The following is a 57671-nucleotide window of genomic DNA, read 5'->3' on the forward strand; positions in this document are numbered from 1 at the left end:
GCCGTCGCTTGCCGAATTTCCCCGGGTGAGCGAATTGGGCCGGCAATTGAAGGAGATAAGGACGATCGAGGGGTTCCTGGAAAAAGACCTGGACCTTTTCCATCACATGACGCAAGCCTTTCAGAAAGTTGCGCCCTGATGCCATGTGTGCATCACTCCGCCCCGCGGCGTCGGGGCGTCAGTTTTCCCGCCAAATCTTACGGATCATCGAATGAGCCGGGAGATTCGGTCTGAGACGTCATTCGTCGTAAGCCCTGTCCGTCGCAAGCCCCCTCGGGCAAGCTTCAGGTCAAGCGAGCCCTGGGCCCGGAAAAAGGAAGTCTATGGATATCGAGACGCGGCCGCGCGAGGAGAAACAATCTGTTTCCGGCCAGGTGCTGCAGGCGACGAAGCTCGTCCTGCGCGGCGTTTCGGCCTTGCGCCGGCCGGACTTTTCTCCCTTGCGGCCGGTGCACGATCCCTCGTCGCCGTCCACGACGCCAGCCGCGCGCGATTATATCGAGGGTGAGATCGTCGGTGAGACCGTGGTGCGGACAAAGACCCGCCCCTCGATGGTGTTGATGAGCTTGATCGGCCTTGTTCTGGTGCCGGCGGCCGTCATCAGCCTCTATCTGTTCTTCATCGCCGCCAATCAATATGTCTCCGAAGCGCGTTTCACGGTGCAGCATGCTGAGCGCGAGGTCGCCAATGTCGACAAGGTGCAGGGTGCGGCTGCCGCGACGGGTGGCAGCAGTTCTGCCGGCATGGAGATGCAGGATGCGGAAATCGTGGCGAGCTATATCCGCAGTGAGGCAATCATCAAGGATTTGGCTCAGGACATCGACCTGCGCGAAATTTTCCGCCGACCGGAAGCCGATTTCTGGGCACGGTTGAAGAAGGACGCCACGTCCGAGGAATTGCGCGATTATTGGCTCGGCATGGTGCGCACCTATGTCGAGAATACATCGGGGATCGTTCGTCTTGAAGTCCGCGCCTTCCGCCGCGAGGATGCGCTCACCCTCTCCAAGGCGATCCTTGCGGCGAGTGAACGCATGGTCAATGCCATGTCGGAACGCGCGCGGCAGGATACGATGCATCGCGCCGAGGAGGAGGTCCGCCGCTCGGAAGCGGCGGTGCGCTTCGCGCTCGCCGATCTCGCCCGCTTCCGCGATCAGGCGAAATATATCGATCCGGTCAAGGTCGCGGAACAGACGACCAAGCTCATGACGCAATTGACCGCCGAGGCGATCCATCTCGAAACCGAGCTTTTCATCGCCAAGACGTCGAACAGCATGAACGGGCCGGGCATCACCTCGCTGGAGGCGCAGATCACCTCGACGCGGCGGCAGATCAAGGAATTGCAGGCGCAGCTCGCCGGTGAAAACAAGAACAGCGCTGAAATCGGCAATGTCGCCGCTTCTCTGGTGCGGTTCGAGGAACTCGAGATCAAGCGGCAATTCGCCGAGACCATGTATAAATTCTCGCAGGACAGTCTGGTGCGGGCGCGCAATGCGGCCGAACGCCAGAGCGTCTATCTCACCGTCTTCGTGCCGCCGGCGCTTCCGCAGGATTATTCCTATCCGCTGAGGTTCACTTATTCGGTGCTGATCACCATCGGTCTTCTGATCCTGTGGTCGATCGGCGCCATGACCTGGGCGTCGATCGAGGATCATCGCCTGTAGGACGAGGCCGCCTGCTCCCGAGATCGCGCCGCCGGTTCGATCGCCCGGGAGTCTTCCAGCGATCACCGGGGATCGCCTTCTGTTCAGGCCTCACGCCGCGCGAAAACCGAAAAGGCTGGGCCGTTGCGGTGGTCCGGCTCGTCATGGGCGATCCGCACATCAGTAAAGCCGAGCGCCCTGATCGCCGCCATAAGATCGTCCTTCTCGATCCAGCGATGCAGATCATGCATGCCGCCGCAGAAGCTTTTGTCGCGCCAGGCGCCATAATAGCTGCGTTTGCTCAGGCGCACCGGCAGGCCGTGGAAATCACGGACTTCGATTTCGCCGATGAGGGCGCCACGGCGCGGATCATCCTGCGGCATGGCCGCGTCGCTCATATAATGCGTCCATAAATAGAAGGCATTGGCGCGTTTCGCCATCAGCTCCAGCATCAGGAGCGGGTCCTGCATATGGTAGAGCACACCGGAAGCGACGATCAGATCGTAATGGACTTCGGTCTTTTGCAGCCATTGCATGAGATCGCCGATGAAGAATTTCGCCCGGCTCATGCCGAGGATTTCCTTGGTGATCAGACAACGCAGAAACGAAAGTTTGTTGGCCTCGATCGCATGGATGAAGGCCGGATTATGCTGTTCGAGAAAATAGGTGTGGCCGCCTTCGAGGGGCCCGAATTCGAGGATGGCCTGGTTCTCGATAGATCCGTGTTGTTCGAGCGCCCAGGCGATACGGGGATCCTGATAGAAGGCCGAGTCACCTGCGACGACGCCGATTGCGGGCGGGAAAGATTGATGCCAGCCGGGCAGGACATTGATGGCATTCTGGGCGCCGGGCATGCCGACGATATATTCATCGAGCACCGGACCAGAACCCGACCGGCTTGAATCGCAGGCGTTCCTTCGGGTCGCGGCGGCATCGAGGCGATTGGCGAGACCACGCAGTTTTTCAACGATGAAAGCGGTTATCGGCAAATGGATTTCCTTTAACGCCAAGATTTATCGAGAGAGCTCACCAGGAAGGATTTCTCGAAAAAGGAATGTGCGGAGTGGTCTGGGAGTGTCGAGTGATGGATGGATCCGTTTTGCGGCCTGCGAACGGGTCCATTGAGAAAATAGAAGTATTTCAGCTATTTGAATCGTGCAGCCATGCTGCGTCTATCGCAATATTCCGGGCGTTTTGGTTGCTGCGGCGGCCTCGAGAAATCGCAATAATGTCAACAGATGGAAATCGCATGGCGTTAGGAGCCTGACGGCAAGGTCATGAAGGTCATTGCAATAGAAACCTTGTGAGGGAAACACGATCCTGCTCTTTACGAAAATGCTATAGGCGCGTGCGACTGCTAGACCAAGATCGGTAAAAAGTCTGTATTTATTTGGTCTACTGCACTTCATGGGCGGGGTGCCCGTGCGCACGGAAATCCGTTCATGTCCTTGAAGCCTGACCGGAGAGGCCTTTCGGCAGAAATTCGAAAATTGCTCCCGGCCTGTTGTCGCCGACCCTGAAGCCGTAGCCGTGCAATTCGGCGATGACGGCGACCATGCTGAGGCCAAGGCCTGATCCGGCGTCATGGCGGCTGCGGTCATGACGATAGAAGCGTTTGAAAATATCTTCTCGCTCTTTGGCCGGAATACCTGGTCCGGTATCGGTTATGCGCAATCCCGGGCCGTGGGGGCTAGCAAAGGCGCCAAGCGTGACGATCCCGCCCTGCGGCGTGAATTTGATGGCATTATCGACCAGATTGGCGACCATCTCGATGAGGAGCTGGAAATCACCGATCATCGGCATGGGGGGAGAGGAGATCAGATAGAGCGTGATCGCCTTGGTCTCGGCGAGTGGTTCGTAAAGTTCGAAGATTTGGCTACAGACCTCGCAGAGATCGACGGTGCCGAAACTCCTCCGCAGCGGGCCGTTCTCGATTTCCGACATGCGCAGCAAGGTGGTGATCGTCATGAGCGCCCTGTCGAGATCGCGCAGGGCCTGGTGCACGCTTTCACGAACACCATAATCGCTTTCGCTGCAAAGACCGCGCTCCAGCCGGGCCCGCATGATCGCCAGCGGCGTGCGCAGGTCATGGGCGATATTGTCGCCGACATCCTTGATCTGCGATACGAGACGGACGATCTCGTCCAGCATCAGGTTTACGGCATGGGCCACATGGTCGATATCGTCTCCGCCAGAGCGGGTCGGCAGGCGTTCGTTGAGATGCCCCTGCATGATGCGGTTGACGCGTTGATTGATCGATTGCAGGCGCCGCGCCGAGCGCAGGCTGAAAAAGGTGCCGATGACCAGGGTCAGAAGAATGGTTGGCACGACACCGATGAGGAGCGCGCGTGACACGATGCGCCGCAGCGCATGGATTTCGTAGAGGCTGCGACCAAGGATGACGGTCGTGCCATCGGCACGGCGGCGGCCGACGAAAAGCGCCGGGTCGCGCGTATAGCCGTCGGCATCGGCGAGAGGGGAATCCAGCTGATAGGCCTGGCCATCGATGACCAGTCCGGGGGGCGGGGCGGGAAGATTGCCGGCAATCAGAGTGCCGTCCTTGGCATAGAAGCCTGCGTAATCGACAATGCGCAGATCACTTGCGAGCCGCCTTTCGAATTCGCCTCGGATCCGTTCCATCGGTTCGATGGCGGCATCGGCTGTCTCGGCGATCAGATGTGACCGGACTTGCTTGTCGTCATAGACCGAGACATGCAGATAGACGAAGAAGAAGACGATCGATGTAGAGGCGGTGACGGCCAGCGCGAAGAGGATGGCCAGCCGGAATGTCGCTGCGCGAAACAGGCGCATTTGCCATGGTATGGGCGTCATAAACAAGATTGCCGTCCTCGCACGATCGCCTTTTTCAACCGCGGCGCTTGGATCCGTGCAGAAACGACACTGTGACGGGCATCGTTATCGACAGTCTCCGGCCGAAATCGGAAAGCCCTTTTCGCGAATATGGGGAAGCCTTCTCCGAAGATGGTCTGGTTTTTTGAGTTGAGCGTTTCGGATAAATCCAAAACGCTCAACGCGGCGATCCGCCATGACCCGTCCGGAGTTGCAAGGAAGTCCAGGGAAAGCCTGCCCCCAATGCTCAAGCCCGGAGGCTGTCAGGCACGCAGGCGGAATCCTGCACCGCGCACGCTCTCGATCAGGGGAGGACTGCCGGGCTGATCGATCTTCTTGCGCAATTTCCCGATATGGACGTCGACCAGATTGGTCTGCGGCAGGAAGTTGTAATTCCAGACATCCTCTAAAAGCATGGCGCGGGTTACGGTTTGTCCCGGGCGCCGCATCAGATATTCGAGCAGCTTGAATTCACGCGGTAAAAGATCGAGGAGGCGGTTGTCGCGCCGGACGCTCCGCTCGATCAGATCCATTTCAAGCGGTCCAACTCTCAGGATCGAACTGCGCAGATCGGCGGGACGCCGCAGCAACGCCTCGACGCGCGCTGCCAGTTCCCCCATCGCGAAAGGTTTGGTGAGATAATCGTCGCCACCCGCCTTGAGGCCGCGAATCTTCTCGTCCACCGAACTCAAGGCGCTGACCACCAGGACGGGGATGAGAATATTTTCCTGCCGCAAGATTTCGATCAGGGTCAGCCCATCGGTTTCCGGCAGCATGCGGTCGATGATCAGCAGCGAGAATGCCTGTGATCTTGCGGCCGCGAGCCCGGCTGGTCCGGTCCTTTCGATCTGGACCTGATAGCCGAGATCGGACAATTCGGCGGCGATTTCCGCAGCCATGCCTGCTTCATCCTCGACCAAAAGCAAGGGAATGCCCTTGCTGGCCTGCCGGCTCGTAGGCAAAGCAGAAGAGTCTTCTTCCTGCGATTGGAAGGAAGAGGCGTGCATGGAATGCGCGGGGGGCTCGATGTCTTGCAGAATTTCCTGATCCAGTTTCATCACCACTCCGGAAAACCACCGGTCCGTCGAGGCGCATGGGCGCAGGCAATCGCCTTGCCTGGTCCCTTGAAGATTCTGAACCGGGATCGGGGAGCTCGCATCGCGAGAGGATATATTCCCGAATTGTTCCGTTTCAGGCTTTCCTGGTGACCTCGACCTTCCTTCCACGCGTGAGAACGCCGGTAGCGCCCGCATGGTTCAAGGGCATAGATAAACCGCGACGGCCTTGTCTGCCGCGCCAAAATTATAAATGTTATTTTAGGGCCACAAATGCCAGGGTTTTGCGAATCGGGAAGTGGAATTTCCCGTCAGGCCCTCATTTGTCAGGGGCGCTGTCATCGGAGGTTTCTGAGGACGATTGGACGGACCCCGGTTTTCTCCGAAAAAGAGGGGCGGCGGCATTCGACCGGCGGATCAGGCTTTGGACGTCGGGGATCAATTCCGGATCATCCCACGACCCGAGAATATCGAAACGGAATTGAAGCAGATCTTGCGCGAGCTCCGCAGGATCCAGCTTTGCGCCGGGTGTGCTTGCGGGGGTGACGACCGCATGCAGCTTGAGCATCCGGTCGCCTATATCGGCTTGACCGCCGAGGGCGATGCGCAAGCTTTGACTTTGCAGCAGGCCATCCTCGATATTGGCGACGCCATGGGTGACGTTGAGGCCGAGATTGCCTTCGTCGTAGTAGGTCCGGCCGCCATGGATGGAGGCGAGCAGGGCGAGCGGCCGTTTTTCGAGATGGCGCAACGCCTGATCGAGCGCAAGCCCGTCGATTTCGCCCTGCAGCACATTAGCCTGAATATGGCCTTCGAGCGAGCGCATCACGGCGAGTTGCGTGCCACCGCCACCTTCGAAATTGACCGTGCCTGTGACGAGCCCGCCGAACCGCCTCTGGCCGAAAAAATCGGCCGAGAAGGCGGAGAGATCGAGGCCCGAGAGGGTGGCGTTGGCGCGGAAGGCGAGGTGTTCCGGCTCGATTTTGAGTGAGGCCCGGCCCTTGAATGCGCCCTGATAGGCCTTGGCTGCGGGAACGACGAGTTCGAGGCGATCGTCGCGCGTCATGATGGAGATTGCTGCATCCTGCAATTCGATTGGCGGCAGGCGCAGGCGGGAGGCTGATATCCGCAGATCGAGATCGGCCAGATTTGTGGGCGCGAAGGAAAAAGGCTCGCTGCTCCAATCACCGCTTCCGTCGCGGGCGGCAGGCAGGCGTTCGAGCCAGGGTGTGGCGGTCAGGACGCCCGTCGCGAGGGTTCCCGACAGGATCGGTCTTTCGCGAAGGTGCTGCAGCGCCAGTGTTCCTTCAAGGCGATTGCCGTCGATTTCGAGATGCAGATCGCTGAAAGCGGCGCTGTCGTCGTCGATGACGACATTTGAGGACAGGACGAGATCGGCGAAGGGGCCGGGCAGCGGCAGAGGATGATCGATGAGTTCGAGAAGGGCCCGCAGACTGGGCGTCGTGGATTCGATCGTGCCGGCATAATGGAATTGTTGTTCGTTGCTCAGGCGGCCCCGGCTCGAGAAGGACAGCAACGGGGCCTCGATACGCAGATTGATATCGGACGGACCGCCGCGCAGCAGATCCACCGGCTTGGCGATCCAGGCGGAAAGATCGACGGATTGCTCATGATAATCGAGCGATCCTGCCAATTGCGCGGCTGCCCCCATCTGCCGCCAATCAAGAGTGGCGTTGATGTTCGAAATCAGCTCTTCTCTGGGAGATGACCGGGTCTTTAGGTGGGCCCGGCCGTTGATGAAGGTGAGGACGCCGAGTTTCGTGGTATCGGTCCGCTCCGCCTGCAGGCTCGCCGGGGGGGCATCGGCAGCGCGGCCGATGGCGCTGTCGGAGGGCAGGGGGTGGCCGTCGAGATCGATCGTCAGATCGGCATCGAAAAGGCTTGCCGAGGCGATTTCGAGCCGGCCGAGCAGCAGCGGCAGAATGCGGAAATAGCCTTTCAACATGGGCGTTTCGACGGTCAAGGCGCCGGAGGGGTCGGAAAAACGCACGTTTTCGATATTGACATGCGGTTCTGGCAGGACCACCAGCACGGCGGGACCATGTGACTGAACGGCGAGGCCAGTCGTTGCCCGAATCTGCTCCTCTATATCGCTGCGCAAGGCGGTTGCCGAAAACAGCCAGGGGGCGATGAGCGCGACGAGGCCGATCAGGACAAGACAGACGGCGCAGACGGCAGCGGAGCGCAAGCCCCATCCGTGTCGCAGCCATCCCCGCTTGGGCAGGGAAATGAAGCTCTGCATCGCGGTTCGATCCATGCTGTGTGACAGTCTTCGATCTGTGAGACTATAGCGGCGAAAAGAGCAATTTCACGAAAAATGACAAATGATTATGCGTCTGCGACGGCGCGATCACGGTATTTTGACGCGATTTCGCGGCGAGAATCGTCCAATTCAATGGACAGTTGCAGTCTATCCACAATGCAGGGGCTGTGCTGAAATCGCGGTTTTATTCTTTTGAACCAGCCGAAGTCATCGCGGTCCGCATTGTTCCGATTCAGATGTCCGCTTCAAATGGCGGATTCGACGGCTTGAAAGATGATGATCCAGGCTTTGTGAGTCTGGCCATCACGTATTTGAACCGTGTGCGGATTTCGAGAGGTTTGAAAAGGGGAGTGAAAATCAGGGGGGCCGGACGCATCCGAACCGATCTCAATTTCTTATAGGGATCGGGATAGCACTGATCGGACGAATCTCATCCACATGGCTCAGTCGTTCCACATGGCGGATGACTTTGGCGTGATCATGGCCGATTTTCTCACAATGCCCCGGTAGCATTAAGGGAACCGGGGCCAGAGCCGACGCCGCTATTGAGAGGGGAGGCGTCGTTGAGCTTGTTCCGCCAGCCATTGGGTCAGTTCACCCGAGCCCATTTCGCGGGTGAGCGGAGCTGCCTGCCCCGCCCATAGATTTGTGAAATCATCTCGTCCGTTGGCTTCCGCCTGCGCTCTTAGGGGCGCGAGGGCGCTGCCTGCCGTCGGGAAGGCTGGTGCGAGAGGGCAGAGCGGCCCGAGGTCACGCATCAGGCGGTTGACGAAACCTCGTGCCGGCCGGCCTGTGAAAAGATTGGTGACAGCTGTTTCCCGTGTCGCGGCCTCATCCAGCGCCCGCCGGTGCAAGGCCGGGATTTTCGCTTCCGGCGTCCTGAGATAGGCGGTGCCGATCTGGACTCCGGCGGCGCCGAGTGCGAAAGAGGCGGCAATGCCGCGCCCGTCAGCGATGCCGCCCGCTGCGATGACCGGCAGGGCGATCGCGTCTACGATCAATGGCACGAGAGCGATCGTGCCGATTTGCGTCGCCATATCGTCGCCGAGAAAGGTGCCGCGATGGCCGCCGGCCTCATAACCCATGGCGATGACGGCATCGACACCCCTTTCGGCGAGCCAGAGTGCCTCGCTGACATTGGTTGCCGAGGCGATGATTTTGGCGCCGGTGTTTTTCACGCGATCGAGCAGCGCCGGCTCTGGCAAGCCGAAATGAAAGCTCACCACTTCGGGGTGGAAACTCTCAACGATCGTGCAAAATTCCGCATCGAAAGGTGCTCGCCCGGTGGTCGGCAGCGGCGCTGCCGGATCGAGCCCTGTCTCGACATAATAAGGTGCCAGCCGCGCCCGCCATTGCATCTGGCCGACGGGATCAGCCTGCGGCATGGTGTGGCAGCAGAAATTGACATTGATGGGTCGCGTGGTTGCGCCGCGCACCAGCGCCAAGGCATCCTGCAGCGCCGCAGCAGAATATTGTGCCGAGGGCAGGGAGCCGAGCCCGCCCGCATTGCTCACGGCGGCGACCATTTCAGGCGTCGTCGCGCCCGCCATCGGCGCCTGAATGATCGGCAGCTCGATGCCGAAAAGATCGAGAAGACGTGTATCGGGCCAGGACATATCGGAACCTTGATCGATGGGGTCGCCGTGATCCCGTGGGAACTTGTGTACTGCGCTAGCAGAGAATCGCGCCGGGGCGGCATAGGGATTTGGTAAGAGAGGAGGCTGAAAGCTATTTACTTCGCTCATTTACAAGGTCACACATAAGCGTATCTGGTCTGAAACGTGTGCGATTGCACTGCCGCCCGCGCCTTCGCCTAGCCCGAATCCTTGCCCGTTTGCGTAGCGGAGTAGCCGCCATGACAGCCATTCTCGCGAAAGAACCCGTGGTGTCGGGTGTTGAGGTCATCGACAAGCCCCGCCTGATCGCGGATCTGAAGGCGATCGTCGGCGACACGCATGTGCTGACGGACCCCGAGGCGACGCGCCGTTTTCGCACCGGCTTCCGTTTCGGTGGCGGCATGGCGATCGCGGTGGTGCGGCCCGGTAGTCTCCTCGAACAATGGAAAGTGCTGCAAGCTTGCGTTGCAGCCAATCGGATCGTCATCATGCAGGCGGCCAATACCGGCCTGACCGGGGGGTCGACACCCGATGGCGACGATTATGATCGCGAGGTCGTCATCATCAACACCTTGCGGATGGACAGGCTCTATCTGATCGAGGAGGGCCGCCAGGTGGTCTGTCTGCCGGGTGCGACGCTTTACCGGCTCGAGCAGGCGCTGCGGCCCATCGGCCGCGAGCCACATTCGGTCATCGGCTCTTCCTGCATCGGTGCTTCGGTCTTCGGCGGAATTTGTAACAATTCCGGCGGCGCGCTCATCCAGCGCGGGCCGGCCTATACCCAAATGGCGCTCTATGCCCGTGTCGACGAAACGGGCGTGATCGAACTCATCAATCATCTCGGCGTCAGTCTCGGCAATGATCCCGAAACGATCCTCAATAAGCTTGATGAGGGGGCCTTCGACGACAAGGATGTGGACCATGATCCCGCGCGCCTTGCGTCAGATCATGATTACATCGATCACGTCCGCGATATTGAGGCCGATACGCCGGCGCGCTTCAATGCCGATCCGAAGCGCCTGTTTGAGGCCTCTGGCAGCGCCGGCAAGGTCATGCTCTTCGCCGTCCGGCTCGATACATTCCCCAAGGAAAAGGAAACAGCGGTTTTCTATATCGGCACCAACGATCCCGCCGAGCTTACGGAGATTCGCCGGCATATTCTTGGCCAGTTCGAGACCCTGCCGGTCGCCGGCGAATATATGCATCGCACGGCCTTCGACATTGCCGAACTCTATGGCAAGGATACGTTTCTCGCGATCCGCGCGCTCGGCACCGACCGTCTGCCGAAACTGTTTGCCGCGAAGGCACGATTCGATGCCTTTACCAGCCGGTTCAAATTCCTGCCACGTGATCTTGCCGACAGATTGATGCAGGCGGCAAGCCGGCTGTTTCCCAGCCATCTGCCAGCGCCCATGAAGGACTATCGCAACCGTTTCGAACATCATCTGATGCTGAAAATGGCCGGTCCCGGCATTGCCGAGGCGCGCTCCTATCTGGAATCCCTGCCGCTCGCGCAGGGCGGCTTTTTCGAATGCACGCGGGAAGAAGGGGAAAAGGCTTTTCTGCATCGTTTCGCGACGGCTGGCGCGGCGATCCGTTACCGCGCGATCCATGCTGATGAAGTGGAGGACATTGTCGCGCTCGATATTGCCCTGCGCCGCAACGATCGCGACTGGCTGGAAAATCTACCGTCTGAATTCGATCCGCCGATCCTGCACAGGCTCTATTACGGCCATTTTTTCTGTCACGTCTTCCATCAGGATTATATCGTGCGCAAAGGCCATGACACGATGGATCTTGAACATCGCATGTGGACCTTGCTCGACAAGCGTGGCGCGCAATATCCGGCGGAACATAACGTCGGCCATCTGTATCATGCCAAACCGGCGCTCGTCAGCCATTACCGGACGCTCGATCCGTGCAATTGCTTCAATCCCGGAATCGGCCATACGTCGAGAAAGGCCCATTGGGTATAGGCGGGGGGTATAGGCGGGGGGTATAGGCGGGCACCTGGAGGCGCCGGAAACAGCCGTATGGACGTCAATTATTATTATAGCGGATCCAGAAGCGCGGGGCGTTGTTGTCGTTCATACCACCGGTGGTGGCGCCGAGACTGATGAGGTCCTTCACACCGCCGGTTCCGGCACCGAGCACGGTTCCATTGATACCGCCGAGGAAAGCACCATCATAGACGTTGTCCCTTAATCCGCCGGAGCCGACCGGCAGGGAGCGGCCATTGCCCAGAAGGCCGCCGGTCCGTGAACCATAGGTCAAGAAATCCTTGATGCCGCCGGTGCCGACATTGACGGCCAAATTATTGATGCCGCCGACGGCGTTGCCGATCCCGTTTCCCGTGCCGCCGGTGCCCGCGCCTTGGTGACTAAAGCCGAGCCGTTGATAGGTGTTGCGCGTCGTGATGCGGCTCGTTGGTGGTGCGAGACCCTCGCCGCCGACGCCGGTTCCGACAATACCACCCTGCCCATTGACCGGCGGTGGTGTGAAGGCATTGAATTGCTGGGCCATGGCGGAAGAGGCGGGAACCGCAAGGCTGGCGCCAAGGAGGAGCGAAGCGAGTTTCATGGGGCCGGCCTTTCGATCATCCTGCCGTCCCTTCTCCGCGCCGGATGATCCGAGCCGAACGGTGCGGAACGCGACGAAACCTCTAGCAAATATCGGCTGATTGGACAATGCGGCGGGCGCCCGTCATGGCCAGCCTGTCAATGCCAGGGACGGTAATGTCTCCAGTAGGGGCTGCGCTTGAGGTGCTGGTGTTTTGCCCTTCGATTGCCCTCAGGATTGCCGAGCGCGTTGGGACCGAGACTTTGTGGAACCGGTTCATCGATGAGTTCTTGATGCTGTCCGAGCCGGGGAGACCGTCCGATATGGGCCTCGTTTCCCAGCATATTGGGATAGGGGACGGGCAAAAGAGTCTGTTCACCATGCGCCTCGCCAAATATGCAGCCGAGGATCAAGGTCGCAGCCACGCAGCGAATCCGTAAAATTTCGGGGCAGCGAAAGTGCAAGTCCAAAGTCTCGAATGTATGGCCGGCCGAAGGTGCGATCGCCCCTCCGATGATCCCGCTCATCAGTCCCGATAAATTGGGATCGATGACGGTTCAGGGAAAGCCCTTGCCAGTGGTTGGGGCGAGGGAATCCCCGTCTTCAGGCGGGTCAATGGAGAATCGTTCGGAAAAGCGCGAGGCGCTCACATAGGAGGAGCGAAACACCAAGGAAACCGTTAACACGCGATGCGGGAAAGGGGGATGAAGCGATCCTTCAACTCTCCGTGCCTTTCCGGGATTTAATTTGGTTTTCCCGGATGTTACTCCTACGCTTCCGCCACTTCACGAAGGATGAAGTCCTGTCTCTGAAGCGGACGGCGTTTCAATGATAAAAATCAGCGATCATGGCCTTAAGGCCATCCTTTTGCTCGGGGTTCTTACCGTCGGCGGCGCTGCCCTTGCCGAAGGGACCACGACTCGGCCACGCAAGGCCAAGACAAATTCCACGGTGGCCATACCAACCGTCTCGGTGACCACCGATCAGCCGCCGCGGTCCGGGAGCGTGCCGATGGATTTCTCGGGCATGAGCAAGCGGGGTGCCGACCTGCCGCTGGATGCGGAATTGCGGGCAAAGCGTGGCGGGGCCACCGGTCCGGGGTCGCTGTCCAACAATAATAGAAGTCTCGGGACGAGCATCCATTTTTGACGCTGGCGGCCGGAGGGAATGAACCGAAGGCTTGGGCACTTCAAAACCCTTCAATCCAATTCGCAAACGTTCCAGAGGGAAAGGGTCCAGAGGCGAACCAACGTGTTTTCGCATGAATCCAGCAATGCTCCCATCGACGATCGGCGCATTGTCAGGGCAGGAAAATCGACAGGCGAGGTGCCATCACCGAGCCATGATCCAGCCGGGCCGGATCATGGCGGATCTCGGAAGGCCATGGCACGAAAATGGTTCGGTGCTCGAAGGTTCATGCGCGATGGATGAAGAATGTCATGCGCATCGGGGAATGGGGGAAGATGTGCATTCGGCAATGCGCATCATGATGATTCCGATTGATCATCGTTAGAGCATTTTCAGTTTGGATTGCATCATTACGCGAGTCAAATGAGTTGAAAATGCTCTAATTTTTCCCGTGGAGCATCTTCGGAAACATCCGAAGATGCTCTAGCGCCCCAGAATGGTGCTGGACGGCTGTCTCCGGAATCCCAGAAGCGGAGTGTTGCCTTGTTACCGCAGCGGGTTCCCGCTCACGCGCGGCGCCGTCCTGTCGATGACACGCACGGCATTGTTTGGGGCGCGCTGCGCAACATTATCCGCCGTCATGAAGCGATTGGTTGCCGGCTCCTCCGATGACGATTTGAAGGCGGTGGTCACACCGGCGGTCAATGTCTTGGAGAGAATGGGCGCGGAAGCCTTGGCCGCCGTCCTCAGGCCGTTCGCGCTGGCACCGAACATTGCGGGGCCGGCGTTCTTCATTTCCGTGGTCCCGGTCATGACCCAGAAATTGGACGGATCGAGCCGGGCGGGCGCCATCTCCGCTTTTTGAACCGGCGCCAGTATCGACGACAACGATCTGGAGGCCGTCTCGGCCCGCGATCCCTTGGCGGGGCGATCGGCGGCCGGTGCGAGTGCGGATTTAACCGCCGCGGTTTTCATCGTGGCAGCGGTCCGCAATCCCTGCATCGGCGCATAGGCGAGAATCGTTTGCGAGGCGTTGGGAACCGGCGCCGTTGTATAGCCGGATGCCGCTGTGGCGTTCGCCGATGGTTTATCCTCTTTCTTTCCCTGGGTGATCAGGCTTGGCAGAGCGGCCGCCGTCTGCACGGGAGCTGCTGGTGGCTCCTGCGCGGGACGCACCGGTGGGACGGGCGGCTGCGGTTGCGCCACGGCCTCTGTTTCCGCCGGAACGATGGGTTTCGTGGGCAGAGGCCGCAAAAGCGATTCACCCGCAGCCTCGGCTGGCGTGAGCGCCGCCAAAGCCATTGGCCTGCTGGGTGGTACGGGAACGGCGGGTGCTGGTGCCGCAGCCGCGGTGTTTTCGATATCGGCGGCGAGATCGCTGGGGCGACGCGGCGGCAGCATGAGAGCGGTTTCGATGGATTTTTCCGCTTTGCCTGCCGTATTTTCGAGCTCGGGCGCGATGCTGGCCGTCATAAGCTCGCGATCAAGCACGGGCCTGGCGGGCGGCAGGACGGCGACAGCTGCCCGGGTCGGTTCTGGCGTGTGCGGAGTCTCAGGCGCTTGCCTTGTGGCAGCCAGCGGGGCGGGTGCTGGGGCTGTGGCATGGGATGCCGCGAGCGGGGCGCTCGTGAAGGGGGCGCGATTGCCGTTCGAGGGAACCGGCAGATCCTCCAGCTCGCCGCGGGAAGCCACCTGCGTCCGCTGCGGTTTCGGCCGCGTATAGCGCGGCGGCGGCTGGACCTCGCCTTCATCCTCCTCGTCCTTCGCGCCAAACAGCCACGCGAAGAAGTTTTTCGGTTTCGATTCCGCCATATAGACCGGCGTGCCGCCGTTCGCCTCGATTTCGGCGCGGGCCTCCTCGAAGCGCGGCATCGTGCGGCCGTCCGCGGCCAAATGCACGGTCTTGCCGTCCGGGAACAGGCGTGCCAGCTGGTCATAGCTCATACGCGGCCAGGAACGGACGTGGCCGACATCGAGATGGACGAAATTGGAACTCGAATAATAGCCGACGCCACCCCTTTGCATCCGCATGCCGATTTCGCGGATCCGTTCCATCGACATGCCGGGCATGGTCGTATCCATGGCCTTGCCCAGCATGTGCTGGGAAAATTTGGCGACCGCCCGCGAACGGGCGCGCAGCATGGCGTTGGTTTCGGGTGAGCGGTAGGCGGAATAAACGACGATCGGCTGATGGGCACCTGCCGCGCGATAGGTTTCCCAGACGACGTCGAACAGCCGCGGATCCATATTGGTCTGCTCATCGCGGCGGAAATCGCGGAGAAACCAGTTCAGCTTATGCAGGACGGATGGGTCATAGTGCCCGTTGATCCGGAAGGTCGCCTCGATCGATTCACCGGTATGGGCATGATAGAGACTGATCGTCCGTGTATCGCCATTGGCTTCCGCCGTCTCCGTCGAGATGGGAAGCGTGAGGCTGATCAGAAAAGTGGCGAGACCAGCCGCAAGTGGCAGCTGCGCGGTCCGGGCGGGCAATCGGCTGGATATTGGTCGGCCGTTCAGAGGGCGCAATCGATTTCTCTCGCGGTTCTGGGTCGTTACCTGCGAAGCGGAAACTCCAGCCTGAACGGCGGGACGCGAAACGTCCCATCGTCATGGATCGGCCTGCAAAACTCTGTCTCCGCCGAAATCGCCCGGGATGTCCGGCAGGATTTCCCATGCGATGGATGCGGACTTGTGACAACGAACTACCGGCCGGAGGCTGAAATCTTCACCCTTCGTTTATGATGACCGAATCTTTAACCGAGAACCGTTAACGCCGAGTACATAGCCGAACACCGGACGACGAAAACGCTTCCCCCCGTTTGCAGAAGTGAGGTTCTTCCAAATGGCTTGGCCACGAGGAGAGCCCTCGACGCCACCTAAAGTGGCGAATATGGCAAGTCTGTGTCGTGGCTGTAACGATTTGGCACTGATTGTTCAAACAGCCCGCGGCAAAGCGCCCGATGCTGGTCTTGCAGCTTCGCCTCTGCAGGCGCGGGAGGATGAAGTTACGGTTGATCTTGCTTCGTGAGAGCAAAATCAATGCTGCCTCGATTTGGATTGCAAACTTCGGACAGTTTACTTGGTTGGGCTTGCACGGGCCTGACTCAACGCGATCCAGCCTTGGCTCTCATCGCTTGCCGCGGGCGACGCGCAAGTCGATGGCCGGTGCGATGCGGGTAAGGAGCGGCGGGGGAAAGGGGGCTTTTATCCCGCCAAAAATAGCTAATCCTGGAGGCCGAGCGCCGTGCTCACCTCATGCGCATAGCCATAGATGTCATCGCGCAGGGAGACATGCCCGAACGGGTCGACGGAGGCTGTGAAATATTCGATATGGATCGGCAGCGGCTTCGGCAGATTGATATAGCGTTCCTTTTTGCCGAACAGGCCGGTGATGCGTTTCTCGCTCCATTTCGGCCCCAGCACCTGTTCGGCGAATTGATAAGGATCATCGATCCGCACGCAACCATGGCTGAAGCTGCGTTTATCTTCCTCGAAATAACGCCGTGACGGCGTATCGTGGAGATAGACGGCATAATCATTGGGGAACATGAATTTGATGCGTCCGAGCGCATTGCGTTCGCCGGGGGGCTGACGCACGACGAGGCGCCCATTCTTCTTGAACACCTCATAGCCGAGCCTGTGCAGGTAATTCGGATCATTGGCCAGTTTCGGCAGCATTTCCTTCTTCAGGATCGACGGCGGTACATTCCAATAGGGATTGACGATCAGGAACTGCATGACATGCGAGAAGATCGGCGTCGGCGTCTCGGTCTTGCCGACGACGACCCGGTGACGGGCCACTTCGATATCGTCGCGGATGAGCACCACCTCGAAATCAGGCACATTCACTTCGATACGGTCATGGCCGAGATCGCGCGGCATCCAGCGCCAGAATTCCATATTGGTGACGAGTTCACGCTCGAGTTGCGGTGAATAGCTCCCGGCCGGCAGGCGCGGCCGCAGCAGGATGGCGCTGGTCTGCGGCGTGAACTGGCCGGAGGCCGGCAGGCCGTTGGCGCGCTGAAAATCGGCGACGGCCATGGCCACTTCCGTATCGTAGATTTCTGCCTTGCCGCGTTTGCCGCCGAGGGGGCCGGAATCAGGGGAATCGGAATCAAGCCTTCCATCGAGGCTGAGCTTTGCGCGGATCAGGGCCACCCTCGGATCACGCATCCCAACCTTGAGCACCGGGCCGCGTGGCATCAGCCGATTGGCCGAAGGCTGATGGTCGCGCCGGATCGCGACGAGCTTGTCGCGCAAGGCAATATAGCCCGGGTGTTGAGGATTGAATCCGCGCAGCCGGGAGCCCGAATCGGCACTCGCCGAGGCGACGCTGGCGAGAATGAAGGAAGGATCGGCGACATCCGGCCGGGACCCGATCAGACGGCTGATCCTGTGTGGATCGATGCGGGCGCCGCTCGCCTGGCGGCCATAGGCGAGAACAGCTTCGGAAAGGGCGAGATCGAAGACCGCCTGCCTGGCGGGATCGAGCAATGTTTCGGCGGATGGCAGAGACGGCGGCCTTATGCTCGTGTCGAGTCCGTCCTCACCGGCGGCAGCCAGTCGCGGGATCACGTTGCGCGCCGCTTCCGTCGCGGCGCCGTCGCTGATCCACAGCAGCTTGAAATCACGCGCCGCATAAAAGGCGGCAATCGCCTCGCTCTCGCGTTTTTGTTCCAATGAGCGGCTGGACGCGCCCCGCTCGGCGAGGAGAGTACTCAGCGCGGCCTCAGGGGAGGCGGGCGCTGTATTATTTGCAGTCGTGGCGGGAGCAGGCTCGATGGTTTGCGCGTCTTTCGCGGCTTTTGCGTCGCTCGCAGCGCCTTCCGGTTTCTCCGGGGATGGGTCTGGAGCGGTTGCGCCTTGCGTCTGCTCTCCTCTACGGGACAAGAGTGGCGACGGATCATCTGTGCCGCTATGCCGGCCAGCTTGGATCATTGGCACATCGGCGCGAGGCTTTTCCGGAGAGGAAACCGTCCTCGGCTCGCTCGTCGGCCCGGAAGATTCCGCAGATATTTTGGCAGAGGCCGATTCCGCTGAAGTCGGATCGGCGAGAGCCGATCCGGTGCATATTACAAGGCTCGAGGAGGAGGTGCCAAGCCCGGCGATCAGCAGCATGGCGAGAGGGCGCGGCCGTGATGTGCGGCTTTTGCTCTTCACAGGCGGCGTCATCTTCGTCCCTCTCACATTCTGTCAAATATCGAGGTTCCGCTGCGGCGGCTGCGCCACACTATCATCCGGTGCAGCTTGCCGATATCGGGACCATCTTGAAATAAACGAACCGTGATTACCGAATTGAACCTCGCGGCGGCGGTTCCGCAAGACAAAAGACCGTTCCCGGGACTACCGCGATCTCGACACGCCGGTTACGCCTTCCCAGCCGCCTTCTCCGGGAGCATTCCGCAACAAGAACTCAAGAAAACTGTGTCCTGACCCGGCGAGGCAAGGGCCGTGGAAAGCGGGGGCTCACGCGGCGGCTTCGGCCCGGTTCATTGCCTCGGGCGCGGAACTTTCTTCGCTGCCGGACTGCAGGCCATATTCCTTCAGCTTGCGATAAAGGGTGGAGCGGCCAATCCCCAGCTTGCGGGCCATGGCCGACATCTGGCCGCGATAATGGAGCAGTGAAAAGCGGATAATCTCGGCCTCGAGCCGTTCGAGTGGCTGGACCTCGCCTTCCTCGTCGAGAAGGCGCAGGACATTGGGATCGCGCAATTCGACTGGCACGAATTCCGTCTCGCGCGCCGGCTGCAGCGCGACCGGAAGCGGGGCCGGTGGCACGCTGATGGCACAACCCTCTACATGAGCCGCGATCTGGGGAAATTCGGCGACGGTCAATTCATCGCTTTCGGCGAGGACGACGGCGCGGAAGACGGCATTTTCGAGCTGGCGCACATTGCCTGGCCAGTCATAGGCGCAAAGCAGCGCTTCCGCCTCGGGCGACAGGCCTCGCACTATTTTGCCTTCCTCGGCGGCGAAACGCAGCGCGAAGCTGCGAGCAAGATCGGGGATATCCTCCCGCCGCGTCCGCAGCGGCGGCACGTGGATCGGAAAGACGTTCAGGCGATAATAGAGATCTTCCCGGAACCGGCCGCGCTTGACTTCCTCGATCAGATTGCGGCTGGTTGCCGTGATCAGCCTGACATCGACCTTGACCGGCCGCTTTGCACCAATGGGCTCGATTTCTCCCTCCTGCAGGACGCGCAGGAGCTTGATCTGAAGCGCTGGCGGCAAGGCGCTGATCTCGTCGAGAAACAATGTACCGCCACTGGCTTCGGCAAATTTGCCGGGCTGTTTCTCGTTTCCCGGTTTCTCCTGCTGGCAGGCATTCCGGTCCTGACCGAACAGGAGACCATCAAGGACAGCTGCGCTCAGGGTGGCGCAATTGACGGTCACGAAGGGTTTGCCGCGCCGTTCGGAAGTACCCTGGATGGCGCGCGCCACGACATCCTTGCCGACGCCCAACTCCCCCTCGAGCAGGACGGGAATGGTCGATTTCGCTGCGCGTTCGCCAAGGCGGATCACTCTTTCCATCGCCTCGCCGCCGGCGATGAGATCCCTGAAAGACAAAATGCCCGCCGCATGATGGTTCATGCGGCGGATTTCGCTCATCAGCATTCCGGTATGCAACGCATTGCTGATCGAGACCTGCAGCCGCTCGGCGGCGACCGGCTTGACGATGAAGTCGCGGGCGCCGGCACGCATGGCGGTGACGACCATGTCGATCGCTCCATTGGCGGTTTCGACGATGACGGGAAGATCCATTCCCTCCTCGTGGATGCGGTTCAGCACGGCGAGGCCGTCGACTCCAGGCATCACGAGGTCGAGGATCAGAAGATCGGGCGCGCGGAGGGTGCTTGCAAAGAGACGTTCCAGCACCGCGCCGCCGTCGTCGACGCATTCCACCGCATAGCCGAACCGCCGCAAATGGCTTTCAAGCTGACGGCGCTGGACCGGGTCATCATCGGCGATCAGGATCGTGGGGGACATGCAACCTCATCTTCGGGACACGTCGAACGCGTGACCCGTGCGCATTGGCATTGGAACCCATTGTGAGGAGTCATTCCCGGCACGGGGCTTCGTCCGAACCAATTGCCCTCTCTTTATGGTCGCTGAAGAGAGTAAATGGGCGCTTAATGATATGTGCGCCTTTGTCCGGTTCTTTCTCTCTCCCATCCGTTTGCGACCAACGATGATCCGGGACCGCAATCATTCTGGCGCGGGAATATTCAGCCCATATTTTTCGACGAGCGTGGCGCTTGCCTCATTGAGACCGATGATTTTGACGCTGGCGCCGTGCCGCTGCAATTTCTCGACGACCTGATCGAGCGCGCCGATCGCGGTGACATCCCAGAAATGCGCGTGGCGAAGATCGATCACGACGCTCGTTGGCGCATTGAAGAAATCGAAAGCCTCGATGAAGGCGCCGGAAGAGGCGAAGAACACCTGGCCGTAGATGAGATAAGTGACGGCTTGGCCATCCGGCGACAGTTGCTTTTCGACCCGGAACAGGCGGGCGACCTTGGCGGCGAAGAAAATGCCGCTGAGCAAAACGCCGATCAATACGCCCTGGGCGAGATCGCGTGTCGCTACGACGACTACGACGGTGGCCAACATCACAATATTGGATGTCAACGGATGATGCGTGAGATTGCGCAGTGAGGACCAGTTGAAGGTGCTGATCGAGACCATGATCATCACCGCGACAAGGGCCGGCATCGGGATCTGTCGCACGAAATTGCCGAGGACGACGATCAGGAACAGCAGCAGGCAGCCAGCGGCAAAAGTGGAAAGACGCCCGCGTGCCCCGCCTGTGACGTTGATGACTGATTGGCCGATCATCGCACAACCGCCCATGGCGCCAAGAAATCCGGTGACGCAATTGGCGATCCCCTGGCCGAAACATTCCCGGCTCTTGTTGCTGGCGCTGTCGGTCAGATCATCGACAATAGTCGCCGTCAGCAGGGATTCGAGCAGGCCGACCGCCGCCATGGCGAGTGCGTAGGGCAGGATGATGCGGAAGGTGTCGAGCGACAGGGGCACGTCCGGGATGGAGAAGAAGGGCAGGGCACTCGGCAGATCGCCCATATCGCCGACCTTACGGACCTCGGCGCCGGTGATCATCGAAAACGCGGTGAGCAGGATGATGGCGACGAGTGCCGAGGGAACCGCTTTGGTTACATAAGGAAACAGATAGATGATGCCGAGGCCGACGGCGACCATGGCATAGGTCTGCCAGCCGGCGCCGACGAATTGCGGCCATTGCGCCATGAAGATCAGGATAGCGAGCGCATTGACGAAGCCTGTCATCACCGAGCGCGAAACGAAGCGCATCAGGAGACCCGCGCGGAGAAGTCCGGCGACGATCTGAATGACCCCCATAAGAATGGTCGCGGCAAAGAGAAAGGCGAGGCCGTGCTCGCGCACCAGCGGCGTCATCAAGACGGCGGTGGAAGCCGTGGCGGCGGAAATCATCGCCGGGCGTCCGCCGAAAAAGGCGGTGACGACGGCAATGGAAAAAGACGCATAGAGACCGATTTTCGGGTCGACACCGGCGACGATCGAAAAGCCGATGGCCTCGGGAATCAGCGCCAGAGCGACGAGCAGGCCGCACAAAAGTTCGCGGGTGACGTTGGGTGCCCATTCGGCTTTGATGGTGGAAAGCATCTCAGGCTCCTTCCGTTGTGACGTTGAAGACTGTCCGTGTTTTCGCGAGCCTTATGCCAGAAAGAGAGGCCGCGCCCGGAGATTTCCATTCCGTTTGATCAAGGCACGGCTTCATCGCTGCCCGATCCGGAATGTGTGAAACTGCAAGAAGTCTCCAGGACAATAACAGGGAGGCAACGACAAAGGGTGTTGAAAGAACACCGTTGCAAGTAATTCCGGAACCGGAGCGCGTCATTTCGATCGAAAATTCTGCGCCGATTCGTACCTATTCCTTGTTTCCGGCACAAGGCGTGGTCCAGACGGGGAAATCGACTTATCGGACCATTGGCAGAGAGTTGCAAGACTATCCTGGCATAGGCCTGGACCCTTTAATTGTGGACGGTAAGCCAAAGGTGGCGAAGCGTGTAGGCAGCGCATTGCCTTCGACGTTGAAATGCCTCAACCATGCTGTGGGAGACGGACAGCAAAGCCAGATGACTTTCGTCGTTTCAACCATCAATCTCAAGGGCGGCGTCGGCAAAACGACGACGACGGTGGCGCTCGCCGAAACGCTCGCCTGCGCCTTCAACAAGAAGGTCCTTGTCATCGACCTCGATCCGCAGACCAATGCGACGATCATGTTCATTGGCGAGGAGCGTTGGGCCCGCCTGAACCGTGCCGGTCACACGCTTGCGCGTCTGTTTCAGGATGCTGTCGAAACAGGTTTGGCACGGTTCGATTTTGCTGCGACCCTGCAGAGCAATGTCTCCAATGTCTCGGGCGCGGAGACCGTGGATCTCCTGCCCGCGAGTCTCGACATGATCGATGTGCAGGATATTCTCGCGGCGCGTCACATTGGTGGCCTTTCGTGGCTCGATCCATTCGAGATGATGCGCAGCTTCTTCTTTGACTGGCCAGATTTGGTCTGGCCCATCCGGTCCTCGAATGGCGATGCCGGGACAGATGCCCGTGACCAGGATCACAGCGTGGCCAATGCGCCGGATCTTCCCATCGGCCTCCTCAAAACGGCGATCGGCGACCATATCGCCGCCTATGATGTCGTCATCATCGATTGTCCGCCAAGCCTTGGCGTCATTCCGCTGAATGGGCTTTTCCTGTCCGATGCCTATCTGATCCCGACCGTTCCGGATCATCTCTCCACCTATGGCATTCCGCAGATCATGGAACGGATCCGCCGCTTCTCCGAGCGGATTGGCCGTCACCTCCCGCCGATGGGCATCGTTCTGACGAAGGTCCAGCAAAGTTCGAGCGTTCACAGGGCTCAGCAGGCGAGGCTCGAAAAGATCGCCGATCCGCCGGTCTTCGAGGCGATGATGAAGCAATCGAACCGTATTGCCGCCATGGCCGAATTCGTTCCGGAAAAGCGCACGTTTCGGCAGAAATATGGAGCCGAGCCCGAAGGCAATGCGGCAAGCCTTCTCCTGATTGGCGCTGAATTTCTCAAGCGCACAAGGTCGTTCGACCGGGCGCTTTGAGTGCGGATAGCGGAGTAGGTGGAGGTGAGAAACGCCTGCTCCTATCGGCAATATTGTCTTCCTTAACGAAATATAGAAAAATTATATGGAAGAAATTTACTCGGCTGATTCGAATGACTTTCGTCGCTTCCATCATCAATCTCAAGGGTGGCGTCGGCAAGACGACGACAACGGTCGCGCTCGCCGAAACGCTTGCCTGCGTCTATAATCAAAAAGTCCTCATCATTGATCTCGATCCGCAGACCAATGCCTCGATCATGCTCCTTGGTGAGGAACGCTGGATCGACCTCGACAGGAGCGACAGGACGCTCGCCTGCCTGTTTTCTGATGCGATCACCGGACGTGCGCCGCGTTTCGATTATATGGCGACGCTTCAAAGGAACGTCTCCAACGTCAAGGGCGCGGAGATGGTCGATCTTCTGCCGGCGAGCCTCGACATGATGGACATGCAAGAAGTGCTTGCGGTGCGCCGTTTCGAGCCTTCCCAATCCTCCTATCTGCCTGCCTGGCAGAATCCCTCGCCGCCGCCGATCCCCGCATTCGGCATGGACAATGCCGCCGTGCTGACGCGGATCGCCAAGGATGAGCAGGAACTGGTTTTCGATTTGCCCGTCGGGCTTTTGAGCCGGGTGGTCGGACCCTATCTCGCTGCTTATGACGTCGTCCTGATCGATTGCCCGCCGAATCTCGGCACGCTGCCGCAAAACGGACTTTACCTGTCTCATGCCTATCTGATTCCGACGGTGCCGGATCATCTCTCGACCTATGGCATTCCCCAGATAGTGCAGCGAATCCATCGATTCGCGGAAAGGATCGGCCGTCACCTCCCGCCGCTCGGCCTCGTCCTCTCCAAATATCAAAGTGCCTCCTCGGTGCATCGAGCCAAGAAAGTGGAGCTGGAAAAATGGGGCGATCTGCCGGTCTTCGAGGGCTTTCTGCGGCAGTCGAACCAGACCGCCGCTGCCGGAGAGTTTAATCCCGCGAAACGCACTTTCCTCAAGAAATATGGTGATAGCGATGGTAATGGGCCATCCTTGATGCTGATCGGCAATGAGTTTCTCAATCGGGCAAGGCAATTCGATGCATCTCTCTGAAACCCTGCCGGCGGCCTGGTATCTCTTCGTCCAATGGATCGCCGAGGATCCGGAGCGCGCCCAGAAAGTCGGCCTGCAATTCATCGAGCGTGTGCTGGCGGACCCGAAGCTTGTGAAGGACCTTCAGGCGATCATCGCCTCCGCGCATCCCGGCGGGGAAAAGATCGAAGTAAAACCCGAGGTAAAACCAAAGAAGGCTGTGCGGGCGAAAAAGGAAAAGGCCGTGCTCGATCCGATCGAACTGGCGAGGGAAGGGGAGGCGGTTTTGCGCGAAAAACTGGCCGGACTGACGCTTGCGCAGATCAAGACCGTTCTTTCCGAATATGCGCTCGATCCGGGCGCGATCGTCTCGCGTAAACGAACCACGGCGCCAATGATCGATTTCATCGTCACGGTTTCGCTCAATCGCGCCCACAAGGGCGAAGCTTTCAAGGTGTGACGATTTGCGATTGCCGCAGGAGCCGATCCCCTCTATCGTGCCGCTAGCATTGTTTGGAACGCCCAAGAGGGTCGGAGGTCAACGAGGGAAGTTTCGATCATTGTGAAATAGGCCTGTTCTGAAACGGGTTTGTCGCGCCTTGCCGGATCTTGCGTATTCTTCCTCGCTTTCTTCCTTGATCCTGGCCCCGGCGCGCTCATCTCTCGAGCGTTTGAGTTTTTCGGCCAATGTCCATTTCACTCAAACGGAATCGAGATTTTCCCAATGACGGACGTCAAAGACACCCCATTCGCCAAGCTGGAAGCTGAAGGCCGGTTGCTGAAGCCGACCCTGAAAGGCGACACCCATGTCGACGGCCGCTTCGGTTTTCGCGGTGATATTTCCTATGATGATGCCGATACGATCCTGAAGGAAGTTTTCGCGGTATCGGAAGCCGGCAAGCCGGCGATCGGTTTTCTGTCGGGTTCCATCAAGGAATTCGAGACTTTACCGAAACTCGTCGAGACCTTCGGTCCGGCGCTCGACGCTAACAGCGTGAACATCATTTATGTGGCCGATTTGCCGCGTGGCGCGCGGTTTTATTTTCCGATCGGCGACATCAAATTCTTCACCATCTTCATCGACGATACGTCCGTCTATAATGAATTGATCGACATTACTTATGTCGACAAAGTGAAGCTCAAGAAATTCGACACCGCCGCCAAGCTCGACGCGCTCGCCGATGTCGGCCTGAAATATGATGCGGTTTCTGACTTCCAGGAAGTGACCTGGGACGATGCCGTCAAGCGCAAGAACGCCGGCTGATCGTTTACTTTCTCTCCCGTCTTCCACTTTCGCGGCCGCCAGTCAAAGGCGGCCGCTTTCGCATGGAAGGCAGGCCTGTTTCATGCCATTGGCAAGTGGTGCGCCGTCAATCCGTTCGGCTGCTGGCCAGAATCGCTTGCGGAATCTTTGTTTCAATGCTCTCGGCCGCTTGCTGGACCGGTGATTGCTGCCGCGGCGCATTCGCTGCCATGCCGGAGGCTTTTACCGGGCTCATCGTCCCCATCGGCAAAGTCATATGGGCGCGCAGGAGAACGGGTTTATGGGGCACATTGACCGAGGCTATGAGGCCATAAACGCCGATTGCCATTACCACGACGAGCGCCACCGATATCTGAAACTGGCGCCTGGCGACGCGGGGCGGGATGGCTGGCAGAAATCCTGTTTCGTGCCGTGAATGCGAATGGTCCCCGCTGGACATAGTCTGTTTCTCCCCCGACGGATCCCTTTGGCGATCGCGTCCTTCCTTCCTGCCGGCGCGGGGATCTGCCGGTTCCTCTGGAATCGACTGCTTGAAAGCGCCCCGCGCGCTTGCCATCAAACAGGAAGCACGGTTGCGGTCCATCGCTTCCTGGCGCTAGGGTTTACACCTTCCTAAAATCCGGCCTCACCCTGTGCATAAGCGGATCCTTGGATCGATCGGCGGAGGGAGGGGACGATTGTACGGCCATTCATCAGGCATTGCGGGCGGGGTCGAGATCGGGCAAAGGTCCGCCTGTGTCGGGCACCTCGGCCGGACAGCCCATGCAGGGGCCTATCCCGGCTATTTCTTGCCGGGCCCGGATTCTATATAGGCGGAAGCCGTTTCCCAGCTTTCAGAAAATCGCCAGCCAGAGAATTGCCATGTCCTTCCTTTCCGATGCCCTTTTGCGCGTAAAACCTTCCGCGACGATCGTCGTGACGCAAAAGGCGCGCGATCTCAGAAATGCAGGACGCGACGTCATTTCGCTTTCGGTCGGCGAACCCGATTTCGATACGCCTGACAATATCAAGCAGGCGGCGATCCGCGCGATCGAGCGCGGCGATACCAAATATACGCCCGTCGCCGGCATCATACCCCTGCGCGAGGCGATCGTGCAGAAATTCAAGCGTGAGAACCATCTCGACTACAAGCCGTCGCAAACCATTGTCGCGACTGGTGGCAAACATATTCTGTTCAATGCCTTTCTCGCGACCGTCAATCCGGGAGACGAGGTCATCATTCCGGCGCCCTATTGGGTCTCCTATCCGGATATGGTGGCGATTGCCGGTGGCACGCCGGTCTTCGTGGAGACGCGGATCGAACAGGGGTTCAAATTGCAGCCGGAGGATCTGGAGCGCGCCATCACGCCAAGAACCAAATGGCTCCTGATCAATTCACCCTCCAATCCCTCCGGGGCGGCCTACACGCATGCGGAGATGAAGGCGCTGACGGATGTGTTGTTGTGCCACCCTCAAGTGTATGTCCTGACCGACGATATCTATGAACATCTGATCTATGGTGATTTTACTTTCGTCACCCCGGCCGAGGTAGAGCCGGAACTCATCGATCGCACTTTGACGATGAATGGCGTGTCGAAGGCCTATTCCATGACCGGCTGGCGTATCGGCTATGCCGCCGGCCCGGAAAAGCTCATCAAGGCCATGGACATGCTGCAGGGACAGCAGACGTCGGGGGCCTGCTCGATCGCGCAATGGGCGGCCGTCGAGGCGCTCACGGGTCCGCAGGATTTCATTGCCGAGCGGCGCCGGATTTTCGAGGAGAGGCGTGATCTCGTCGTTTCGATGCTGAACCAGGCAGCCTATCTGAAATGTCCCGTGCCCGAGGGCGCCTTCTACGTCTATCCCTCCTGCGCCGCGGCTATCGGCAAGAAGACACAGGAGGGGAAGGTCATCGAAAATGACGCCGATTTCGTTTCCGCCCTCCTCGATGCGGAAGGCGTCGCCGTGGTGCATGGCTCGGCCTTCGGCCAGGGACCGAATTTCCGCATTTCCTATGCTACCTCGACGCAGGTACTGGAAGAGGCGTGCCATCGCATCCAGCGTTTCTGCGCCAGCCTGACGTGAACGCTCATCTATCCGGAATTCCGGTATAGCAGCGCGGGATGTTCCTCACGCGACTGCGGCCAGAGGGGTGATTTCCGGCTGTTCTTCCGCGACCCGTTTCCGGACATATGGTTCCGATGCGGCACGTTCGAGCTGGAACATCTCCATCAGCCGCGCGAGATCGGAGGTTTCATCGGCCAGAAGATGTGTCATGGCGGTGGATTGTTCCACCATCGCGGCATTCTGCTGGGTGATCTGATCGAGCTGGGTGATTGCGCTGTTGATCTCGGCGAGGCCTGAGGCCTGCTGCCGGGTCGATTCGGCGATTTCGGCGACGAAACCGTCGATTTCCTCGGCGCGGGCAATGATGCGTTCGAGAGCCTGTCCCGCATTGCCGACGCGTTCGACGCCCACTGTGACCTCGGCCTCGCTGGTGCGGATCAGCGCCTTGATCTCCTTGGCTGCATCGGCGGAGCGTTGCGCCAGCGCCCGGACCTCGGAGGCGATGACGGCGAAACCCTTGCCGGTTTCTCCGGCGCGGGCCGCCTCGACCCCGGCATTGAGGGCAAGCAGGTTGGTCTGCAATGCGATCTCGTCGATGACCCCGATAATATGGGAAATCTGTTGCGAGGAGGTCTCGATGGCGCTCATGGCATTGGTGGCCTCGGCGACGATGCGGCCTGATTGCACCGCTTCATCGCGCGTGGAAGCGGCGATCGCCGAGGCTTCATGCGCCCGGGTGGCGGCTTCCGCCGTGCCGCGGGTGATTTTGTCGAGCGTCGCCGCGGTTTCCTGGAGATTGGCGGCCTGCTGCTCGGTGCGCCGCGCGAGTTCATCGGCGCTGCGCGCCATTTCATCGGTGCCGCCGCGTATACTGTCGGTGGCCTGTCCCATGGCGGTCAGGATCTGGTGCACTTTTCCGACCGTATCATTGAAATCCTGCCGCAGAGCGTGGAAATCGGCCCCGATGTTATCATCGAGGCGGGAAACGAGGTCGCCCTGTGCAAGGCGCGCCAGTGCGGCTCCGAGCAGTTTGATGGCATGGTGCTGCTGCTCCTCGAGTGCGCGCCTCTTGGCTTCGGCCTTGCGCCGCTCTGCCTCCGTCGCTTCCAGATAGGCGGAAACGGAGAGTTCCATATCGAGCAGGAGCGCCTTCCAAAGCGTGCCGAGGCTCGATGCGGCGCTCTTCATCTGCTTTTGCGATCCGGGCAGCAGTTTTGGCCAATAGGGTGCGAGCAGGCTTTCCGCGAGCCCGGCGCCGATCAGTGCGTAGGCGCCAAGATACCAGCGCGGCTCAAGGCCCAACCGCGCATGGGTGCGTCCAACCGTCAGGACCGCCTGTTCGTAATCGGCGGTGAAATTCGCCTCGAAGAGCAGCCGCCAATGCTCCATCTGTTTCTGGCGGGCGTGATCCATATGCCGCTTGTCGTGAAAGAATTGGCGCATCTGCGGGATGGAAGCCACTTTCTCGTAGAAATGGGCGAGGAGCGGACCGAGCCCAGCCTCCACCACCGGACGCATGGCCCGCAAGGTGGCTATCGTCTCCGCGTCGATCTCCATGAAATCCAGGCGTTCTCGGAAATCGAGACGTTCCTGGAAATCGATGCGTTCCGGAGCTTTGCCCTGTGCACGAGAGGGGATTTGATCTTGCGGTGCGGAGGATATGCTCATGAAACACTGACCTGTCACGATGATATGACAGGAACGATATTGGCGATAAGTTAATATTGCATCGGAGAAATAAGTATATTTCTAGCTTTCCTGCCCTTCTGACTAGATCTTCATGGGGTTACCGAAGTAACTACCTGCAAGCATCAAGCAGCCGAAAAGAAGAATGGCAAGAGCGGCGTAGGTTTCAAGCAAGAATAGCACCAAAAGCGCGTAGCCATCTTCCCTCCCGCCTTCGCCCTTGTCCCTGCCGGCGAAGAGTTTCATCGCGGTGCCTTTCGCATAGACGGTGATGAAGGCGATCGCGCTGGTGGTGAGGGCGGTCCCCGCCGCCATGGCGAGCGTCGCTGCGACGCCGGTGAGGAAAATGCCTTGTGCCAGGGCGAAGATCAAAACCAGAATGGCGCCTGAGCAGGGGCGGGTGCCAGCCGCCAGAACGGCGAGCGCGGCACCTTTGATACCCTGACTGGCGCGGTCGTCTGTGAGGACGAGGGCATGGCCGCAGCCTTCATCGCAAATGTGTTGTGCCGCATTATTGTTCGCGGCATTGGCGGTGCGGGCTGCAGACCCTTCCGCGCTTACGAATTCCGCTTTGAAGGCCGGACGCCGCATTTGTTTCCGTTGGGCTAATTCGGCAACGGGCTGCGGCGCAGCGGGCGAAAAGACGAGGCCAGAGAGAGTTTTGCGCCGGGTGAGCTCCAATGCGGCAAGGGCGAAAAGCCGGCGGCCCTTGCGATAGAGGAGGAAGGCACCAAGCAGAACCATGCCGGCATAGCTTGCCATTTCGAGCAGATGGGCGGTTTGCGTCATCTGCGGCGCGGTCGCACGCAGGAGCAGGGCGGCGATGGTGACCAGGAGGATCGCGACGAGGGCCTGGAGGAGGGCGGCGCAGGTGGAGAGAAGGAGGCCGCGCCGCAGCTTCTTTTCATTGGCGAGGAGATAGGCGGAAAGGACCGCCTTGCCGTGCCCGGGGCCGGCTGCGTGGAAGACGCCATAGGTGAAACTGAGCGCGATGAGAGTGGCGATGGCGCCGCCATCGGAACGGCTCGCCCGCAAGGCGCCGGTCAGTTGCTGATAGAAGCGGCTTTCCATGCCGAGGAGAAAGCCGAAAAAGCCTTGTGACGAGGCGGCACCCTCGCTGGCGCCGACGGCGAAGGGATGATGCAGGCCCTGCGCGAAGGAGGCGCCAGCTCCCAAGATCAGAATCGCCGCCAGCATCACGGTGATGGCGATGAACGAGGCGGAAAGGCGTATCGACAATTTTTTTGGTGAAGAATGGAGCGATCGAACCATGGCGCGCGTAGTATCGTGAGGGATGGTGTTGGGTGCAGGCAGCTTTAACGATGAGGGCGATGCGGCGGCCTTGATCGGAAGACTATCCGCGCTTTTCGGCGGGATTTCGGTTGGTCACGGATGTTTGACGCGGCGCATTGGGTGCGCCTGAACGTCACGGGCAGGCGATGATGATCCGGCTCGCGAGTTTGAGGCCGAAATCGCTGCCCGGCGAGAGGCCGCTGAAAAAGGCTTCATCCAGTTTTTTGCTCTCATCGGCGGCGAGCGGTTGGGCGTTGAACTGGTTGGTCGAGCAGCCCTGCGGGGCTTGATCGAGCACCACCGGCTGTTGCTCAGCCATGGAAAAAGCAACGAAATAGGTTGGATCGTAAATCTGCAGGGAGAAGCTGCGGTTGGCGCTGGCTGGTGTCCGCAACGGCAAGGTGAAGCGCAGCACGACCGATTTATCCGTCTGCTCTTCCAGCGAATAATCCTTAGGGTCTCCAAAGACGACAGGCGTGCCAGCTTCCTTGGCATGGGTGAAATAATCGAATTCCTGAAGCGATTCGACATTGCTCTTGGCCAGAGGCGCAAGCTCCTCGCGAGTCGCGAGGCCGCCGTTCTTGCCGAGCCCCTGGGTCACGAAAGCGGAATACATCGGATCGAAGACCCAGGCCTGCCGGATCGCGCTGATCTTGCCCTGCGGATCGAACAGAACCTGGGCGCGCGCTGTCACGAAGACATGCGGATGCGCTTGCGCGATGGGGGCAGTGCAAAGCCATGCGAGGAGAAAAGCCGCCGTAAAAATCGGCCGGCGTGACAAGCAGGAGAGGCACAGGATCGCCATTCAATTCGCCTTTTGAAATCTCACAAGTGAAAGTCTGCCAGAAAAATTTGCCAAGACTATGCGCATCGCCGCGATGCCAATGCGCTATGCGCCGACCTGATCGCTTATTGACCCCGCGGGGCTGGGCCTTCGATCCGTGCGATTTTTCGACAAGTCATTTGCGTGAGCGGCATCGTGTCGAAATGCGGATACGCTCCGCAAGAGTGGTTGGGTTTTGGACTATCGCGTTCATTAAAGGGACACAAAACTCCAAATAGGATCGGCCTGCCCTTTAGCGACACATGCCAAAGCAAATGTTTGCAGCAACTTTGTCAATGGAGCACATATGATGCCTATCAAGTATCTTCTGATCACGATCACTACGGCTACCGCGCTGGTGACAGCTGCTCATGCTCAGTCATCTTCGGAGAAAGGCCGGGCGGCCTATCACGACGCCGCGGAACAGCGTGCCGATGCTCATCGTGCGGCGGAGGAAGAAGCCCGGGCGCGCGCGGATAAGCATGATCATAATTCCTATGGCGCTGCCGCCGCGGAACGCGCTGCTAACAAGGACAATGCCGACCGTCGCGCGAGAGGGGTGGATGCAGCCGCGGAACGTGCTCGTCGTTGATTGTATCGCAGTGGCCCGCTGATCTCACGATCAGACTCTTGATTGCTATGGCTTTATCCATGCGGCACGGAGCTTTCGAGCCGGGGCACAGGCCAAGGATGTGAGATAGGCTGCATTCACACCTGGCAGCAAGATCGCCAAAACCTTTTGGCGATCTTGCTGCTGTTTGAAATAGGATCACCCTGCCTTGGAGCACTGGTGCGGCCTGCAAACGGAAGGCGGAAGAGCAAGTTACTTGCTGCAGATGCTCAAGCGTTCCACCAGCCGGTAAGGGGGCCGGAAGCCGTCATCGGCCGGCTCCTGTGTATGTGATCCATGCGGAAAAGACGAGGACCTTGTTGAGATCGACTGCGCAATCAATGCCAAGTGTCGCACGCCGCACTCATCGCGGCCAAACGATAATGGGCCCGTAATTATCGCAATTTGAAATATGGTGCCGCCTTTCTGCTCCGGCGCCGTCGCGAGAAAATATGAAAGCCTTCATGATTCATTTTTCATTCGGCATCATCCTCGCCAGGCGAAGCGCCAGATAGGAACAGGCCGTTTCGCCCGTGCTGTGAAACTCGCAGAAGCTTGCAGAAGCTTGCAGAGAATTGAGAGAGAAAATTTGCTGATTTCAGCAGGCTGCGCGCAGGATAGGGGACGCTCGGCTTGGAATGAGGTCCATGCCAGCCTATGCTGGAGAAACAGCAGCCGGTGTCGCGGTGCGTTCTGGGACAGTCAATGGCCCGATCGCCGCTCCTTTAACCGTCTCCACTTTGCCGGATCGTCAGACGGGGAACGGTCCGGCAAAGTGGAGACCTTGGAGATTCCCCTCGAAGATTTCGCTTGGAAATCTTCCCTGGAGATTTCCCATGGAGATTTCATGGTGAAGGTCGCGGTCAGCCAGAATAACCGCCGAGACGCAACCCTCCGGGACGAGTGGCGCCCGGATGTGGACCCAGGTGAAGCATCGCCCCCATCCGACCAACCGAAAAACACCGATCCGCTCAGCATCGTCCCGGAAGGCGCCGCGCAGGAAAATGCCACGCAGGAAATCCCCGTTCAAGCCAATGGCCTGTCGGGCAGCACCGTGACGGATCGGACCGCAACCCCAACGACGACCCTCACTATCCCCGGGGGGAGCCTGCGCGCCTATCTCAATCTGGCGGAGGAACGGCTCTTTCTCACCGGTGCGCAGGTTTTCGTGCGGCTGCTCCTGATGCAGAAGCAACGCGACCGTCAGGCGGGGCTCGACACGGCGGGTTTCGTCTCCGGCTATCGCGGCTCGCCGCTCGGCGGCGTCGATCTGGAGTTTTTACGCGCCAAAACGGCCCTGGATCACGAAAAAATCCTGTTCCAGCCCGGGCTCAACGAGGATTTGGCGGCGACGGCGGTTTGGGGAACGCAGCAGATCGGCCTCACCGGCGAGGCGAGCCATGACGGCGTCTTTTCGCTCTGGTATGCGAAAGGACCGGGAGTCGATCGCAGTGGCGACGCCTTGCGTCATGCCAATCTCGCCGGAACGGCGCGGCATGGCGGGGTTCTGGCGATTGCCGGCGATGATCATACCGCTGAATCCTCCTCCACGGCGCATCAATCCGAATATTCCTTTATCGATGCGATGATCCCGGTTCTGGCACCTGCAGACGTGCAGGATCTTCTCGATTTCGGTCTTCTTGGCCTCGCGATGAGCCGTTTCTCCGGCTGCTGGGTGGCGCTGAAATGCGTCAAGGAAGTCGTTCAGGCGACCGCGACGATCGAGGCCGGACCTTTGCGCGCGTTGCCGCTTCTGCCATGCGATGATCAGGCGCCGCTGGCCTCCCTGAACATACGGGCCGGAGATGGTTTCATCGCGCAGGATGCGAGGCTGCAAACGGACAAGCAGCGGGCCGTCGCCGCCTTCATCCGGGCCAATCACCTCGACAGGATTGTTTTTGACGGTGGCATGGCGCCGCGCATCGGGCTTGTCGCTGCCGGCAAAAGCTATCGCGATCTGCGTCAGGCCCTGGCTCTCCTCGGCATCGAGGAGGCGCAAGAGGCTGAAGCGCTCGGGCTCCGACTCTACAAGCCCGGCTGTGTCTGGCCGCTCGAACGCGAAGGCCTGCGTGCTTTCGCGGCCGGGCTCGACTGCATCATCGTCGTCGAGGAAAAGCGCGCCCTGATCGAGACGCAGCTGCGCGATCATCTCTACGCCTGCACTGAGCGTCCCGCCGTGCTCGGCAAGGAGGATGCTCACGGCAATCCGCTGTTTCCCGCGAGCGGCGCTTTTGAACCGGCGGACATCGCTTTGGCGATCGGTGGTTTCCTTCTAGACCATGGCGCTGTTGGTGCGCAGCATGAGCGTGTCGCCCGGTGTCTCGATGATTTGCGGCAGGCGCATGGGCAATTGGCCGCCATCGCCGATATCGGGCGGCGTGTGCCCGGCTTTTGTGCCGGCTGCCCGCATAATCTTTCGACACAGGTTCCAGAGGGCATGCGGGCGCATGCCGGCATCGGCTGCCATTTCATGGTGCTCGGCACCGAGCGCGCGGCGGGTGGTTTCACCCATATGGGCGCCGAGGGCGCGAGCTGGATCGGCGAAGCGCCCTTTTCTCAGCGTGGCCATGTCATCCAGAATCTTGGCGACGGCACCTATACCCATTCCGGCCTTCTCGCCGTGCGTTTCGCCGTCGCGTCTGGCGTCAACATCACCTACAAACTTCTGTTCAATGATGCCGTGGCCATGACTGGAGGCCAGGTGCCGGAAGGCGCGCCGACGGTCGACCGGATTGCCCGGCAGCTTGCCGCCGAAGGCGTCGCGCGCATCACGATCGTTGCCGATGAGCCGGATAAATATCCGCCGGGCATTGACTGGCCGCAGGGGATCACCATCGAACCACGGCGTAACCTCGAGGCGGTGCAGCGCCGTCTCGCGGATATCGCCGGGGTGAGCGTGCTCATCTATGATCAGACCTGTGCGACCGAGAAGCGCCGCCGCCACAAGCGCGCACAGGCGGCTGCCGCCGAAAAGGGGCCTGCAAAAGCCGGAGAGCGCCGGGTCGTCATCAATGAATTGCTTTGTGAGGGCTGCGGGGATTGCGGGCTCGTATCGAATTGCGTCGCCATCCAGCCCAAGGAGACCGCCTTCGGTCGCAAGCGCCAGATCGACCAATCGGCCTGCTCCCAGGATTTTTCCTGCCTCGAAGCTTCCTGCCCGGCGCTCGTCACGGTCGAGGGCGTGCGGCCGCGCCGCCTCGCCTCACGGGACGGAGCGCATTTTCCTGATCTGCCGCCTCCCGATTTGCCGGAGATCGGCGCGCAGCCCTATAGCATTCTCGTCGCTGGCATCGGCGGCACCGGCGTCGTGACCATCGGCTCGCTTTTGGGCCTCGCCGCTCATCTCGAAGGCAAGGCCTGCGGCATCAATGATATGGCGGGCCTGGCGCAAAAGGGCGGCGCGGTATTCAGCCATGTGCGCATCGCGCGCGCTGCGGAGGCGATCCATTCCATCCGCATCGGCCAGGGTGAGGCCGATCTGGTTCTCGGCTGTGACCTGCTCGCCTCGGCGACGCGCAAGGTGCTGATCGCCATTGCGAAAGGGCGGACTGGCGTTCTCGTCAATGATGCGGAAGTCTTTCCCGGCGATTTCGCCCGCGATGCCGATTATCGTCTGCCGGCCCCGGAATGCCGGCTGGCGCTCGATGAGGCAGCGGGCGGCGCCCGTTTCGTCGAGGCGACGAAACTGGCCAATCTGCTGTTTGGCCAGGCGCTCGCGGCCAATCTGTTCCTTCTGGGCCACGCCTGGCAACAGGGTCTCGTGCCACTTGCTGAAGAATCGCTGCTAGCAGCGATTGCGTTGAATGGTCACGCGGTCGCGATGAATCGTGAGGCGTTTCTTTGGGGCCGCCGCGCCGCCGCTTTTCCGGAACGGCTCGCGGCCTTTTTGGCTTCCAGTGAATTACCCGCCTGGAGGGATGCGCCGGAGACGGAACTTGCGCCTATCGTCGCGCGGCGTGCCGACTATCTGACCGCCTATCAGAATAGGGCCTATGCGGACAAATATCGCGCCTTCGTCATGCGGGTTGCCGCCGCCGAGGCGGCGGTGCCCGGTGAGACGCTGCTCACGCGCACAGTGGCCCAGGCCTATTTCAAGCTCCTTGCCGTCAAGGATGAATATGAAGTCGCGCGTCTTTACACGGATGGTTCGTTTCAGCGCCAGCTCGGGCAATCCTATGAAGGCGAGCCGCGGCTGACTTTCTATTTCAGCCCATGGTACACCCCTTGGCGCAAGGGCGGTGCGGAGAGGAGCCAGCGGCCGAAAAAATGGAGCTTTGGCTCGCCCATGCTGCCTATTTTGCGGCTGCTCGCACGGCTGAAAGTGCTGCGTGGCACCCCCGCTGATCCTTTCGCGCTTCTCGGAAGGCATTGTGCGGACCGCGCGGATCGCCACGCCTATGAAACGCTGATCAAGGAAATTTTGCCGCGCCTTACGCCAGCCAATCATACTGTCGCCGTGGAACTTGCCGGCCTGCCCGAGACGATTCGCGGCTTCGGCCCGGTCCGTGAGCGCAGCCGCCGTCTCGCTCAGGCGGAAGAAATGCGTCTGCGGCAACGCTTCGCGGCCATGGAAAAGGTCGAGGGCGGCGCCGATGTCGCTGTCTCTGCCGCGCTCGCCATGGCCTCCGCTGCCCCGAACACCACTCTCGCCGCAGCGGAATAGGCCGGGATCCGACGGTTCCTCAGCCAGTTTTGCCAGTCCGTTCGCGGAAGGCCCGCGGAAGGCCTTTGACCAGAAAGCCTCGCGCCGCCGTTGCTTCAGGTGGTCGGCGGGGTCGAGGCGTCGCCGGATTTCGGCATAGGCGCGTCCGCCGGCAGGCCGCGGACTTCCGGATAGGCGGCATTGCACATGATGCCGCAGATGCGCGAGAGAACTGCGACGAAAGCTTCCGCCACCTGGCCGTTGAAGATTTCGTCCCCCAATTGCTTATGGAATGTCCACAGCAATGCTTTCACGAATGGCTGATAATGCTCGAGCTTGACACCCGCCTTCATGTGGACGACGCCAAGCTCCTGCATCGTGTTCAGCGTGTCGTGCAGACGGTTCATTGACCGCACGAGCAGGGTGAGCATATCGGGGAATTTCTGCTTGGTGCCTTCGAGATCCTTGAAGAGTTCCTGCGTATCGGGCGCGAGTTCGAACAGTTTCGGATAGAAGACATCGCCGAATGCCTGATTGGCGTCCCGCTTCTGCTTTTCATAGCGCTGAATGATGATCTCGCTATTGCCTTCCGGCCGGGGCGGCAGCAGGCGGATGATCGTTCGCTTGACGATTTCCACTTGTTCGTTGGTCATCGAACCTATCCTCTTGTTACAGTGACGAGTTTCGCGAGGTCGAGAGCGACACAGGCTGCGATCGGCAACGGGTATTCTGGAATGGAAGGAAGCGCCAGACCCTTTTTCTCAAGTCCCGGGGCTTCTCCTTGTTGGCGTAAGGACAAGCAGTTTATATGCCTTGGCTGCTCTCTCCCGCAGGGTATCGCGCAGCCTGCAGCGTCTGTACCGGCCAAACGCGAGCCGTAGCAGAGCGCGCATATGTGGGCTTGCGCAAATGCGCGGCTTGCGGCATATGAACCGCTCACGAGGCTCGCTGCCCGTGGTGCGGCTTCGCCGTACCTGGTTGTGGCGGCGGCGTTGGGCGGGGCCTGTCCGGATCTTTCCGAGCGGCTTCACTTGGATAAAGAGTGTATCGGACCGTCTTATTTGACCGTCCGAGCCTCAGGGATGCCTGGGTCACGAGGCGAAAGCGATCGTCTCGAGAGGCTGCGGGGACTTCTCCACCCAACCATGAATTCATGAGGATCATGCGGGAAGCGCAGTGCTTCCACAGGGTCCTCCATTGCAAACGAAGACCCTGGATCGAAACGATGAAAGTCCGTAATTCCCTCAAGTCGCTGCGCACGCGCCATCGCGACAATCGCCTCGTGCGCCGCAAGGGGCGCGTCTATATCATCAACAAGACCCAGAAGCGCTATAAGGCCCGCCAAGGCTAACCTCCCATAGTGGAGGTAGCTTGCCGTTTGGTGCTGATTCCATGGCATAAGCCAGCTCGGCCTGCGAGCCCGGCTACCTGAAGCCGGAAAATCGCAAACGGAAGGCGGAACGAGCCCCTTTGTTTCCGAATTCACCTGGTGTGATTCGCCGCATTTTGACCTTGATGCGCGACTGGTCTACCTTGAGGCCATGCAGAGGTTTTCTCCTTTTATGGGCTCGCATGCGGCGAATGGCGTCCCTCGTGTGATGACATTCGGATCCTTGTCTGCGTCCCGTTGGATGGCCGCTTTTACTTTTGCGGCTTTTCTTTCCTGTTCCGTGGCGTTTTGCGATTCCTATACGCCGCGCAATCCATCGCCTTTCGGTCCGGATTGGCGTGCGCAGGATGATTGGTCCTATCCGCGCGATCCGATGCAGGGCTGGCCATTCGGACAGGCTCCTGAAACCTATCCCCCGAATCGCTACCAGCGCCATTCCCACACGCCGGAGCCGCATATAGCGCCCCGGCATGAGGAAGCCAAACCCCGGCCGGATCCTGCTGAACGATTGAAAAAGGCTCTGGCACCGCCGCCAGATCCCAATGTTCAGCGTGAGCAGGCTCTGAAAAATCTGCAAGATCGGCTGCAGGCGGCGCAAGATGCGGATGAAGCCAAGGGGCTTGCAGGCCTCATTCAGGAAATCTGGCTCCGCTCACCCTCCCCGACGGCTAATCTGCTGATACGGCGCGCGGGCGCTGCGAGCTTGGCGAAGGATTTTTCCTCCGCCGAGGATATTCTCGACAGGCTGGTGTTGTTGCAGCCGAATTGGGCTGAGGCGCATAATCAGCGGGCCCAATTACGTTTTCTGACAGGCAATTTTCAGGGTGCGATGATCGACATCGATGAAACCCTGCGCCTTGAGCCGAGGCATTTCGGCGCGATGACGACAATGGGCCTTATTCTCGAACAGACCGGCTTTGAAGCGCAGGCATTGACCATCTTTCGCAAAAGCTTGACCGTTTATCCGCATCAGCCTGCCGTCGAAGCTCTCGTCAAGAAGCTCACTCTGGCGGTCGAGGGCCGCGATATTTAGAGATTTACAGCGTTCAGAGAAAGTTGTGTGGAAGCGCTGCACAATCGCTCGTGGCGAGATCCCGGCTCTCAGGGCTGCGCATTGCGAAACAGACGCGCGCTGGCAAACCACAGGCTGGCGGAAGCGAGGCCGCAACCGGCGATGGCCAGAACCAGCGGATAGGCGGACTCGTTCTGGCAGGCAGCGATAAGCGAACTCGCAATAAAGGCAAGGCCGAACTGGAACACGCCGATCAGTGACGAGCCGCTGCCGCCATGGGCGCCGCTTGCGGCCATGGCGATGGCGGCGCTGTTGGCGCCGATGAAACCGAGCGTGCCGATGGCGAACCACAACGCGATCAGAATGCCCGGCAGAGAATGGAAGGAGACCATGAGTACGGCGGCGAGGCCGGCGATAACATTGACGATCAATGCCGAGCCGAGCACGGTTTGCGGGCTTTTACGGTGCAGCGCCATGCGATTGCTCTGGCCGGCAAGGATCAGCGCCAGGGCCACGCAACCGAAAATCCAGCCGTAAGTCTGCGCGCTGACATGGAAGAGGGTGATGAAGACGAAGGGCGAGCCGGTTATGAAGGCGAACATCGAAGCCTGCGCCAGCCCTCCGGCAACGACCGGCACGCCAAAGGCCGGGTTGCGCAACAGATCGACCCAGATCCGCAGGATCGCGAAAAGATTGGATTTGTGCCTGTCTTCCGGGGCGAGGGTTTTGGGGACGAACAGCAAGAACAAAGTGCCGCAGATGAGGCCGAAGCCGAGCATGATGAGGAAGATCACCTGCCAGCTGGCATGGGAGACGACGAAGCCGCCGAGGACCGGCGCCAGCATCGGCACCAGGGTCATGATCATGATGAGAAGCGAGAGTGTCCGCGCGGCTTCCCGTGGCGCATAGAGATCCCTCACGATGGCGCGCCCGATGATCATGCCGGCGCTGCCGCCGATAGCCTGAAAGAAACGCAGAACTGTGAAGGTGTGAAGATCCGGCGCGAAGAGGCAGCCGGCCGTCGCTACGACATAGATGGATACGCCCGCGAGCAAGGGTCGGCGCCGGCCATAGCGATCGGCCAATGGTCCATAAACACCCTAACCTAAGGCAAGGCCGAGAAAAAACACCGAAAGCGTGATTTCGATGGCACTATCGGCGACGCCGAAACGGTCCGCCATCACATGGAAGGCTGGCAGATACATATCTGTGGCCATCGGTGGAAAGCCGGCAAGGAGCGCCAGCACCACGATGAGAAGAAAGGGCGGAATTTTTTTCGCAGGTTTTGGCGCGGTCACAATCATGTCTGTCACTGATGGCGGAGGGGCAGCGGGTCATCGCAATTGCCGAGGAGGCTGATGAGCGAACTATGCCCATGACGAAGGGGTGCGGATTGCCCTGAATCCTAAGGGCCGTGGTGGCTTCACGCCAGCCAGAGCCGCGCCATGACTTTGTCTCTCACCTGATCGTGAAAGTCCGGCCCGGGAATCTCATTCCTTTGCCCGAGGATCGCGCCGGTCAACGAAAGGCTTCCGTCTCGCTTGGCCCTGCCTGCGGCTGACACCAGGATCTCGCAGCCTCACAAACGGCATGCCGTCTGCCAGATTTGCGGCATGATCGTTACCGATCTTGAAGGCGCTTCCTCCGATGGCTTGTCCCTTCGTGATTATCGTGACGATACCGATTGATGGTGTCGTCCTTGATTGTGGGTTCCTGTTTAGCCGATGGTCTCGAATTTCTTCCGTGCCGACCCGTCGCCTTGGGCTTCGGGCTGACGGGAAATGAGCCGGTGCCGGAAACAACGATGCTGCAATGGAAAAAGATTCAGGACAAGCAGTTTTTCCTGTCGGAATGATTTATGCGCTTGAACGTGCGGTTTGCGGAGCTACTGCCCTGGTTTGTGCAATGCCGGACCTTTGAAATGACATTCGCGGAAGTGCGCTGTCATTTCGGCGTCGAATCCTGTGTCTGAAAAGAGATGATGCCGTGAAGTGATTGCGGGATTATCCCAAGATCAAGCGCATTTCCGGCTGTATGCGTGCCAGGTCCGCCAAGCTTGACAAAGATGCTATCGTAACAAAACTCAATCACACATCTTTGGCCTTGAAACCGGATTTCTCGCCGAGACACGGTATGCCATCGCACATTCAACGGGGTGAGACTTCTTCACAGAGGACCAAAGCAGCCTGCTGCCCGGAGCGTTATGGCATTGGAGTCAAAATTATTGCCCTATTCAAAAGCATTTGACGTGGTTGCGGAATAGAAAGCGTCGCCCTTCCTTTGGTGGACCAGGCGACGCGTCTGTGCCGCGCTCCCGTCCTCAGGCGACGGATTCCAGAGCGTTCGTGGCGGGAATAGGGGTGGCGGTGATCCGGATGAGATTGGGCTCGGCATCGAGGGCGAGCGTCATACCGGCGCTTTTGGCGACGAGACCCGTATAATAGGCCTGAATTCCGTGAGCATCGACCGATCCCGATTCCGGCGTGCCCGCAAGCAGCGGAGGCACGTGATTGGCGAGACGGGCATTGGTGCCCTGCGCTTCGATCTGGAGATGGGTCGCCGCCTCGCCCCCTTCTATGGTGACGGAAACGACGCCGCCGCGCGGCAGGGCGGTCATGCCGATGAGGCTGAGATTCAGGACGAGCTTTACCTTGTCCTTGGCCATCAACACACGGGGGACGTGCCAGTCGAGACTCGCCTTGCCGTCCGCGAAAAGACCGCGGACCACGCGTTCCGCATCCCCCGTATCGATCATGGCTCCCGCCGATCCGGCGGCGCCGAAAGCAAGCCGGCAGAATTGCAGGCGTGAAGAGGCTGTCTCAGCGCTTTTCTTGATCAATTCAAGAGCGAGTTCGCGCTGGCTTTCGTCCTTTTCTTCCTCGAGAACTTCGAGTCCGTTGACGATGGCGCCGACCGGGCTGATGACGTCATGGCAGACCCGCGAACAGAGCAGGGCGGCGAGATCCATGGCATCGAGGGAGAATTGGGTCATTCGTCTTCCATATTGAATGAGAGGCGCAGGCCGCGCGGATGAAGGCACGGACCGGCGCAAAAGACCGGCTGAAAAGGTCGGCTCTCCGCCCCGCAAGGCCGGAAACTTTGTCTGAGTATGGTTAACAATGGTTAATAATTTGATTGCAAATCGCAGCGATGGTCGCTCTTTGAAGATCGTTCATTGGTTGTCGGGTGCAAATCAATCGCAGAGATGCAAGTGATTCCAAAGTTTTGGAACGCTGAAAGTCCTAATCACTTCATTTTATCGCGGCAGCCTTGCCCCAATCTTGACAAAATTCACCATTTCAGGTGCTTCATCGCCGCTCGTGCCAGGGGCTGCAAATTGCCCGTCATCTCCTTATTTTTAAAGGGGATAAAGCAAGGCGTTCAGGCCTGCGGGGATAGCCGTAGCCTTCGTCTTTTCGTCCCATGGCCATATGTGGATAAAGACTTTAATTTAAATTGGAATTCAGGAAGGAATCCGTCACGTTACGGATGCAAGGCCAGGGTCCATGATGAATGCTGTGATCAACGCAAATTCCTCCCTCGCGCCAAATGGCCGTGCCCCGACAAGCCGGTTATCTCCACAGCAGCGCGACGCGATAGCGGAGATTTTCGGCGTCATCGTGCTGGAGGCTGCTGTCGAGGTCATGCGGGTCTATTGCAGTGACCCTCATGCCCGGTGCAAGCCGGATCAGAGCCCCGTATGTGATGCCGATGAGAAGGCGGAAGCGATCATTCTCGCGCGCCTTGCCGATAAACTGCCGCAATTTTCTGTGGTGGCCGAAGAGGCCTGCGCCCGCGGCGAGCGCCCGCTTTGCGGCTCTTCCTTCATCCTTGTGGATCCGGTCGATGGCACCAAGGAGTTTTTGAGCCGCACCAATGAATTCACCATCAATATCGCGTTGATCGAGGCGGATGAGCCGGTCGTCGGCGTCGTCTATGCCCCGGCCATCGATCGGCTGTGGCTGGGCGGTGGCGAGGCATCGGTCTGCACCGTCGCTCCAGGCCAACCCCTCCCCGCGCGCGAGGCTCGCACGCATATTCATGTTCGCCCGGCGCCCGTCGAGGGGCTCACTGCTTTGGCCAGCCGCTCACATTCCAATGCTGAGACGGAAGAGTTTCTCGGCCATTTACCGGTTGTCGAACGCTATTCGGCGGGGTCTTCGCTCAAATTCTGCGCTGTCGCCGAGGGACGCGCCGATGTCTATCCCCGTTTCGGGCCCACCATGGAATGGGATACGGCGGCGGGCGATGCTATATTGCGGGCAGCCGGCGGTTTGGTGCTCGATCTCGACAATCATCCGCTCGCCTATGGCAAGGCGAAGGCGAATTACCGCAATACGTTTTTCATTGCCTGGGGCGATCATTCGATCATACCCGACAAGCCCATCGCTTCCCTCTCCTGAGCAGGTGGGAACGGGCATCCGCTGGTAAGCCACCGCGTAGTGGTGGTACGCGAATCACCCCCGGATTTGCCACGCGAGTAGGCCATTCTAAGACTTCGTTAACCCCCTTGCTTCAAAGCTCGTCAGGATCCTCGAAGAGGGTCCAAATTTACGCACAGTTGCAAATTTAAGACTGCTGCAAATTGGCGCTGCTGACGGAGGGGCTGATGCATTCGCGCAGGACTGTGACGCAAGGACTTCTCGGCATGGCGGGCCTTAGAATGGCAGGTCTTGCGGGAACCGGCCTGGGGTTTGGAGGCATATCAGGAGCGAGAGCCGCTCCCGAGCCCGAACGGCCCGAGGATATTTCGACCGAGGAAGTGCTTGAAAGCGGCCACCGTTTCTTCGGCTCTCTCTCGCGCGGTCTCGCCAAAATCGTTGAAAGCGCGACGCGGCAATGGGGCCGCCCCAATGGCTATATTCTCGGTCAGGAAGCCAGCGGAGCCTTCATCGGCGGTCTGCGCTATGGCGAGGGTGTGATGTATACGCGCAACGCCGGTAATCTGCGGGTCTATTGGCAGGGGCCGTCGCTCGGCTTCGATGCCGGGGCCGATGGCGATCGCACCATGATGCTGGTTTATAATCTGCCGGCGGCTCAAGCGATTTATAACCGTTATGGCGGCGTGGCAGGTTCCGCCTATGCCATCGGCGGCTTCGGCATGACCGCGCTGATGATGGATGATGTTTACATCGTTCCGATCCGGGCGGGTATCGGCGCAAGGCTTGGCTTGAATATTTCCTATCTGAAGTTTACCCCGACCTCGACCTGGAATCCCTTCTGACGCCAAAATCCGCGCGGCATGAAGCATCAGGATTTGGCGCCCGCGAAAACGGGGGAGGGGCGGCTCTCAGGCCGGACTGCATTGATCTAAAGGCCGTGGCCATGGGGACTTGGTATGCCACCATTCCGAAGGAATAAGGCGGTATCCTCTTTCAAATCTCCGAAACAGAACGATTTGAAAGATCGGAACCTGGAAATCCTGCGGAATCCGGGTCTATGACATCCCGATGGCGCGTCCTTGTGCGTTCTGGATTCATCCGGAAACGCTCCGCTCAAAAACAAGGGTATTTTCATTCAGGGGCAATCGCGAAGCGATTCAACATGAACGGAAATGCTCCAGGCCCCGAGCGGCACGCCGTTATTCGTCCAATCTGTGGCAGGCTGCGTGATCGAACAGATAATGCTTTTCGGGCTTGGCTTCCTGATCGCGGGAATGCTGGCGCTGGCTTTTGTTCCGGTTTTCTGGCACCGGGCTCTGCGTTTGACGCGGGCGCGGCTCGAACGGCAATTGCCCCTGACGCCTGAGGAGATTCAGGCCGATCAGGATTTCCTCCGTGCCGAAGCGGCGCTCCAGCAGAGGCGGCTGGAACAGAAATGCGAGGCTGCCAATGAGGCGCATATCGGCGATATGGTGGAGATCGGCCGGCGCGAATGGCGCATCGGCCATCTCGTCACGGAACTCGACCAACAGAGCAGCCTCGCGCGCGAGCGTCTGAATGAGATCAATCGACTGAGCGGTTTGCTGCAAGGATCCGAAACCGAAGCTGCGAGCCTCCTGCAGCGTTTCGAAGCGATCCGGTTTCTCTGCGAGGAACAGGCGACGGCCCTGCAGAAACTGCAGGAGGAAAGGGATCAGTTCCTCCGCGAGAAGGAAGATAAATCACTGGCGCTCGTCAATTGCCTGAAGGCGCTTGCCGAATTGCATGAACGCCATCGCGCGCTGCTCCACCGCATGGAGGCCCAAGATGGAGGGCGGGCTGGAGGGCAGGGTGGTGGCGACAAAGCCCCACGCAGTTTCGAGGATGATCTCGCCGAAGCGCGCGTCAGAGACGGCCGGCCGCCGAGCCAGGAAGCCATGCTGCTGCGTCAGGAAATCCGCAAGGTGGGAGCGGAAATGGTGGGTCTCATGCGCGAGGCCCATGAGGATGAGCGGAAACGCCCGGATCAGATGAAAACGAAGCGGTGAAGGGGGCTGATCCCCGCGCAGATTTGCGGATGCGTTTGATAGGCCTGGTTTCATCGCGCTTCAAGACGATGAGACAGGCTGCGTGCCGTCCTGCCCGATGTTTCCCTTCAGTGAGTGCACCAAACCCGCGCTGTTGCTGGATCGCTCTGCGATGGCGGCTGCGGCCGTCCGCTCTTTCGCTTCCTCAGCCCATAGCGTATTGGCACAGAATCTTCCCCGGATGCGGCGCACTCATGATTCGTCTCGATAATATTGGTAAACAGAACGGCAGGCAGATTGTCTTCATCGAGGCCTCGGCCGTGCTCCAGAAAGGTGAGAAGGTCGGTCTGGTTGGCCCCAATGGCGCCGGCAAAACGACGCTGTTCCGGATGATCACCGGGCAGGAGCTGCCGGACGAGGGTCAGATCGTTGCCGATCGCGGGATCACCATTGGTTATTTCAGCCAGGACGTTGGTGAGATGTCCGGCCGTAGCGCTGTCTCGGAGGTGATGGACGGCACCGGTCCTGTGAGCGTAGTCGCCGCCGAATTACGGGAACTGGAAGCCAGTATGGCGGATCCGGATCAGGCGGATGAGATGGAGGCCATTATCGAGCGTTACGGCGAGGTGCAGGCACGCTTCGAGGACCTTGGAGGTTATGCGCTCGAGGGACGGGCCCGGGAAGTTCTGGCGGGCCTCAGCTTCAGCGAAGAGATGATGGATGGCGATGTAGGCGCGCTTTCCGGCGGGTGGAAGATGCGCGTGGCCCTGGCCCGCATCCTTCTGATGCGTCCGGACGCTATGTTGCTCGACGAGCCGAGCAACCATCTGGACCTGGAAAGCCTGATCTGGCTCGAGGGTTTTCTCAAGAATTATGACGGCGCGGTGCTGATGACCTCGCATGATCGCGCATTCATGAACCGCATCGTCAGCAAGGTGGTGGAGATCGATGGCGGCGCGCTGACGACCTATTCGGGCAATTACGAATTCTATGAACAGCAGCGTGCGCTGAATGAGAAGCAGCAGCAGGCCCAATTTGAACGTCAGCAGGCGATGCTCGCCAAGGAAATCAAATTCATCGAGCGTTTCAAGGCGCGGGCCTCCCACGCGGCGCAAGTGCAAAGCCGGGTGAAGAAGCTCGACAAGATCGAACGGGTGGAGCCGCCCAAGCGCCGGCAGTCGGTTGTCTTCGAATTCCCGCCAGCGCCACGTTCTGGCGATGACGTGGTGAGCTTGAAAAACGTGCATAAGGGTTATGGCAACCGGCGCATTTACGAGGGGCTCGACTTCATGGTGAGCCGCAAGGAGCGCTGGTGCGTGATGGGCATCAACGGCGCAGGCAAATCCACGCTGCTGAAACTGGTGACTGGCTCCACGCCACCGGATGATGGCACCGTGGTTTTGGGTGGAAGCGTCAAGATGGGCTATTTCGCCCAGCATGCAATGGATCTGCTCGATGGCGAGCGCACGGTGTTCCAGTCGCTGGAGGACGCATTTCCGCAGGCGGGGCAAGGCTCGCTGCGGTCATTGGCCGGCTGTTTCGGATTTTCCGGCGATGATGTGGAGAAGAAGTGCCGGGTTCTGTCGGGCGGTGAAAAGGCCCGGCTGGTCATGGCCAAAATGCTCTATGATCCGCCGAACTTTCTGGTGCTGGACGAGCCCACCAACCATCTGGACATTGCCACAAAGGAAATGCTGATCACGGCGCTGTCGCAATATGAAGGCACCATGCTGTTCGTCTCGCATGACCGGCACTTCCTGGCGGCGCTGTCCAATCGTGTGCTCGAACTGACGCCCGACGGCATTCACCAGTATGGCGGTGGCTATACGGAATATGTGGCGCGGACAGGCCAGGAAGCACCGGGACTGCGAAGCTAACCACTGCTCAAGGCTCGCTCAAGGCTGTTCGACCGGCGGCATCTGGTCGCCGACACCGAACATCTGCCGCAGAAATCCCGGTGCGATCGCCGACAGCGGATTGACGCTCAGAGTCGGCCCGCTGGCCGCGCCGCTGATGCGGTAATTGATGCCGAACAGGCCTTCATTGGCGCCGCCGCCGAGCAGGATGCCGAAGACCGGAATTTGTGAGAACAGATTGTTGACGGCGAAGGCGGGCACGAAGGTGCCGTGCATGTCGACTTTGTCATGCACGTAATCGAGCCAGCCATCGACTGTCAGGCCAATGGCATCGCCATACATCGTCCCCTCGCGCAGATCGAGCCGCGTGCCGGAGCGCTGGAAACGCACCTGCAATTTATGGAATGTGACCGCATTGGCATCAATGAGGCGGCCGGTGCCCTTTTCCTGTTCCACGGCAGCGCTGACGAGGCGTTTCATCGCCGGTTCGTCGCGCAGGGTGAAATTGTCGATCATCAAGGCGCCCGCCAGCGTCTCTCCATTGAAACGCAAGGTCACGTTGAGCCGGCCATGCTCCATATGTTTATAGAGGTCGATGAAGGATAAAAGCGCGCCGGCATTCTGTGTGGAGAGCGATAATTGCGGCGCATTTGATCCGCCGGGGGCGGCGGCGGCGGGCAGCAGATTACCGGCGATTGTATCGCGGCCGAATTGTCCGGAGCAGGAGAACTGCCGCAATTGATCGCCCTTCTTGACGAGGTGCAGATCGGCATTGCTGAGAACTTGCTTGTTGTGCCCGTTCAGTGCATCGGCCTTGATGTCGAGGTCGATCGCCCGGATTGCAGAACTCGCCAGAGCATCTTTCGCCGAGCCGTCCTTCGGTGGCGCGCTGCTGACGAGGGCAGGAGCGGCCTCTGGTGGTGAAGATACGACATTCTTCAGAAACGGCCGCGCGTCGAGGGTCGTGGCGCGCACGATCACTTTCAGCGTATCGCCGGTGCGCAGCAGTTCAGCCTTCATATCATCGCCGGGCGAGAGTTTGATCTGGCTGAATTTGCCCCCGATGAGCGCCATGTCGGTGGTGAATTCGAGATTGCCGCGCGCCTGCATCGCGCCGGCGTCGAGAACGATCTGATCGAGCGTGGCTTTTTCGTCGCCGAGCGAGGCCAGAAGGCTGAGCTTTGCCGGTTTTCCCGCCGGTTTCGACACGCCGGGAAGAATATCGTCGAAACCTGCCTTGGTCAGGTCAAAATCGATCTGGCCCTTCATCTTCCCGCCATTGCCGACCATCGTCGTGGCGTGAGCGAGGATCGTCCCGGTCAGACCCGGCATGCCTATGCCGAGCCGGGTCCGCGCCGCCTCATCGATCGCCAGATTGACCGCGATTTCCGCCGGTTTGCCGGGCGGCCGCGTCATTTCGAGATTGGCGGGCGCCCCGAAGAGATGGCCCTGGCCGGTCGCCTTGAGCCCTTCGGGATCGACGTTGATCATCAGAGATGCATTTTCGAGCCGCTCCTTGCCGATCAGCCGGTCGATCGAGAGATTGGTGACCGTGGCATTGGCCCGCAGCACGCTGTCGGTCGGGCTTGTTTCCGGGCCGATCTTCATGTCGAGCTGCATATGGCCATCGATCTGCCCCTTGATCGTGGCCGGATCGAGCGGCAAGGTGGCATAGGCCTTCAGCGCGTCGCGCGAGAGCAGGTCTCCCACCACTTCGGCGGGGCCGGAAATCTTGGCGGTAATGGTGGCCGGCACCGGCTTGATGGCGAAATCATCGACCTTGAACTGGCCCTCGCTCACGGTGAGGCGCTGCCCGGTTTTGGGGCTTTCGATGACGCCACTCGCCAAACTGACCGTTGCCGTGCGTCCGGTAATATGGCCGGCTCCCTCGATCTCGCGCAGGGCGGGAACGCCCGGCAGAAATTCCATGACGCCTTTGCCGACGGTGAAATCGACGATGGCGGCGGCATCGGGAATCGGTTCTTCCGCCCGCAAAGCCTGCAAGGTCGCGGCGTCATAATCGAGCTGCATCGTGCCGCTTCGCACGATGCCATCGGTGAGATGGGCGAGCGCCCAGGCTCTGATCGGTGCGGTGATAAAGGATGGCCATAGCCGCACGGCAGTGCGGACCGGCGTTGGATTGATCGAGGCGCCAAGCCGCAGATGCGGACCCTGGATCCAGTCGAAAGTGCCGGCCATGGCGAGGCCGGCATCGGCGCCGCTGACCGAAAAACGATCGAGGATGATTTTCTGGTCGTTTGGCAGGAGGCGCGCCGCGACCGAGGATTCGGTGAGGACGATTGGCGTTTCGCCGGGGCGTTCCGGCCCGTAGATGACTGGTGCGAGATTATGCAGGGCGAAAGTCCAGGGCTCGTCTTCGAGACGGGGAAGCTCCGCCGCGCCGCCGAACAGGAAATGCGATGGGCCCATATCGGCGCGCAATTCGTCGATCAGAATGTGCCGGTTGGAGGGATCCCAATGGAAACGCCCATCGGCCCGGTCGAGCAGCATCGGTTCCGCGTCGGGATCGTCGAGACGGACGAAACCGGCGCCGAGATCGATACGGCCATTGGCTTCGAGCAGCTTGTTGTCGGCGCTGAGCGCGACGCCGAAATTGGCGGCGATCGGTGTATCGAAATCGGCGCCGACGCCGCGCATGCCGGCGGCGAGCAGGATTTCATCAAGCGACAGGCGATCGATCCGCACGCCGAGCTGACGGGGCGCATTGGGTGCGCCGCTCGCTTCGCCCTCCGCCGTCCAGCGGCCGTTCGGTCCCTCGACCGAAAGCGTGAAAATCGTCCTGTCGTGCTTCTTGTTGAAGGTGAGCGTGACGTTGTCGAAAGTGAAAGTCTGGTTGGTCGTGTGATCGTCGACGATCAGCCGCCCATTGGTGATCCCGAGGCGGTCGATGGCCGCGATGGGGCTTGCCGGATCGGTGAGCGTATCGACCATGAGCCGGATCGCCAGCGAAACCTGTTTGACGAGCTGGGTTTTGATACGCGCCGGGACTGTGGTGCCGCTTGTGGTGCCGCCTGCGGGGAGCGCGGCGCCCTCAGCGGGACTATTGCCGGGCGCGGGGGCTGCTGGCTGGGGCGCAATTGCTGGCGTCGTCGTCGTGGCGCTGGTGGTTTGCGACTTGCCTGCGGTGGTTTCGTCATTCTGCCTCGGCTCGGAGGAGAAGGACAGGTGGCCGTCTGGCGTCACTGAAAGGCGCAAGACGACATCGAAGATTTCGAGGCGCTTGGGGACGACCTTGCCGATGAGCAGAGGCCAGGCATCGATTGAAACTTCCGCGCGCGGTGCATTCAGAAGAAGATGTCCGACATCACGCCCCGAAACGGCGCTGTCTTCCGCTGGCTGGGCGGTGTTATCAGTCTCGCGCAGGGAGAAGCCGTCGAGGCTGAGCGTCGGTTTCAGGCCGTGGCGTGTCAGCAAGGTCGGGCCGAGAAAAAAGCGGAAGCCGTGGCCGAAGCGTGAATCAAGAGCGCCGGCGATTCGCGGGCCGAGGCTGTCGATCATGACCGGATGTGTGTCGAGGCGATAATAGAAAACACCGGCGGTAATGACCAGGAGGACGGACAGACCCGCGACAATGCCGCATAAAGTCAGTATCCGCCGGGCCAGGATTCCGGGAGCGAAGCCGCGCCGATGGTGGCGCAGGTCATTCGCCTGTCGCAGCGCCTTTCGGGCGATCGTCTTGGCACATTGTTCCGGTCCGCCATGGTCCTGTTTCCCTTGCGAGCCGGGATGCGGCACCTTCTGGGGCATGTCCTCGATATGATTGACCAAAAGGAAAGAATCCGCTGCGAAGGAAAGGCTTTCAAGAAAAACTAACCGAATTCTTCGACAAGAATAAGCTGTTGCACAATGAATTCTAGATCATAATTCACCGATTTGACGGGAAAACCAGAATCCCGTCAATCTTATACCAACGGTCGTTGCAGGAAAATCCCGGCCAGCCGAGCAGCCGCTCTCCTGCCCGCCGGTATGATCTCGAATCCTGGCGGAAAGAAGAAGGGATTTCACTATGAATCATAAGCTTGAGGCGGGCGAGGCCGCGCCCGCTTTTCATCTGCCCGATGATCAGGGCAAAACCCTTTCGCTCGAAAATTTCGCGGGCAAGAAACTGGTGCTCTATTTCTATCCGAAGGACGATACGTCCGGTTGCACCAAGGAGGCGATTGCCTTTGACGGGCTGAAACAGGAATTTGCCGCCTCGGGGGCGTCAATTCTCGGCGTATCACCGGATTCCGTGGCGAGCCACGTCAAATTCAAGACCAAGCATAAGCTCGATCTGGCGCTCGGTTCCGACGAGACGAAAGCCATGCTCGAAACCTATGGCGTATGGGTGGAAAAGTCGATGTATGGCCGCAAATATATGGGGGTCGAACGTACGACCTTTCTGATCGGCCCGGATGGAAAGATCGTGAAGATCTGGCGCAAGGTGAAAGTGCCTGGCCATGCGGAGGCTGTGCTTGCCGAAGCCAAGGCCATGGGTTAAGGCGCCCGGCGGAAGAGGGCGGCATCGAGTCACCTTGCGCTCGATGCTACGGGACGGCTCTCGCAATTGTCGCGTGGTGCGCTTTGAGTGAGAGCGCAGTCCGGATGGTTCCGAAGGGCCGTCGCCGTTCGGGACCCTCAGGCGTTTTCCGTGCTTTCGCTCTTTTCGGGCGAGGATTTGCTGGATTTGAGGCGAACCGGCCGCAGCAGGAACATGGGGACATGGTCGCCAAGGCCGACGACTGGCACATCGTCCTCGTCATAGGAACGTGAGGGACGAGGACGTCCGGAGGCTGCCACGGGCTTTCTTGACTCTTCCCCGGGGCGCCGCGCTCTCGGGCTGCGGGGCCTTTCCGCTGTGGTTGCCGCGCGGGTCTCTTCCTCGGCCTGCGGGCGTTTCGAACGGCTGGGGCGCGCCCGTTTCGTCTCAGCGAGCGAGGGGTGTGCTGCTTCTTCCGCGTCGAGATCGGCCAGCGTGCCACCGACCCAATCGATCTTGCGGGCGATCAATTTTTCGATTTCATCGACATATTTCTGATCGGCATGGGTGACGATCGTCAAGGCGACGCCGCTGCGTCCAGCGCGTCCGGTGCGTCCGATCCGGTGCACGTAATCTTCGGCATGGGTCGGCACATCGAAATTGAACACGTGGCTGACGTCGGGAATGTCGAGCCCGCGCGCGGCGACATCGGAACAGACGAGCAGATTGACGTCTCCGGCTTTGAAGGCGTCAAGTGATGTCATGCGGGCTCTCTGATCCATGTCGCCATGGAGGGCGCCAGCACTGAAACCATGTTTCTGCAGGGATTTGTGCAGGATGGCGACATCCCGCTTGCGGTTGCAGAAAATGATCGCATTCTTGAGCGATGTGGCTTCGCGGATCAGCCGGCGCAGGGTCTCGCGCTTGGCCGGACCGGGCACCGAGGCGACGAGCCCCTGCGTAATGGTCGATGCTGTGGAGGAAGCGCGCGCGACCTCGATGCGGACGGGATTGTGCAGGAAGGTTTCCGTCAGCCGGGTGATTTCCGGCGGCATCGTGGCGGAGAAGAACAAGGTCTGCCGCGTGAAGGGAACGAGTTTGCAGATTTTCTCGATATCGGGAATGAAGCCCATATCGAGCATGCGGTCGGCCTCGTCGATGACGAGAATATCGATGCCGGTGAGGAGGAGTTTTCCGCGTTCCGCGAAATCGAGCAGACGGCCCGGCGTGGCGATCAGCACATCAGCGCCGCGCATGATCTTGCTTTCCTGCTCGGCGAAGGAGACGCCGCCGATGAGCAGCGCGACATTGAGCTTATGATTGGCGCCGTAACGGGCGAAACTTTCTTCGACCTGGGCGGCAAGCTCTCGCGTGGGCTCAAGGATCAGCGTGCGCGGCATGCGCGCCCGGGCGCGTCCCTGTTCAAGCCGTGACAGCATGGGGAGGGTAAAGGCGGCGGTCTTGCCGGTGCCGGTCTGCGCTATGCCTAAAATGTCGCGCCCGGCAAGGGCATGGGGGATAGCTTCGGCCTGAATCGGTGTGGGAGACGTGTAACCGGTTGCGGCCACGGCTTGCAGCACTTTCTCGCTGAGACCGAGTTCGTTGAAAGTCATTCTTATCCTAGACAGGCGGGATTATGGGAACCGCATCCAGGGATGCATGAAACAGCCAGTCGTTGCGGCAGAATTCGTCGCAGAATTCGTCGATTGTCGCAAGGTGAAGAGCTTGCCAATTTCAAGCAAGTTCTATGCAAGAGACGGGTACAGATAAATGCGATCTCGTGAATTCGGTGTAAAGACTGAGATCCGAACCTGAAAAAATGTGTAATGAGCCTCTTCAGCCGGAAAAATTGCAAATTTTTCCGGTCACAGCTTTAGGAGCATTCCTACAGAATTTCAAGCCCAATGGGAGGCAAAAAAGGTGCGGTTAAACCGGCTTTATACCAAATCCCCAAGATGAATCTTGCAAGACGCCGGTTCTGTCACGGCGAGGTTTTGGGACTACATCACCTTGTGAATAAAGCCCTGTGCTCTTGGATTCTTCTTCGGTTGCACGAGGAGCGACGGCTTGGTGGAGAACATCAAGGAACCAATCGGGCAAATGCCTAAGTCGGGTTCGGGGCTTGGGCTTGAAGCGCCGCAAGCTGGCTTGCCGTTTCTCCTCTGTCAGCCTCTCGCCTTTATATCATCCTTCGCCCGTCGGTTTGCAAGGTGGTGAACAGGAAGGAAACATCCGGATCGGAAGGGTCCGCGCTGGGGCAGGTTGCGTGTTAAGAGGTTGCAAGCCGCTGGCTGCTGCGGGGCGGTGGCGCGAGCAAACGCATGAAGACGAATGTCGTGCCGAGCACCGCGATATAGACAAGCACCTGCATCTGGCTCGGACGGTCCGTATAGCCAAGCAGGGCATGTAGGACCTTGCCGATAAGGCTGGTTTCGGAAAGATAGGCGGAACTGTTCCAGGCAGTCCGGCTGAGCGCCGTCAGAATATCCGCTTGTTCGAGGAAGGCGACCGCCTGTGCGGCGAGGCCGGCCGCCATGAAGGCGAGCAAAAGGCCGGTGACGCGGAAGAGATAACGCAGCGGAATGATGACGAGACCCGAATAGGTGGCGAGGCTGAGTACAACGCCGAGCGCCAGCCCGCCCAATCCGCCGACGAAGATTTGCAGGCCGGAAGCGCCTTTCGATGCCAATATGCCGTAAAGGAACAGAACGACTTCCGACCCTTCCCGCAACACCGCTATGCCGATGACGATGGCGAGCGCGCTGAGAGTCTGCGTTCCCTCGCGCACGGCATGGCCGAATTTCTGGATCTCCTCGCTCATCGCGCGGCCATGCCGCGCCATCCAGACATTATGCCAGGTCAGCATGATGACCGCGATGATGAGAATCGAGGCATTGAAGATTTCCTGGCCCATGCCTTCCAGCGTATCGGCGAGCGCGCCAGCGAAAAAGGCAAGGAGCCCGGCGCCGAGGAGACCGCCGAGAATGCCGGCGACAATATAATTCATGCGGCCGGGAATCTGCCGTGTCGCCGCGAGAACGATACCGACGATCAGGCCCGCTTCGATCACTTCACGCAGGACGATGATGAGGGCGGCGAGCATGGAAGGTTCCTTTGCGGGTTTTTTGAAATGTCCAGTGCCGTTCGCGGGAGCACTTTTTGTTCCGCCGAGACCGTACGCGATCCCGATCCATTACAAATGCCGACGCAAGCAATCGGTCCTCAGGTGCTCTTGCATGGATTTGGCCAAGCAGACGCTTTCAGTATTTTCCTCCCGAAATCCAATCGGGAGGCTGCAGCTTCGAGCTGAAAATCGCTCCGGGCGATTTTTCTGGTCTTGCCTACGCTTTTAAAATTGCGGGTACGATTGATTTCGCCTTGGACCAGCGAAATCGATCGCGGCTTTCACTCTCTATGTCTGCTTATGTTCCGGTTGAGCCGGGGCAGTGATCCATGTCTGTCAGGAACTGGAGATAGGCGCTCTGTGGCGCGAATGCGACGCAATTGCTTATCGTAACCGACCTCCCAGAGCAAGATGTTGGTGTTTCATTTGAATCATTCAAAAATGAAAGGCCGCCCGGATGCTCCGAACGACCTTTTTCTTGACTGCGGATGGTTCCGGATTGCTCACCCAACACCTGAAAGAGTCGCCTTTAACCGTTCACCACGGGCCGCAGCGCGTGCGGAGCGGCTTGTTCCAGGCTCGTATGCGGGGCCGCCGCGATCATGCTTGCGGAGGGAGTGCTCCGCCTGCTTCGGTTGCCGCCAAATCTGTAATCGTTCGGGACGCGGCCGGTCTGGAATTGTCCGACAAGGGTCGAGAGCTGCACGGTTTCCTCCGAGAGCGCATGGCTGGCCGCCGTCGCCTGTTCGACCATGGCGGCATTCTGTTGCGTTACCTGATCGATCTGATTGATGGCGCCATTGACTTGATCGAGGCCGACCGCCTGCTCTCTGGCGCCTTCTGCGATTGACGTGACGATCCCATGGATCGCTTCGACCTGCGTCATGATCTTTTCAAGCGTCTTGCCGGTTTCGCCAACCAGGATCACGCCATTATCAATCTCGGCTGTCGAGGTTTGAATGAGCGTCTTGATCTCTTTCGCCGATCCCGCCGATCTTTGAGCGAGGGCGCGCACTTCCGACGCCACGACCGCGAAACCGCGACCGGCGTCGCCCGCGCGCGCAGCCTCGACACCCGCGTTGAGCGCAAGCAGATTGGTCTGGAAGGCGATTTCGTCGATGATCCCGATGATTTGGCTGATTTGCCCCGCGGATCTGGCAATTCCATTCATGGCTGCAATTGCGCGATTGACGATTTCTTCGCTCTTCTTGGCATCGGCATTGGCGGCGATGACGGCCTCCTGCGCCTTGAGCGCGCCTGCTGCCGTCTTTTTGACTGTCGTCGTAATCTCATTGAGTGCGGCGGCGGTTTCCTCGAGGGTTGCTGCCTGCTGTTCTGTGCGGCGCGCGAGATCGTCGGCGGCGGTGGCGATTTCCTGCGTTCCCGCTTCGATCGTCGTCGTGCTGTCGGCGATGGCGATGATTGTCGATGCCAGTCTCTCAAGAGAAAGGTTGAAATCGGCGCGCAGTTTCTCGAAGGCCGGTATGAAGGTTGTCTCGATCCGATAATCGAGATGATTGCCGGCAAGCTGCGTCAGGCCGACGCCGATTTCATTGACCGCCCGGACGCGTTCCGTAACGTCGGTCGCAAATTTGGTGATATGCAGGACCTTCCCATTCTCATCAAAGATCGGATTGTAGGAGGCCTGTATCCAGACTTCCCTGCCGCCTTTGGCAATGCGCTTGAATTCGGCGGCCATGAATGCGCCTTCATTCAATTGGTGCCAGAACTCTTGATAGTCTTGCGATTGCGCATAGGCCGGCTCGACGAACAGGCTGTGATGGTGGCCGAGGATCTCATCCAGCCGATAGCCGACCATCGTCAGGAACTTTTCATTGGCGGACAGAATCGTGCCGGTTGGATCGAACTCGACAATGGCAAGCGAACGGCTGAGGGAGGTGAGTACGGCGCCGGCATTCGACCTCGAAGAGCCTGAAAACCCAAACATGAAGGTGACTCCAAGGAGATGGATCGCGGCAGTCTTGAAAGAGAGCAGCCCCATTTGCCTGGTCGCAAATGCACTGGCCCCGGATGCTGTAGCCCAAATGGCCGGTTCATGGCATGCGGAGCGGGGTTGGAAGGAGACTCATTCGTTAAAGACTGTCAAAACCACCAAGTGGTCTAAAGGTCAGCATAGGCTTGGACGGTTTCGCTTTACTGATTCAATTCTGTAAACTTGAAGCTTTCCTCACGGAAAACAAAACGCGCGTTGTAGTCGATCTTCCATAAAATATCTGACCTACTGGTGCCGTTGATGTTTCCCTTCGCTCTGATCTGCCATTACCAATTGAATGGTCCCTATCAGCGTATGCGGGTCAAATCTCGATCGACGCATCATGATGCGGTATCATGCGGGCGGGGTGGAGTGCCGGGAGCATTTTGATGATGTGAGCGCGAGGTCGCAAACATTAGCCGAGGCAAAAAAAACGGGGAGGCGGGCGAACAACAATGGTTCGCCCGCCTGTGATGGATTACCGCTCGTGCAACGCGGCCCAGAAACGCCGCTGTTCGGAGCGGCGCAACAGATCGATCGGCACGGTCCGTTCGATCTTGTCGGCATCGAGAAGCCGGATGAGATCTTCCGCGCCGTGGATCTGCTGCCCGTCGATGGCGAGCAGGATATCGCCTGAAAGGAGGCCCGCGTGATCAGCGGGGCCGCCCTGTTCGACGGAACTCACCATGGCACCGGTCTTCTGCTCGAGACCAAGGC

At 59.7% G+C, this 57671-nt stretch carries 43 protein-coding genes (2 of these 43 running past the window's edge); 19 read left to right on the forward strand and 24 right to left on the reverse strand.

What is annotated here, in order from left to right; all coding sequences use genetic code 11:
- Positions 1-139, forward strand: partial view of a hypothetical protein gene (locus DL88_RS07300; protein WP_034994081.1) — the final stretch only. It extends 902 nt beyond the left edge of the window; only the last 139 of its 1041 coding nucleotides appear in the window; the start codon falls outside the window, past its left edge; it ends in the stop codon at positions 137-139.
- A 184-nt stretch (positions 140-323) separates the two neighbouring features.
- Positions 324-1661, forward strand: coding sequence for a KpsE/RkpR family capsule polysaccharide export protein (locus tag DL88_RS07305; protein ID WP_051955698.1), 1338 nt, complete (start codon positions 324-326; stop codon positions 1659-1661).
- Between the two features lie 83 nt (positions 1662-1744).
- On the opposite strand, the gene DL88_RS07310 is transcribed toward DL88_RS07305, so the two are convergent.
- The 5 genes from DL88_RS07310 to DL88_RS07340 all read right to left on the reverse strand — a co-directional run bounded on the left by DL88_RS07310 (position 1745) and on the right by DL88_RS07340 (position 9445).
- Positions 1745-2629: a class I SAM-dependent methyltransferase gene (locus tag DL88_RS07310; protein ID WP_245270679.1), complete on the reverse strand. Its 885-nt coding sequence runs from the start codon at positions 2627-2629 to the stop codon at positions 1745-1747.
- Positions 2630-3080: 451 nt separating this feature from the next.
- Entirely contained in the window at positions 3081-4472 is a 1392-nt protein-coding gene (locus DL88_RS07315; RefSeq protein ID WP_156970995.1) for a sensor histidine kinase, read from the reverse strand.
- Between the two features lie 281 nt (positions 4473-4753).
- Positions 4754-5548, reverse strand: coding sequence for a response regulator transcription factor (locus DL88_RS07325; protein ID WP_280949198.1), 795 nt, complete (start codon positions 5546-5548; stop codon positions 4754-4756).
- Positions 5549-5864: 316 nt separating this feature from the next.
- Positions 5865-7808, reverse strand: a complete 1944-nt coding sequence (locus DL88_RS07330; RefSeq protein ID WP_034994084.1) for an AsmA family protein — start codon at positions 7806-7808, stop codon at positions 5865-5867.
- 563 nt (positions 7809-8371) lie between these two features.
- Positions 8372-9445, reverse strand: coding sequence for an NAD(P)H-dependent flavin oxidoreductase (locus tag DL88_RS07340; protein WP_034994087.1), 1074 nt, complete (start codon positions 9443-9445; stop codon positions 8372-8374).
- A gap of 239 nt (positions 9446-9684) precedes the next feature.
- On the opposite strand from DL88_RS07340, the gene dld reads away from it, so the two are divergent.
- Positions 9685-11421, forward strand: coding sequence for a D-lactate dehydrogenase (dld, locus tag DL88_RS07345; protein ID WP_084705036.1), 1737 nt, complete (start codon positions 9685-9687; stop codon positions 11419-11421).
- Positions 11422-11485: 64 nt separating this feature from the next.
- Here the strand turns inward: dld and DL88_RS19280 are convergent, their stop codons facing one another.
- Together DL88_RS19280 and DL88_RS20220 are read right to left on the reverse strand one after the other, a co-directional pair.
- Positions 11486-12025, reverse strand: coding sequence for a hypothetical protein (locus DL88_RS19280; protein WP_051955699.1), 540 nt, complete (start codon positions 12023-12025; stop codon positions 11486-11488).
- Between the two features lie 137 nt (positions 12026-12162).
- A complete protein-coding gene (locus DL88_RS20220; protein ID WP_156970983.1) occupies positions 12163-12429 on the reverse strand; it encodes a hypothetical protein in 267 nt (88 codons plus the stop codon).
- A 403-nt stretch (positions 12430-12832) separates the two neighbouring features.
- On the opposite strand from DL88_RS20220, the gene DL88_RS07360 reads away from it, so the two are divergent.
- Positions 12833-13153, forward strand: coding sequence for a hypothetical protein (locus DL88_RS07360; RefSeq protein ID WP_034994103.1), 321 nt, complete (start codon positions 12833-12835; stop codon positions 13151-13153).
- A 525-nt stretch (positions 13154-13678) separates the two neighbouring features.
- On the opposite strand, the gene DL88_RS19820 is transcribed toward DL88_RS07360, so the two are convergent.
- From DL88_RS19820 to DL88_RS07380, 4 genes are all read right to left on the reverse strand, one after another.
- Positions 13679-15625, reverse strand: a complete 1947-nt coding sequence (locus DL88_RS19820) for a peptidoglycan L,D-endopeptidase MepK (protein WP_245270680.1) — start codon at positions 15623-15625, stop codon at positions 13679-13681.
- 732 nt (positions 15626-16357) lie between these two features.
- Entirely contained in the window at positions 16358-18307 is a 1950-nt protein-coding gene (locus tag DL88_RS20780; protein ID WP_051955700.1) for a L,D-transpeptidase family protein, read from the reverse strand.
- A gap of 294 nt (positions 18308-18601) precedes the next feature.
- Positions 18602-20122, reverse strand: coding sequence for a sigma-54-dependent transcriptional regulator (locus DL88_RS07375; RefSeq protein WP_034994105.1), 1521 nt, complete (start codon positions 20120-20122; stop codon positions 18602-18604).
- A gap of 219 nt (positions 20123-20341) precedes the next feature.
- Entirely contained in the window at positions 20342-21799 is a 1458-nt protein-coding gene (locus DL88_RS07380) for a SulP family inorganic anion transporter (protein WP_034994108.1), read from the reverse strand.
- Between the two features lie 473 nt (positions 21800-22272).
- Here DL88_RS07380 and DL88_RS20935 point away from each other — a divergent pair, with 473 nt between their 5' ends.
- From DL88_RS20935 to DL88_RS07400, 4 genes are all read left to right on the forward strand, one after another.
- Positions 22273-23274: a ParA family protein gene (locus tag DL88_RS20935; protein WP_034994323.1), complete on the forward strand. Its 1002-nt coding sequence runs from the start codon at positions 22273-22275 to the stop codon at positions 23272-23274.
- 113 nt (positions 23275-23387) lie between these two features.
- Positions 23388-24368, forward strand: coding sequence for a ParA family protein (locus DL88_RS07390; RefSeq protein ID WP_034994111.1), 981 nt, complete (start codon positions 23388-23390; stop codon positions 24366-24368).
- A complete protein-coding gene (locus tag DL88_RS07395) occupies positions 24355-24807 on the forward strand; it encodes a hypothetical protein (RefSeq protein ID WP_084705039.1) in 453 nt (150 codons plus the stop codon). The genes DL88_RS07390 and DL88_RS07395 overlap by 14 nt, the downstream gene beginning before the upstream one ends.
- A 264-nt stretch (positions 24808-25071) precedes the next feature.
- Complete coding sequence (locus tag DL88_RS07400) at positions 25072-25611, forward strand: hypothetical protein (protein WP_034994113.1); 540 nt, start codon at positions 25072-25074, stop codon at positions 25609-25611.
- A gap of 106 nt (positions 25612-25717) precedes the next feature.
- Here DL88_RS07400 and DL88_RS07405 read toward each other — a convergent pair whose 3' ends face one another.
- A complete protein-coding gene (locus DL88_RS07405) occupies positions 25718-26050 on the reverse strand; it encodes a hypothetical protein (protein ID WP_156970984.1) in 333 nt (110 codons plus the stop codon).
- Between the two features lie 422 nt (positions 26051-26472).
- Between DL88_RS07405 and DL88_RS07410 the strand changes: the two genes are divergently transcribed.
- Positions 26473-27675, forward strand: a complete 1203-nt coding sequence (locus DL88_RS07410; protein ID WP_034994118.1) for a pyridoxal phosphate-dependent aminotransferase — start codon at positions 26473-26475, stop codon at positions 27673-27675.
- Between the two features lie 45 nt (positions 27676-27720).
- Here DL88_RS07410 and DL88_RS07415 read toward each other — a convergent pair whose 3' ends face one another.
- The 3 genes from DL88_RS07415 to DL88_RS07425 all read right to left on the reverse strand — a co-directional run bounded on the left by DL88_RS07415 (position 27721) and on the right by DL88_RS07425 (position 31441).
- Entirely contained in the window at positions 27721-29325 is a 1605-nt protein-coding gene (locus DL88_RS07415; protein WP_084705040.1) for a globin-coupled sensor protein, read from the reverse strand.
- Positions 29326-29427: 102 nt separating this feature from the next.
- Positions 29428-30615, reverse strand: coding sequence for a nickel/cobalt transporter (locus DL88_RS07420; protein ID WP_051955702.1), 1188 nt, complete (start codon positions 30613-30615; stop codon positions 29428-29430).
- Positions 30616-30769: 154 nt separating this feature from the next.
- Positions 30770-31441, reverse strand: a complete 672-nt coding sequence (locus DL88_RS07425; RefSeq protein ID WP_084705041.1) for a DUF1007 family protein — start codon at positions 31439-31441, stop codon at positions 30770-30772.
- A 325-nt stretch (positions 31442-31766) separates the two neighbouring features.
- Between DL88_RS07425 and DL88_RS07430 the strand changes: the two genes are divergently transcribed.
- Positions 31767-32051 (forward strand): hypothetical protein, encoded by a 285-nt coding sequence (locus DL88_RS07430; RefSeq protein ID WP_034994122.1) that lies wholly within the window; start codon positions 31767-31769, stop codon positions 32049-32051.
- 865 nt (positions 32052-32916) lie between these two features.
- Positions 32917-36732: an indolepyruvate ferredoxin oxidoreductase family protein gene (locus tag DL88_RS07435; RefSeq protein WP_084705048.1), complete on the forward strand. Its 3816-nt coding sequence runs from the start codon at positions 32917-32919 to the stop codon at positions 36730-36732.
- 95 nt (positions 36733-36827) lie between these two features.
- Here the strand turns inward: DL88_RS07435 and DL88_RS07440 are convergent, their stop codons facing one another.
- Positions 36828-37364, reverse strand: a complete 537-nt coding sequence (locus tag DL88_RS07440) for a globin domain-containing protein (protein WP_034994125.1) — start codon at positions 37362-37364, stop codon at positions 36828-36830.
- A 572-nt stretch (positions 37365-37936) separates the two neighbouring features.
- Between DL88_RS07440 and ykgO the strand changes: the two genes are divergently transcribed.
- Both ykgO and DL88_RS07450 read left to right on the forward strand, forming a co-directional pair.
- Positions 37937-38062 (forward strand): type B 50S ribosomal protein L36, encoded by a 126-nt coding sequence (ykgO, locus tag DL88_RS07445; RefSeq protein ID WP_012383102.1) that lies wholly within the window; start codon positions 37937-37939, stop codon positions 38060-38062.
- Between the two features lie 262 nt (positions 38063-38324).
- Positions 38325-39134: a tetratricopeptide repeat protein gene (locus DL88_RS07450; protein WP_156970985.1), complete on the forward strand. Its 810-nt coding sequence runs from the start codon at positions 38325-38327 to the stop codon at positions 39132-39134.
- A 68-nt stretch (positions 39135-39202) separates the two neighbouring features.
- On the opposite strand, the gene DL88_RS07455 is transcribed toward DL88_RS07450, so the two are convergent.
- Entirely contained in the window at positions 39203-40198 is a 996-nt protein-coding gene (locus DL88_RS07455; protein ID WP_051955704.1) for a Bcr/CflA family efflux MFS transporter, read from the reverse strand.
- 15 nt (positions 40199-40213) lie between these two features.
- The gene (locus DL88_RS19290) at positions 40214-40417 is read right to left on the reverse strand and encodes a hypothetical protein (protein ID WP_051955705.1); all 204 of its coding nucleotides are present in this window, start codon (positions 40415-40417) and stop codon (positions 40214-40216) included.
- Positions 40418-40797: 380 nt separating this feature from the next.
- On the opposite strand from DL88_RS19290, the gene DL88_RS20230 reads away from it, so the two are divergent.
- Entirely contained in the window at positions 40798-40968 is a 171-nt protein-coding gene (locus DL88_RS20230) for a hypothetical protein (RefSeq protein ID WP_156970986.1), read from the forward strand.
- A 465-nt stretch (positions 40969-41433) separates the two neighbouring features.
- On the opposite strand, the gene chpT is transcribed toward DL88_RS20230, so the two are convergent.
- Positions 41434-42105, reverse strand: coding sequence for a histidine phosphotransferase ChpT (chpT, locus tag DL88_RS07460; protein WP_034994128.1), 672 nt, complete (start codon positions 42103-42105; stop codon positions 41434-41436).
- Between the two features lie 514 nt (positions 42106-42619).
- Here chpT and cysQ point away from each other — a divergent pair.
- The 4 genes from cysQ to DL88_RS07480 all read left to right on the forward strand — a co-directional run bounded on the left by cysQ (position 42620) and on the right by DL88_RS07480 (position 47378).
- Complete coding sequence (cysQ, locus tag DL88_RS07465; RefSeq protein WP_245270681.1) at positions 42620-43516, forward strand: 3'(2'),5'-bisphosphate nucleotidase CysQ; 897 nt, start codon at positions 42620-42622, stop codon at positions 43514-43516.
- Positions 43517-43722: 206 nt separating this feature from the next.
- The gene (locus DL88_RS07470; protein WP_034994347.1) at positions 43723-44337 is read left to right on the forward strand and encodes a DUF1134 domain-containing protein; all 615 of its coding nucleotides are present in this window, start codon (positions 43723-43725) and stop codon (positions 44335-44337) included.
- A gap of 384 nt (positions 44338-44721) precedes the next feature.
- Positions 44722-45522 (forward strand): hypothetical protein, encoded by an 801-nt coding sequence (locus DL88_RS19295; RefSeq protein WP_156970987.1) that lies wholly within the window; start codon positions 44722-44724, stop codon positions 45520-45522.
- 233 nt (positions 45523-45755) lie between these two features.
- A complete protein-coding gene (locus tag DL88_RS07480) occupies positions 45756-47378 on the forward strand; it encodes an ABC-F family ATP-binding cassette domain-containing protein (protein WP_034994132.1) in 1623 nt (540 codons plus the stop codon).
- An 18-nt stretch (positions 47379-47396) separates the two neighbouring features.
- On the opposite strand, the gene DL88_RS07485 is transcribed toward DL88_RS07480, so the two are convergent.
- Positions 47397-51125, reverse strand: a complete 3729-nt coding sequence (locus tag DL88_RS07485) for a YhdP family protein (protein ID WP_156970988.1) — start codon at positions 51123-51125, stop codon at positions 47397-47399.
- A gap of 259 nt (positions 51126-51384) precedes the next feature.
- Between DL88_RS07485 and bcp the strand changes: the two genes are divergently transcribed.
- Positions 51385-51858, forward strand: a complete 474-nt coding sequence (bcp, locus tag DL88_RS07490) for a thioredoxin-dependent thiol peroxidase (RefSeq protein WP_034994137.1) — start codon at positions 51385-51387, stop codon at positions 51856-51858.
- Positions 51859-51995: 137 nt separating this feature from the next.
- Here bcp and DL88_RS07495 read toward each other — a convergent pair whose 3' ends face one another.
- The 4 genes from DL88_RS07495 to DL88_RS07510 all read right to left on the reverse strand — a co-directional run.
- Positions 51996-53450, reverse strand: coding sequence for a DEAD/DEAH box helicase (locus tag DL88_RS07495; RefSeq protein ID WP_034994140.1), 1455 nt, complete (start codon positions 53448-53450; stop codon positions 51996-51998).
- A 656-nt stretch (positions 53451-54106) separates the two neighbouring features.
- Positions 54107-54940 carry an FTR1 family iron permease gene (locus tag DL88_RS07500; protein ID WP_034994143.1) on the reverse strand — a complete coding sequence of 278 codons (834 nt, stop codon included), beginning with the start codon at positions 54938-54940 and terminating at the stop codon, positions 54107-54109.
- A gap of 550 nt (positions 54941-55490) precedes the next feature.
- Positions 55491-56909, reverse strand: coding sequence for a methyl-accepting chemotaxis protein (locus DL88_RS07505; protein ID WP_245270682.1), 1419 nt, complete (start codon positions 56907-56909; stop codon positions 55491-55493).
- Positions 56910-57432: 523 nt separating this feature from the next.
- Positions 57433-57671, reverse strand: partial view of a S1C family serine protease gene (locus DL88_RS07510; protein ID WP_034994144.1) — the 3' portion only. Its footprint extends 823 nt past the window's final position; 239 of the gene's 1062 nt are visible here — the last part of the coding sequence; the start codon falls outside the window, past its right edge — the gene reads right to left on this strand; its stop codon occupies positions 57433-57435.

Origin of the sequence: Beijerinckia mobilis, assembly GCF_000745425.1 — a bacterium.
In the GTDB taxonomy this organism is placed as follows: Bacteria; Pseudomonadota; Alphaproteobacteria; order Rhizobiales; family Beijerinckiaceae; genus Beijerinckia; species Beijerinckia mobilis.

What these genes read in the sequence shown, in the direction of transcription:
- DL88_RS07305 (WP_051955698.1), top strand. Translation starts at nt 324, where the DNA reads ATGGATATCGAGACGCGGCCGCGCGAGGAGAAACAATCTGTTTCCGGC.
- DL88_RS07315 (WP_156970995.1), bottom strand. Translation starts at nt 4,472, where the DNA reads ATGACGCCCATACCATGGCAAATGCGCCTGTTTCGCGCAGCGACATTC.
- DL88_RS07325 (WP_280949198.1), bottom strand. Translation starts at nt 5,548, where the DNA reads ATGAAACTGGATCAGGAAATTCTGCAAGACATCGAGCCCCCCGCGCAT.
- DL88_RS07330 (WP_034994084.1), bottom strand. Translation starts at nt 7,808, where the DNA reads ATGCAGAGCTTCATTTCCCTGCCCAAGCGGGGATGGCTGCGACACGGA.
- DL88_RS07340 (WP_034994087.1), bottom strand. Translation starts at nt 9,445, where the DNA reads ATGTCCTGGCCCGATACACGTCTTCTCGATCTTTTCGGCATCGAGCTG.
- dld (WP_084705036.1), top strand. Translation starts at nt 9,685, where the DNA reads ATGACAGCCATTCTCGCGAAAGAACCCGTGGTGTCGGGTGTTGAGGTC.
- DL88_RS19280 (WP_051955699.1), bottom strand. Translation starts at nt 12,025, where the DNA reads ATGAAACTCGCTTCGCTCCTCCTTGGCGCCAGCCTTGCGGTTCCCGCC.
- DL88_RS07360 (WP_034994103.1), top strand. Translation starts at nt 12,833, where the DNA reads ATGATAAAAATCAGCGATCATGGCCTTAAGGCCATCCTTTTGCTCGGG.
- DL88_RS20780 (WP_051955700.1), bottom strand. Translation starts at nt 18,307, where the DNA reads ATGACGCCGCCTGTGAAGAGCAAAAGCCGCACATCACGGCCGCGCCCT.
- DL88_RS07375 (WP_034994105.1), bottom strand. Translation starts at nt 20,122, where the DNA reads ATGTCCCCCACGATCCTGATCGCCGATGATGACCCGGTCCAGCGCCGT.
- DL88_RS07380 (WP_034994108.1), bottom strand. Translation starts at nt 21,799, where the DNA reads ATGCTTTCCACCATCAAAGCCGAATGGGCACCCAACGTCACCCGCGAA.
- DL88_RS20935 (WP_034994323.1), top strand. Translation starts at nt 22,273, where the DNA reads ATGACTTTCGTCGTTTCAACCATCAATCTCAAGGGCGGCGTCGGCAAA.
- DL88_RS07390 (WP_034994111.1), top strand. Translation starts at nt 23,388, where the DNA reads ATGACTTTCGTCGCTTCCATCATCAATCTCAAGGGTGGCGTCGGCAAG.
- DL88_RS07395 (WP_084705039.1), top strand. Translation starts at nt 24,355, where the DNA reads ATGCATCTCTCTGAAACCCTGCCGGCGGCCTGGTATCTCTTCGTCCAA.
- DL88_RS07400 (WP_034994113.1), top strand. Translation starts at nt 25,072, where the DNA reads ATGACGGACGTCAAAGACACCCCATTCGCCAAGCTGGAAGCTGAAGGC.
- DL88_RS07405 (WP_156970984.1), bottom strand. Translation starts at nt 26,050, where the DNA reads ATGTCCAGCGGGGACCATTCGCATTCACGGCACGAAACAGGATTTCTG.
- DL88_RS07410 (WP_034994118.1), top strand. Translation starts at nt 26,473, where the DNA reads ATGTCCTTCCTTTCCGATGCCCTTTTGCGCGTAAAACCTTCCGCGACG.
- DL88_RS07415 (WP_084705040.1), bottom strand. Translation starts at nt 29,325, where the DNA reads ATGAGCATATCCTCCGCACCGCAAGATCAAATCCCCTCTCGTGCACAG.
- DL88_RS07420 (WP_051955702.1), bottom strand. Translation starts at nt 30,615, where the DNA reads ATGGTTCGATCGCTCCATTCTTCACCAAAAAAATTGTCGATACGCCTT.
- DL88_RS07425 (WP_084705041.1), bottom strand. Translation starts at nt 31,441, where the DNA reads ATGGCGATCCTGTGCCTCTCCTGCTTGTCACGCCGGCCGATTTTTACG.
- DL88_RS07430 (WP_034994122.1), top strand. Translation starts at nt 31,767, where the DNA reads ATGATGCCTATCAAGTATCTTCTGATCACGATCACTACGGCTACCGCG.
- DL88_RS07435 (WP_084705048.1), top strand. Translation starts at nt 32,917, where the DNA reads ATGGTGAAGGTCGCGGTCAGCCAGAATAACCGCCGAGACGCAACCCTC.
- DL88_RS07440 (WP_034994125.1), bottom strand. Translation starts at nt 37,364, where the DNA reads ATGACCAACGAACAAGTGGAAATCGTCAAGCGAACGATCATCCGCCTG.
- ykgO (WP_012383102.1), top strand. Translation starts at nt 37,937, where the DNA reads ATGAAAGTCCGTAATTCCCTCAAGTCGCTGCGCACGCGCCATCGCGAC.
- DL88_RS19290 (WP_051955705.1), bottom strand. Translation starts at nt 40,417, where the DNA reads ATGATTGTGACCGCGCCAAAACCTGCGAAAAAAATTCCGCCCTTTCTT.
- chpT (WP_034994128.1), bottom strand. Translation starts at nt 42,105, where the DNA reads ATGACCCAATTCTCCCTCGATGCCATGGATCTCGCCGCCCTGCTCTGT.
- cysQ (WP_245270681.1), top strand. Translation starts at nt 42,620, where the DNA reads ATGATGAATGCTGTGATCAACGCAAATTCCTCCCTCGCGCCAAATGGC.
- DL88_RS07470 (WP_034994347.1), top strand. Translation starts at nt 43,723, where the DNA reads ATGCATTCGCGCAGGACTGTGACGCAAGGACTTCTCGGCATGGCGGGC.
- DL88_RS07480 (WP_034994132.1), top strand. Translation starts at nt 45,756, where the DNA reads ATGATTCGTCTCGATAATATTGGTAAACAGAACGGCAGGCAGATTGTC.
- DL88_RS07485 (WP_156970988.1), bottom strand. Translation starts at nt 51,125, where the DNA reads ATGCCCCAGAAGGTGCCGCATCCCGGCTCGCAAGGGAAACAGGACCAT.
- bcp (WP_034994137.1), top strand. Translation starts at nt 51,385, where the DNA reads ATGAATCATAAGCTTGAGGCGGGCGAGGCCGCGCCCGCTTTTCATCTG.
- DL88_RS07495 (WP_034994140.1), bottom strand. Translation starts at nt 53,450, where the DNA reads ATGACTTTCAACGAACTCGGTCTCAGCGAGAAAGTGCTGCAAGCCGTG.
- DL88_RS07500 (WP_034994143.1), bottom strand. Translation starts at nt 54,940, where the DNA reads ATGCTCGCCGCCCTCATCATCGTCCTGCGTGAAGTGATCGAAGCGGGC.
- DL88_RS07505 (WP_245270682.1), bottom strand. Translation starts at nt 56,909, where the DNA reads ATGTTTGGGTTTTCAGGCTCTTCGAGGTCGAATGCCGGCGCCGTACTC.